This window comes from Paenibacillus dokdonensis (assembly GCF_004916975.1).
In the GTDB taxonomy this organism is placed as follows: domain Bacteria; phylum Bacillota; class Bacilli; order Paenibacillales; family Paenibacillaceae; genus Paenibacillus_AQ; species Paenibacillus_AQ dokdonensis.
The window spans coordinates 2,503,967-2,561,637 of the sequence record NZ_STGQ01000001.1 but is presented as its reverse complement, the minus strand read 5'-3'; the positions used below and the strand labels follow the sequence as shown (position 1 = coordinate 2,561,637).

Below are 57,671 nucleotides of genomic sequence, written 5' to 3'. Positions count from 1 at the left end.
GCTCGCGAATAAACGAAGAGGAGTAATCGGCTCTTTCGCCCAAGCTTCGGTCTTCACGAAAGCCGCTAGCGAAACTCCTCCAATAGCAATCGAGCCCCATGCTTCCGGCGCTCCCCATCCGACGGAAGCGGCTTGAACGAAGCCGAATGCCAGCGCCGTCATGCCGATTACCGATGTCATAGCTCCCATGATATCCAGATGACCCTTCTTCTTATCTGTCTCCTGCATATATCGGGGCGCCATAATGAGCAGAACGATGCCGATCGGCACATTAAGGAACATCCCGGCGCGCCAAGAAATCACGTCGGTAAGCAATCCGCCAATGATCAGACCGACGCTTCCTCCGGCTCCTGATACAGCGCTGTAAACAGCGATCGCCTTCGACCGCTCACGGGCTTCCGAGAAAGTAACGGACAGTAAGGCGAGCGCCGACGGCGTCGTCATCGCTGCTGCCAATCCTTGTAAAGTGCGGGCGGCAAGCAGAAACGAAGCAGACGGCGCCAAGCCTGCCAGCATCGATGCCAGTGAGAACAAGGCGATCCCCGCGCTGAATGTTCTTCTTCTTCCAAAAATGTCCCCGGCTCGAGCGCCTAATAACAAGAAACCTCCGAACGCCAAAATATAAGCGTTCTGTACCCAAGTCAATACAGCCGTAGATAATTGGAGATTGCGACCGATTTCAGGAATCGCGGTAATCAGGATGGAACCGTCGAGCACCATTATCAGTTGAGTAGCTACGATCATCACCAGTATGATTCGTTTCGAATGTTCATTCAAGAGAATAACCTCCCTTTCATTGTTCTAACGGCATTATGTCATGAATCGCTTTCGCGAAATAGCTCGTTCCTGCATAAAAATTGCTCAATGCTGCAAATGTAGAATTTTTATGATTAGATAAACGGTTTGTTACTCTTCGTGGGAGGGTATATACTAGGAGTGTGAAAATAAGAACGGGGGAGCTTCTATGCAGACCAATTTGGATCAATTATTAGAGATGGTGGACATTTTTCATCTTGCGGAGGGGCGGACGGAGACGGATGTCCCCTTTTTTTCACTCATACGACGCAACCGGCCGACTGCGATGATGCCCGGCGTTCTCACACCTTCTTTTTGCCTGATTCTACAGGGTTCCAAGAAGCTCCATCTCGGTCAGGATATGATCTATTATGGTGCCGGCGACTATTTGGTCTCTTTGTTCGATATTCCGGCCTCCGGTCAAGTCGTCAGCGCTACACGACAATCGCCTTATATCGGCTTACGTATCGAAATAACAGCGGATGAAATTGCCTCTGTCATGTCGGAAGCCGGGATCAATATGAAACCGCCCAACCGAAAAATAGGGCGCGGAGCTTATGTAGGCCAATCCGACGAGAACTTGCAGCTCCTATTCATACGGTTGTTGGAATTGCGAGGCAAGCCCGAGGCGGAAATTCGCTTTCTGTCCTTGCTGCTCAAACGCGAAATGATTTTCCGCTTGCTTACGGGAGATTACGGGCATTTGTTTGTCCAACGAATCTTCATGGAACAGCAGAACGAAGGGATCGGTAGAGCTATTGAGTGGATTAAGGAGAATTACAACAGAACTTTTACAATCGATGAAGTTGCGAAATCGTCCAACATGAGCGTCTCCGGACTTCATCACAAATTTAAAGCTGTCACGACGATGGCTCCCCTGCAATATCAGAAGCAACTCCGCCTTCAGGAAGCGAGACGCCTCATGTTGAATGGCTCTGCTAACGCAACGGCCGCCGCATTGGAAGTCGGATACGAGAGCCCAGCTCAATTCAGCCGGGAATACCGCAGGCACTTCGGTCTTCCTCCGCTTCAAGATATTAAAGCTTTGTACAGATTACCAGTACCGGAAGCATTCGAGACCAGCTAAAGATATTCAATACAGCGGGAGGAGACGATTTCCGTTTCCACCCCTGAGTTTTACGTCCTTGATCTCGATCATCCAAAGTTTCTTCTCACATGCACCGTAAAATAATTTTAAAATAAAACAGCGGCAATATCTGCCCGTTAGCTTAATCACGCTCGGGTTGATTATGTTCTTTCCTCCACAATGTACTTACTTTTGTAATGGGGTCGGATTTGTGTCATTAGACATATATAATGTGACACATTATATATGCTCTATTTTATTCTGAAATAAATAAGTTCTTAAAAAATATGATGTAACAGTCTCTTGATCGCAATGGTTATGAATGTTTCCAAAATAAAAAGAACTCGGTCATAATTGGACCGAGTTCTTTTACGTTTATTGATCTCTTATCATGGGTGATTACTTTCGAACAGCTTCAAAAGTAATTATTTGACCTGCGTTAGATGGTTGCTTGTTATAAACATAACCAGCAGAACACGTAATATCAGTGAATCCGATACCTTCTAAAATAATTTTAAATTCATCAACCCCGTACCAACGCATTGCAAAGCGTTGCAACTCGGTTTGACTCAACTTTCATTGGCGCCATTTCTCATATTTTATATAGGATACGGTATATTGATTGAGCCAATCTATTTCAATCGATTTGCTTTCCATCGTAATACCATCACCATTAGGTAGAGAAAAAGTTGAAGTGGAAATCTCCCCTGTTTTCCAACCATGGGGTAATTCAAGATCAACAATCAAGCGTCCCCCTGGAAGAAGGTGTTTATAAAAGCATTTTAACGCGTTTAGAGAGTCTTCTCGCTTTTCAATCAAACAAAAGGAACCCGTAGGAATAATAATCGCCTCATATTTAAACGGCAATGAAAATTCCTGTAATTCGCCTTCATATAAGTTTGGATTCAGTCCTCTTTCTTTACAACGTTTACGACACGAATCCAACATTTCAGGAGAGTAATCTATTCCATCGACAGTATGTCCAGTCTCAAGGAAGGGAATCATAAATCGCCCTGAACCAACTGCTGCCTCAAGAATACGACCCTGGCATGTTTTTAATCGTTCTTGGTAATACTCAATATCACCGTCTAAAGAATACCCTACTGGTTTTGTGAAGTCGTAGATTTCGGTACAAAGTGAACTGTAATAACTAAACATGTTTTTTCCTCCGTTTTTATGCACGGAAGATTAATTAAAACTTCCGCACCTTAAATTTAATTGATGAAAAAACAGATCTGACTATCATAAAAGATCACTCACTTTCTATAAGTTATAGGTATATTGTACAAGCTTATTCTTTTTAAGCAACAACAGTAGACAAATGAATAATAAATATATAGACGAATCAAGATTTTAGTAGGACAAGAAGAGTCAATTGTGCAAATACCTCCATCTACCTTAGATAAAGTGCCTATCTTCTCACGGTTATCCTCGTATATTTCTTTCAGTTCTTCTGGACCTCTAAAAGTATTCCCTTTTGTATTTTGACAAGAACATATATCGTTAGAGCACAAAAAGCCGCTGTTACGCAGCTATTAAGTGTATATGTTTTTGTTGTCTGAAAATAAACTAAATTGCCCGTTAGCCTAGTCTTTCATTCATTTGTTTAAGGTGATGGATGTCGTGGTCAATGAATATCTTCAAATATTTATCAACTGTAAATTGACGTTTTCCAGAACCTATTGTGAACTTAGCATTATTGTCGATGCCAGATATCGCCTCAATTAATAATCTTCTATTTAGGACAAACTCATCTATTAGAGAACCTGTTGTAGTAAAAACACTTATGTATTCGATGGCTTCTCTATTATGTAAGTCATGATTAGGGAAAGCATTCATGTTTGCACCCTCATTCATACATGGGACATGATTCCCTACAATGAACTTATCCCAGTAATATAAATGTCCTATGATTTCCTTGACTGACCACTTACCTTCACTTATTGGCTCAAGAAGGCGTTGTTCATCGAATTCTTTATATTTTAGTATTTCTTCTGCTGTCTGACCATAATTCAAAGCTGATTTATTATTCATTCATTTAACCTCCATTTCTGATATGTAATAAGTTATAAATGTTCAATATTGTAGCAAGATCAATTGTTGTGTTCTCTATCCTTTCAACTATTTATTCTTCTGCTTTGCAGCTCGCATACCGCCGATGATAAGCATGATAATCCCAATTACTGCTAGAATAATCTGAACTAAGAATGGACTCAATGAAAACACCGTTTCACCTTGCCAGTGCAATCCGAACAACCTTTCATTCAGTCCCACAATCGCCAATAATGGCTTAAGAAACAAACTCAGCGCTAATAATACTATCCCCCAAATAATATTACTATTCATTGATTCAAAACCTCTTTTCCAATTAAGATAAATGATGATTAGTTCACCATAAAACGATCTATCATTGCCTTTCTAGAATTTAATCCGGCGGCTTCTGTTCCTGTTCATCATTCTTGCCGGATTGGCCGGATATGACGATGTGAAGGCGAGTCCATTGCCGCCGTTGGCTCAGATGTATTCAGCGCCGCTGCTATGCTCTGCGTTTCTGCCTGTTCTTGTTGTCGTCGCAGGGGGCTAGCACCAGACACGAAGGTAGCACCCAACTCCCATTATCCATCGACTTTTCATCATTCGAACTCTCCTTCCGAAGTTGTGGTATATATGGGCAAAATTGGTATATTTATATTTTAATAAAAAATTAGTATTTATACAAACCGCCCGTTAGTTTCGCTGGGCATTTCCGCGCGCCGGTGATATTCACTTCTTGCTTCGTCCTTACGACTCGTTTCTTGCCTAGGGACAATCGAAATCAGCTAATGTAATGTTCTCTGCTGAAGCATCAAGACGCTGGGTCAACGAGGCGTGTCTTTAGCTGGTTGTTTGCTCCCAAAAAGGGGCCAAATTGACCGATATAACTTCAATGACTTCTTCAAACTTCGTTTCTACTGAGCGATCTTGAGGGTTCCGGCTCAACTGCAAGACCGATCCGAATATGCTCCAACTGATAACGAGTGCCATAGCTTCCAATTTTTCATGCGAAAAGCTCTGTGTGTCCACTTCATTTATCCGTTTAAGCAGGAGTTGATGAAGATCCTGATGCATGGTATTTTCAAACATCGCTTCAAACTGCTTGTCTCCTGGCGTACTACATTGTTGAAACCGCAAAAGAAAATCGAATATGGTTTGAATAAGGATTCGCAAATTGTCCGCATTGCATCTTGTTTCTTCCGGCAGTCTATCCCTTATATTCATTTGGAACTTTTCCGTCATCCAATATTTAAGGAAATTATATTTATCCTGAAAATGTGCATAAAACGTTGTTCGATTTATGGTTGCTTGATTCGTGATATCGTGCACAGAAATGGAATAGACGTTTCTCTTTTTCTCAACCAAATCGTTAAAAGCCTGCACGAACAATTGACGGGTTCTTTTAACACGCGGATCCTCGGGATTTACCGACATTTTACCCCCTCTTTCTCTTGAACTCTAATAACAGACAAAAGGACATAAATGTTGGGAACACAACAAAAACAGCTTTTTGCAGGTTGTTAGCACGGGCTCATCCTTTTATCTTTTACTTAGGAGGTTGGTGCTAGAATGTTGTTCAAAAAGTCACTGAAAATCCATTGCACACTTCTGCGTTGTTTTTTTAAATCTTGCTCTTGCTCGCGTACCCGGAAACGTGCGCTTCGTAGGTTTTAAAATAAACGACTTGAACTGTTTGTGTTTGATTCCGCGACTTTTTGAACATGCACTTATACGAATATGATTGCACAAAGAAAATCGTATGACAAGAAAATCTCTATCTGAATTGCAAACGAAAGGATGAGTGCAGAAATGATTGTTGTTACAGGAGCGAATGGAAAATTAGGTCGGAAGGTCGTAGAGGAACTTCTCAAGCGTGTTCCTGCCGAGGATATTGGTGTAAGTGTCCGTGATGTGAACTCGGTACAGGATCTAAAAGAACGCGGAGTTCGTGTTCGGCAAGGAAATTTCGATGATTCTGAAAGTCTTATTCACGCCTTTGAAGAAGCGTCTAAAGTTCTTATTATCTCGTCCCATTCCTTGGGAGAAGTTGCTGTTCGTCAGCATCAAACCGCAATCGATTCAGCAAAGAAAGCTGGTGTTAATCGACTGCTGTACACTAGCCAAATGTTCTCATCGGCAACGTCGCATTTCCCTCCCATGAATGTCCATGCTGCAACAGAAGAGATGCTAAAATCTTCAGGAATGGCTTTCACGTCGCTGCGAAACGGCTTTTATGCCTCATCAGCGATGATGTGGATGGGTGATGCCTTGAAAACAGGGGAATTGATTGCTCCGGAAGATGGTCCTGTTGCCTGGACTACCCATTCCGACCTGGCTGAAGCCACAGCGGTAATCCTGACAGAGCAGAGATATGACGGTATAACTCCTCACCTGACGGCTTCCGAAGCAATTGACATGGATAGAATCGCATCTATTACTTCCAAGGTCTTGGAGCGACCGATCCGGCGAATTGTCGTGTCGGATGATGAATATCGGAACCACTTGATGTCCAGAGGACTGCCGGAAGCGATGGTCGGTATGCTTACGGGTATGTTTCAGGCAAGTCGACAGGGAGATTTCTCGAAAACTAATCCCGTTTTGGAAAACCTGATTGGCAGATCCTCAGTGAGTTTTACGGATTTTTTAAAAGACTCGATTTCTCAATAACACTTTAACACTGATTGTTATGGAACATCGGAAGAGTGGTGTCCACTATGGATGACCTGATCCGTTCTTGACAAAAAACGAAAAAAGTATCGGTCGAGGAGCTCCGGGCAGAAATGTCTGGAGCTGCTTTGTTATTAATCGTTCGTCTTTCTGGCGAGATCCCCGCGCCGCCCGTTAACAAAGATTTCAAAATGCAAATCCAAGCCGGTGCTTTTGCCTGTTGAACCACACATGCCGACCACATCCCCTGCGTGAACAACATCCCTGACCTGAACGGTCGTCTGTGACATATGGCATACGAAGTCTTAAAGCCGTTGCCGTAGTCTACCCAAACAAATAAGCCGTAACCTTAGCTATGAATCGTTTGCGTCCTGCCAACCGGCTTCCAAGACCTTATCGGCCTTGAAAGCCGGAATGCGCTGCGTTGCCCGGCTGCCCGGCCCTGTGAGTCGGAAACCCGTTTTAGTTCAGCATTGTGTCATTAGACAAATTTAGTGTCCATACACTAAATAACACCATTTTTTATCGAAAAAAATATAAGTTAAAAAAACACACAGCCGGCCCCTATGAGCCGGCTGTGTTGAGTCAGCCCCTACCCCTACTTTAGTAAAATGCGATGCTCCCAGGTTAATGAGTACTATTATAAATGCTTTTAAATTCTTGAACAAAATCAATCGGCAGCATAGGGTCATCAGAAGCGGCTATTTGTTGAATCTCTTTTAACCTGTTCATTGATTCTTCGTCCAAATTTGACACATCGTTTGCTTGATGAAAATAAATATACAGCAATGCATGACGAAGTTTAATAGACTCTTGTAAATATTCTATTTCTTCTTCTTGGATTGTATTTTCCTTTAGATATCCTTTTATAAAATGACGAAAAAACAATTTATAATATTCCGTTTTATTTTCAAATTCCTTAAATGGATAAGAAAGTGCATAATACAATGTAATTCCAATATCGTTTACGAAATACGTATAACCGCAATCATCAAAATCGAACAAATAAATGTCTCCGTTATGCAGATAAAAATTACTTTGATGAAAATCAGTATGAGTCAAACCGTATGTATCTTTGGACTTGGGCAGAGAAGTAAGCTTTGTTAATCTTTCTTTTAAAACTGAAATCATTACATCATCAGGTCGCAGGTACTTCTCCGCCTTTAATTGAACTTCTTGGTCCCAGGCTTGTCGTTTAAACGCCGGATTACTCCATTCATAACCCTTTGTGGCATGATGGATTTTCCCCATAAATTCGCCCCATTTTTCGTAAAGCGATTCATTCCAATCTTCATCAGACACTTCTTTTCCAAGAGCCATTTCGTATGAAATGGCTAGGAACGAACCATTTTCTGCAGCAATTTCTTCAACCATATTACCTCTGGTCGATGGAACAGCATTTGAAACTGCCAGTCCTTTATTCGACAAAAAATTTAAAAATTCAAGTTCACCCAGTATATTATTTCTTGATCTTCTAATTGTATGTGAGATTTTTAATATGAAAAATGCGTTGTTTTTCTGGTATTCATAAACAAAGCTTTCATAACCGCCCAATGAACGAACAGTGTCTTGATTAAGGTCATATCGCTTTATTGCTTCGGTAAGGATCTCTTCAGTGAATTGCTCTTTAATTTCTCGTATCATCTTCTATACCTTCTTTCATTCATAATTTAAGTAGCTGCTTAATTTTTTAATCGAAAATATCGTGACCACCTGACGGAAGGCATCCTACTGACCGCTTTCCAGATAATTTTCCAGCAGCGCCCTCTCTCAGAAGCACATCCTCATCCGATCCGTTCGGCTCGAACAAAACCTCTTTATATTTATCTGTGACTCTTCCAACCCAATCCGTATGTATTGTTCCTGGACAAACGGCATTAGCGAGTATCACTTTTGATGCATACTAAACTGCTGCCGTCAATTTTGCTGCTCACTCCCTTTTGGACAAGATATTCCCTGAAGGGTGATCCCTTCTTATCCCATTGAGATCGACTGAGTAAGAGTATCCGTCATATGGAAGCGACTCGATGCGGATTTCTGAATACTTTGATCTTATGAAGGAACAGTAGAAAAAGCAACATTCAGAGCGGCATAAATGGGGCCTGTTGAAATAGCTCAAAAGGGATTCTCGCCCGTTATTTCAATAAGAAATGAGGAGCCACGTCGCTCATACTCTCTGCCATTGTTACCTTTAGTTAAGCAAGGCCCCTTCCGCGAAAGCAGCGGAGGGGGCTTTTGCTTCTCGCAAGCAAAAGTTTCCTGCCAAGTACACCATCGTCGTCTGATCGTTACTTGTGTCAGGTTCTCCGTATCATCGATAGAGCGAAATCGAAGGACTCCTTGATTGGCATCCTTCGAAGTTGGGATAGGGGTTCGAAGTGCTAAACCGTAGCTTGATAAATCCATAATTCGGAGATGGGTGATGTTGCAGATGTTTGGGGAGGTTGCATAGCTAGCCCCCCAGTCAAATGTTTCTTCTGCTATTCTTCAATCATTAAAGACGAAGCCCATCATGGTTGCATCTATCTATTCGTAAAAAAGAATGCCCCGTAAGGCGGTCTGGAATAATGTATTATCCCAGTCTTGCCGTTATTTATGGTACAGTTCCCCGCGCTGTCAATTACGGTAAGTTTATCTCACAGTTACGACGACATTCCCCTTCTTATGTTTTTGTTCGACATAGCGATGGGCATCGGGAATTTGTTCCAACGAATAGCGTCTATCGATGACTGGTTTAATTTTACCGGCCTCAAGCAGCTCTTGAAGGAAGATGAGGTTTTCAACGCGAGGCTTTTGTGACATATGCACACTCACATATTTTCCGTTCGTACGAAGTGCTTTTTTAAATGTCGATTTATTGATTTTCGATATCTGTTTCCCAACGGCATCAAAGATTAGATCATAGCTTTCTCCAAGCTTCGTGAAATCCTGTTTCGTATAATCTATAGCCCGATCGGCTCCTAAAGATCTCACCATCTCAAGATTGGCGGTACTGCATACCCCTGTTACATCTGCCCCGTAATATTTGGCAATCTGCACCGCATACGTACCCACACTTCCAGAGGCTCCATAAATAAGTACCTTCATTCCGTTCGTGATATTCCCCTTCCCAAGAAAATTCAACGCGCTTATTCCCCCGATGGGAACAGCGGCAGCCTCCTCATAGCTCACATTGACCGGTTTGATGACTACCAATCCATCTTCAGGCAAACATTTGTACTCGGCATATGCACCGAAGCCAAAACCACAAGACGCAAATACTTGATCACCGATCTTAAATCGTGTTACATCTTTGCCTATGGCTTCAACTTCCCCGGCTAACTCAAACCCCAATATCGTTACTTTTCGGGGCCTTAAGAGACCATTGTACAGTCTTGAAAGGAATGGGTCGGCCTTTCGCATGCGCCAGTCCCCCGCTGTTACCGTTGTCGCATATACTCTGATCAGTATTTCATTGTCCTTGGGTGTAGGTTTTTCTACCTCCTTCAGTTGAAGAACATCGGGCGATCCGTATTGGGCATATACAACTGCTCTCATCCTTACCCCTCCTTGATTCCATTCTTGTGTTTGCTTGAATGGACTGCAGATTCATTAAACCCTTTCGCGATGAGCCACACCGCAAGGGCCATTTCATTAGCGAATATCGGAAGCGCCAAGATCGCCCCCCAAGCAGAGACTTGCTCAATGACCCCGAACATTTCTAATAAGGCTGCAAGAAAGATCAATGCTGACCCTGTTAAACCCAATATGGGGATGAACCTGGGTACAAGCTTTGATTTATAAAAGATATAACTATACAACACCGTATTAATCCCTAGAAAAAAATTAGGTCCAAGTAAAAATGTGTAGTCATGCACGGCTTTTAGCAACGTACCCGAAACCTGATAGGACGCGATATCCGGGGCCCCCGCTGCTACATAGTCCCTGCTTAAGGCCAACAGGGACAGTACGCTGATGACCCCTATCGTAATAACAATGGCCTCCAAAAACCGGAAACAAACATGCCAAAGAGCAATCGTTTTATTAAATTTCCGTAAAAAAGGAAACATGGTGGTTGCAGTGCCTACCGCCGAAATGACAAGTATCAATTCCATAATCGCACCAAGCACTACCTCGTTAGCGTGTGCGGAACCTTGAATCAGGTAATCGGGATCATTTAGGATTGGTTTATATAAGATAAGCGCTCCTATAATTGATGTAACGGCCGCAAGGATAAACAGAACACCTATAATTTTTGATGCTGTCTTCGTTGAGAAATCCATTTCATCATCTCTCCTCTGAGTTTTCACCGTAAAAGAATACCTCTTCCAACGGTAATTTAAAGGCATGAGAAATACGAAAAGCCAATTCCAGGGACGGGGAGTAATTCCCCTTTTCAAGGGCAACGATTGTCTGTCTGGTTACACCTACCTTGTCAGCCAGCTGCTGCTGGGTCATTTCATTATGGTCAAAGCGTAATTTGCGGATATAATTGCCGACAAGACTTTTACTCATCTTAGACTCCTTTCTTGTAGTGATACAGTCTCGTTAGGGATCCGGTTACGTCAGATAGGAATCCGGAGAGGATTAGGATGATGAACATCACCTTCGAGGGCTGATTGAAGTTCAAGGATCCCATGGCAAGAAGAAAGCCAAGTATAAACACGAAAAAAGAATTGCGGAAAGCTTTCAAGTCAATAAGCTTATCAAGTTCATCTGCGAATGAAGGTTCCTTTTCACCTGTCGTCATTCGAAAGAAGATATTAAAAATAATGCTGATTACGATATGCGCTGCAATGGAGACCAATGTCAAAACGAGGACGAAGGACCCCCAGTAATGGAAGATTTCCTTTGATTCCATTACCCCTTCAGGATACTGCGGGTACTTATACAAGCAATAAGCTGCAAAAATGAGTATGGAACTGATTAACGATACGATGCTCTTCTTTTCTTGATAAGTCATATACGACACCGCCTTCATAAATGTCAATCCTACTAAACATAATGTATGCCAGACTTTACACAAAGTCAACTTGGTTATACAAAAAAAACCAAATCACATAGGTCGTCATTCGGCTAGGGCGATTTACTTGCCTTTATTTATGATAAGGTTCACCGCGAATGATCTTAAACTAATCTACTACGTCAATAATTAAGGGAAAATGTTGATTATAATTGTTGAAATCCATGTTTAATTTATTGATTGTTATCATATTCATTAATCAATCCGACTAAATATTTATAATTATCCTCTGTAATTCCAAAAGTATTTGTGGGATTTTTTTGATAAAATTCTTCTGCAAATTTAATCGTATCATCGGATACTTGATTTGCCTCAAGAATGTTCTCCTTCCAATATTGAATACATTTAATTGTTTTCTTGTCTTTTGAAGACAATTTATGCTTTAAGCAGAAATTTAATTCTTTTATAAATTCGTTCCAACTTTTTATATTGAAGCTAAAATTAGTATCTTTTTTCTGTTCCAAGTCTTTAATCTGTAATTTTGAAATTTCAGTATCATTTGTTATTTGTGAAAAAAACGGAAGAATATAAGGGGTTATATCCTGTTTTTCGCTAACATGCTCATCAAGAATGGACAATCGCATTAAACGTAATTGTAAATCTGTAATTGCTGTCTCAATCCTACGTTTTTCTTCTTTAACAAAAAGCCGAATATCAAAATCATTATTATTTATATATTGATTAATGTTATTTAAACTCATCCCCATATTTTTAAGTGAAATGATCACGAAAATTTTCGAAAAAGAATCTGAGTCATAAAATCGATGACCATTCTCATTGATATATGCTGGGGTGAGTAGTTTTATTTCATCATAGTATTGTAATGTTCGTACACTTATACCTGTCAATTCAGAAAGCTCTTTAATTTTTATATATTGTTCCATAGTTATACACTCTATTCTATCTTGTTTTCTGATATTACATTTGCCAAATGACTATACATATTCGCAACATTATCCCAATTCGTTTGTTCTAACTCCTTTGATAGATATATCAATTCATAAGCACTTTTAGAAATTAATTTATCATCAGCAAATGGTAAGGGTTGCATCAAAAGCCCCCTTGAAGAATTATCTCCTGCCATTATGAAATGACTTGGAAGCTGTTCGCTCTGTACTGTAAAATGAGAAAATAGCATAACGGCACTATCCATATACGCCTCAACTGTCCCTGTGTGTAATCCTGTTTCCCAATTCCCTGTTGTTATTGACACGACAGATTTATTGTCAAATAAATCAGCTACAGCTCCATCAAATTCATTGAGTATATCCTTATACTCAATACTAAATTTTGAATCTGTGATTTGACAAAAAATAGAGACTCCTTGAGAAAGACGAAAAGAAAAACTTATTTTTGCATTAAAATCATTTATAGCAGATAATAGCGTACAATTTGTAATGATCTGCTCCAAAAACTTACGTATGCAATGAGTTCCTGTAAATTCACTTAATGCTTTTTCTGAAATTTGATGTGTATCAGCAATAACCATTCTAAAGTCTTTGTTTGATGATAGCATTTTTATAATATTATTCATTTTTACCACCTCTTAAATCATTTTACCGTATCACGTTACGTGATACACAAGTGCCTTTTGATTATAAGAAATGTTTTTCTTTTTAAATTGAAATAGAGAATCCTCTGTTACTCCGAATCCTGTACAAAATTTCACCCTACTTATGATAAGGTTCCCCGGGCTGTCTGAAATAAGGCAAGTTTTTAAAAAGGACGCAACCCAAGCAAGTTCCCTTAGATGCGTCCTAGCATTAATAATGAATTCTGTTTTCCCGTCTAGTTCTCAAATATGATAACCATTTTTTTGCTGCCCAAATATTCAACGGAAGTATTCAGCTGCTCCGACACAAAGCGTACAGGAACGAAAGTGCTATTATTTTTCAGCAGTAAAGGAGCGCCCGACATCACGATTTGCTGGTTTACCTTAACCTGCTTATTCCCTACACGCCAACGAATCGTTTTACCGTCTTTTTGAATCGTTAGCTCTTTCGCACTCTGGTTCCAACTTACACTTGCCCCCAGCTTCTCGGAAATGAAACGAATAGGCACGTAGGTACGACCTGTCTGAATGAATGGCGCTGCAGTGATGTTGTAGATGCTGTCGCCCAAATAGGCTGTCTTGCTGCCGATCATCAAGCGTTGAGTCTTACGCTGAGACCTAATTCCATAAGGATCTGCATTCAACTTTTTGAATATTTTATACGTTTGGGTTCCCTGGTTTAAGTCCAAGTAGTTATCGTTCAACTGCAGTCCGTATCGTTCCGCCCCCGTATCCCAATGAAAATCATAGCTATTATTTTGAATCGGCTCCAAATTCCACACCCGGTTGTTGTTCAAATAGAGGATGTTTAGGGATCTCAGATTTCTTAACGGTTCCAAATTCCACACTCGGTTGTTATCCAAGTAGAGTGTATCCAGCTTGTTCAAATGTTGTAACGGTTCTAAATCTTTAATCTTGTTGGAAGATAGATCTAATGTAGTCAAGTTCGTTAATTTCGCTAAAGGGGCAAGACTCTCGATGTTATTGTTGTTAGCAGAGAGACCTCCGAGATTGTTGAATCCCTCCAGCATCTTCAGATCCGTAACCTGATCTCCGTTAATCCCCAGATACGTCAGGCTTTTGGACAGCTTCCGCAGCGGCGAATAATCCTTGATTTTATTGTTGGATAGATCAAGATATGTCAGGCCTCTCATGCTGCCGAGGGAAGCCATATCTTCGATCGCATTGTCGCTCATTTTCAAATACTTTAACGATGAGGAACTAGAGAGCGCTTGAACATTCGAAATTTGATTGTGATCGGCGTCCAACTCGATTAGACGGGGCAATTGTTTCACTACATCCAAGGATGAGATCTGATTCCAGCTTACCTCCAGATACTTCATCTCTTTCAGTGCTGACAATTCCTCAATGGATGAGATTTGATTTGCTTTGAGGCTGAGATCACGGATCTTTGAAAGTTTCTTTAGCGGTGTAAGATCAGTAATTTCATTATTGTCTAAGTTGAGTTCCGTGATATTGACGGCATACTCTAATCCCTGCAGATCTTTGATTCCTTTGCCCGATAGAGAAACCGCGGTGAGAGATTCTAAATCCGCTTTCGTAAGAGGTTCATCGTCTTTTTTACCTAACCACGAATGAATCGCTTGTTCGAGATTTCCATCTTTAATAACCGGTTCTTGGCTAAATGCTTCCATCAAAGCTTGTCCTGGAAGGACCAAACTTAGGACAAAAATAAAAATAAATAAGCTTACAGCAGTACGTTTCTTCATGATAACCATTCTCCCTGATGACTGTATTATGTTTATAGGTAGCTTATATATCAAAGCAGAGAACATTCGCGCCCTCATTGCGCTTATCAGCTGCTACTCGTTTAGCTCCAAAAAGCTTGCCGTTATTTATGGTAAGGTTCTCCGCGTTGTAACGGCAAGTTTCGAAAAGGACATCCTATGGAAGAATGCTCGATTCTCTAACATCGGCATCTGTTCCACCCGTGCGCGTGACTATATTAAATAAAGGATTCATTCCATCAGCACGAAAATTCTCAATGTTCCAAGATTCGACATGCCGGTTGCTCAAAGATTAATTTATATGAACCGTTGGACTAACGCCCCTAAAATTGGAAGTAACACTCGCAAACTTCTTTTTAAATTTAAGCCCTCTTCTCCTTCTACAAACGGTTATATTATTTAGACGCTTAACGTTAATCTAAAGTTTCCCTAATTACAGTATTGTCTGGGAATAATACATTTGGTACCAAGTGGCACTAATCCCGATTCGAGTATTTTTTCAGACATATATCATATAGTGATCTGATTTTAAACCCCTTTTCTAGGGGTAATTTAGAAGCTCAAAATCCACACTATCCACATACCTTTCAGCACTCTCGCAAGTTCCCCATAACAAAATTTTTCGACTTTACCTGTCGTACGGCTCACCGCGTTTGATCTTCAACTATCCTGCCCGTTTAACTTAACACTGAGGTCAGTTTACAACTTTATTTTCACTTAATTTTATGATCCCAAAAGAAATGGCTGCAGAAGCTACCCGAATGGACAAATTCTTTATTCTCAATGTTATCTCTATAAATATGGATCTGTTTAGATCATCATCAAATCGGTAATCGGATCATGTTTTTATCCCTCGACATCTGTCCCAATTAATAACACAAAAACACCTTCAAGTTGTCCTCCACATCTTACGACATGGTTTCTTTCACTTGAAGGTGTTCTAATCCGTCTCACATTACGGGGTCAGTTCCATCCGATGAATCGTGGCTTTCTTTCACCATAATATCGTTTTGCATCATTTATAATATGAAGTCGTGAGCGGGATAACATAGCCAGCTTCTTGCTTTTTATCTACATCAATAGTTATCGTTTTTACACCAGTGATATCAACCTCAATTGTTTGTATACCATCTTCTGTTTTGATCTCTCCCACTTTCTTTAACAGAGCGTTCTTCTCCAATTCCTTTATCTCAAGGCCAAGGATCTTTTCCTTAACGGCTGCGAATTGCAGATAAAGTTTTTTGTATTTGCCATTAGGGGTGAAGGCTACATAATTAAAGTTTTCACCTGGTGGGCTAAACAAGACTTCACCATAATTTTTGCCATTGATTGTTGTTTGAGTAGGATCTTTGGAATATAGTGTATCATCAAAGTCCTCGTTTTTAATTGGTGTATCTTTGGAGATCGGCGTTTCTCCCGATTGTTCGCCTAAAATGACTTCATTGGCTTTATTGTCGTATGTAACCGGTATACCAAGAACGTCAGAAACAGAGCGGACAGGTAGAAAAGTTGTGCCGTTATAGGTGATTGGTAATACCTGTTGCCCATTTCCATCTTTTAATTGCTCAATGTTTCCGTTTACCCTGATCTTCAAGCTGCCATTTAGATAAGCCTTAATTTCCTGAAGGGACGAGCTCGCTAAAGCACCAATACTTATACCGCAAGACAATATTAGAATTCCCACAAAGCCAACCAGCAACTTCTTTTTTTTCATATTCGTCTCCTTTCGAACTTTTCACTTGGAGTATAACACCTCATTACAAATAATGGAATACAATTGGTTGAAAACTCCACCCAATGAGTAAAGAAACAGGGTTATGTAGTCTCATCCCATAATGATCAAGATTCTCACATCGCAGCTTGTTACGAGAACGGAAGAGATGGTTGTTTACGTTCGACCGCAAAGCATTTCTTTACGAACAAGACGTTTCTCTGGGCTTAGATCCTGTCTTACCGAGACCGAACGAGTCAGGTGAAACAACACGGCTTCAGTCTCTACCCAGTTGCTATTACTGGTAGATGGTTTATAACTAGAAAGAGTTAGCTAAACGAATACCGAGAATCCATACATTCATGAAGTACGTAACGATACCTTCAATCTTCTAAAATTTGCACATTCTTAGCTGTCCTTCGCTGGGAATCCGCTATGCTCGGAAAATCGAATAGGTCGAATGCAACTTTTTGACCCTCTTTAAGAAAACGAAAACCGTTTGGTAACCTAATTGGGTCTGGTAGTATATCGCTAAAGTGAACAAATACATGGTTACCGTCCTGACCGTCTAACATTATCCGCCCATACCCTTTATCTTCTTTGAACCATTTGACAATACCCCATCGTCTTTCCTCCAAATCGGCACCTCCTCTGTCGCTTTATAAATTATCACTAGGATTCGGCTATCGTTTCCCGTTAGCTTAATGACCAGGCTTAATAAAATTTCTAACGAATCCATACAAAAACGCAACAATTCCAATTACGAGAAAAGGGATAACAAAAACATTATCTTTGGGGTCCACCCAGGGCTTACTCACACTTCCATCACCAGCAAAAACCGCCAATCCTTGTGCAGATAGCCCACTAGCAACAAAGTTTGCACATCGTTCCAAGGTATGCAGAACACCAGAGAAGATTACAAAAATTGTTCCAATAATTTCAAAAAATCGCTCTTTCATATAACCCCTCCTTTTGATCTCAAATGATAAAACGTTATTAGCTTGAATATGTTATTCAACTTCGGATAACTGATCGTAAGCTTAATCACAAATAGAAAACAGCCATTTCCTCCCCAGGGGACGGAATGGCTGTTATGACGGTACCGGGCGGATGTATTTGCCGTCAGCGCGTTTTCGCGAGTTTCATGCCGCGAACCGATGCCGCAGCGTATACGACAAGCGCTATCCAGATGAGCGCGAAGCCGATGAGAAGAACCGGCGATACCGATTCCTTGAACACGAATACGCTCAGTATCAGCATGATCGTCGGCCCGATGTATTGTACGAAACCGAGCGTGGACAGCGCCATCCGGGCGGCCGCTCGTGCAAAGAAAAGCAGCGGTAGCGCTGTTACCACGCCGGAAAGAAGCAGTTCGACGAACGTGGACACAGGTAGCGTCCATGCCGTCGTCTTTCCCACGGCGGCCAAATAGATCCAGTAGCCGAGCGCAACGGGCAGGACAACAGCCGTCTCCGACAGCAAGCCTACAGAAGCGTCTTGTCCGATCTTCTTCTTCGCGAGGCCGTACAAGCCAAACGTCGCGGCCAGTGAAATTGAGATCCATGGGAACCGTCCGTAGTCGATGGCGATAATGAGCACCGCGGCGCCGGCGATGGCAATCGCGAGCCATTGGCCACGGTTTGGCTTCTCACGTAGAAAGACAACCGCAAGCAGCACGTTCAACAATGGGTTCAAATAATAGCCGAGACTTGTCTCGACGACATGGTCGTTGTTGACAGCCCAGATGAAGATGAGCCAATTAGCAGCGATCAGCAGTCCGCTAGCGGTGAGCGACAGCAGGAGCGAGCGGCTAGCCGCAATCCTCTTCATGTCACCCCAGCGACGCTGGACGGCGACGAGAATACCCATGAAGACGAACGACCAGACAACCCGATGTGACAGAATCTCTCCTGCGGGCACATCGTTAAACAACTTCCAATAAAGCGGGAGAACCCCCCACATGATATACGCGATAATAGCATTAACCAACCCGCTGTTCATAATCAATTTCCCTCTTCTCACTCCGATGTCTTAACGGATTATACGCCTCGATCATCGTTTAAGTAAAGGGATTAATTATTTGGGCCCATAATAATATGTTACGCTATTGTATCACTTATAATAGAAAGGATGTTATCTCGTGAATTTTGCTTCTGTACGCATCATTATCGTCTCGTCGAGTTTTAGTCCCCGGAGATGATAAGACTTTTGTTAATTGATGCCAAGGAGTCGTGCTCAGGTGAAAATGAGGATCTGATCCAAGGCAAGGCTCCTTCGCGATCCAGTCTCTACAAGATTTATAGTTTAGCTCGCATATTTAAAAGTGCAGTTTTCGCGCACATAGAACTCGTCACCTATTTTCACAACGAAATCTGTTATTTGAACGATCTTCCCACTGCCGATCATCTCTCGACCCATAAAAACGGCCACAGGGAGCTCATCCAACATTGCTGAATAGAAATGGATTGGGGAAGTCAGGGGCTTCATAAATCTGCTCATCATATTTCACCTCTCTCCGAAATATTACCATATTTTCGAATGACTCGTTAAAACAAAAAAAGACCGTACAATCGTACGGCCGAGAAGAAGAAATTATGAGAAAAAGTGTTTATTTCTACATTCTGAGTAATTATGATTAAATAATTCTTTATGTTATCTGATGGATACGCCTTCTATGGAACCACTAATATTTCTTTTTCTTAATTTCTTAAATGCCGAGTAATCCTTATCGGACTTAATAAAACTTAATATCTTTTCGGCACATTCTGTTGGATTCAGCTCTTCAGTATTTACTTCAAGGTCATATTCATTAAAGCAATATACTTTGTCGTACTGGGAACTTGCCAGTCCAATCTGTCGATCTCCTCTTATTTGCTCTCTTCTTATGAGTTCTTCTTTCGAGCATATTACACCTATAAATAATGTGGGCTGATCAGAAAATACATCAAGACAATCATTAAACCACTTGTCATTTTCGATTACGGTATCTACTATTACATTCAAACCCATTTCTGAAAACAATTTAACTGTTGAATAGAACATTGAGGCTATGGGATCAAAAATGATCTGTGCGACAACATGATCATCTACATTTCGTGTAGGTTTAATATTCGGAAATTTTTTATCAATAAATTCATTGAAATTATGGAGAAAATCATCTATGGATAAATGATGAAAAAGAATCTCTTTCTGATTGATCAGTTCCATAGAAATAATCGTCTTTCCGGCACTTGAAGTTCCGTTCATCAACACAATGATTCCTTGCTTCAAACGAATCACCCTTTACATATAAGATTCGTATCTTTCAGATAACGTTATATTCACAAAGTTCAAAAAATTATCCTACTCAGATAAAATTCGAGAAACGATTGAACTATCCTGCCCCGTTAGTTAATTACATTTGTTGTTTGTTTTTATTTAGTGTCTTCGCCGCTTTTATACTCCAAAATATCACCTGGCTGACAATCTAAAGCCTTACATATCGCTTCTAATGTTGAAAAACGAACCGCTTTTGCTTTCCCATTTTTCAGAATAGACAGATTCGCCATAGTAATTCCAACCCTCTCCGCAAGCTCCGTTACGCTCATTTTCCGTTTTGCTAACATCACATCAATATTGATGATAATCGCCATAATATTCACCTCAGATCGTTAAATCATTTTCTGATTTTATATTAATAGCTTCTTGTAGAAGACTTTGGAGAACAGCAGCAAAAACGGCGATCACCATAGAGGCGAAAATAATGGTCAATCCGATTGGTATGAAACTTGGAGGGTCAATTTTCTCAGCCATGAGATAGTAGAGTGGCATACCCAGCAGGTACAAGGTACTGATTGCGATGGCACAGTATTTTATATTCTTTAAAGCCTTTACGGATAATTCCGAAAACGATTGGTTCTTATCAATATAGCTTAAAAGTTTAAAAGCTTGATACAGAGCAAAGTAAAAAGGTACCGCTGCCGCATACATATCGATTAAAACGAGAGATTTCATATAAGCAATATCCGGATACAATTCTCCAGCAAAATTCCCGATCTTAGGCACTAAAAATATGCACAAAGCAAGAATTGGGATTCCAATAAGAATTACAGCCATCTTCAAAAAGAATGTGGTTCCCCGGTTCATTAAGAGCACCTCGCTAATTTAATTATACAATAACTTTAACACGTAATATATCGATTAACAATAAAATAATATCGTTTTGCATTGAATTATTATTGTTAATTAAACATCATTTCAAGAAAAAAATAAAGAGCATTTCTCATTACAAAGAAATGCTCTTACTTTGAAAGATTAAATTTACAACTTATTTAACAAAACTGTCCGTTAGCTTAATGACAGTAGTACCATTCTCGAGAGCTGAGGTTCATTTAGGCTTGGTTTTAATTTGAATTCTGGTATTCGATCATATCGCCTTGTAAACTTCGTTTAGCAAAATAATCATGCATGATTACAATCAATTATCGCTGAGGTTCGTTTTTATACATGGGGAATGAACTGGCCCAGCTTGACGAATACGGAAAATGAGAACAACAGCCACAATTAGGATATAAAGTGCAAACATATTCTTTAGTACGATTAATGCTCGTGAGATTCCATGAACTTTTCACTATCCATGGCCGCCATTGCCCCGCTTCCCGCCGCCGTAATGGCTTGACGATATCGACTATCTTGTACATCTCCACAAGCGAACACACCTGAAATCGTGGTCTCTGAAGAACCTGAGGTTGTGATAATATAACCATTCGCATCTGTCATGATTTGCCCTTCCAGAAAATCGGTATTCGGATGATGTCCGATTGCTACAAACACCCCATTGGTATCAAACACTTCTTCTTTACCTGTGATATTGTTTTGAACCTTCAATCCGGTTACCCCACGGTCGCTGGCGATGACTTCAAGCGGTGTCTTGTTCAGAGCCCACTCAATTTTGGGGTTAGCGCGCGCACGGTCTTGCATGATTTTCGAAGCTCGCAGCTCGTCGCGTCGGTGGACCAGGGTGACTTTGGATGCGAAACGAGTCAAAAAGTTCGCCTCTTCGAGCGCAGTGTCACCACCACCGACAACAATCAATTCTTTATTCCGAAAGAAGAAACCGTCACATGTGGCACATGTGCTTACACCGCGGCCGATATTCTCTTGTTCGTTTGGAATCCCCAAGTATTTGGCACTTGCACCGGTAGAAATAATGAGTGTTTCGGTGGCAATTTCACCTTTTCCTTCGACCTGCAATTTAAACGGACGATCGGACAAATCCACTTTATTTACCCAACCCGTGTAAAATTCTGCTCCAAAACGTTCGGCTTGTTTTCGTATATTATCCATCAACTCAGGACCCATAATTCCTTCCGGAAATCCGGGAAAATTTTCGATTTCCGTCGTTGTGGTTAATTGTCCGCCAGGTTCTGGACCTTCAATGACAAGCGGGTTCATATTGGCGCGGGCCAAGTAAATAGCTGCAGTCAGTCCTGCAGGACCTGTTCCTACGATAACGGATTTATACATGTTTAAGTCCTCCAATTTCGCATTCAACTTCAGTATTCAATTGATTGATTGAATTATGGTCAAAAGTAATTTTCGTTAATCCCAACGGACCAAGATCTGCTTCCGATGATTCGACATTAACCGTACCAGGGATGAGACGCATGTCATTCATGTGTTTTATAAAGCTCCATAAGTTCCGATACGGCCCTTTCGGCTGATTGTAGCGCACCTTCAAGATGCTCACCCTGTTCACTTGCAGTTTCTGTCCCTGCAAATATGATCTTCTTTCCCCAACTCTCCACACCCACAAGCGGTCCATAGCTAGGGTAATCGCCAAGCGGCTCAGCATCTTCATCTACCGTTGTGTCTGGATCTCTGGACCAATCCTTATAGAGAACGGCGCTCACATTTTCTGCAGCCGGACCGAAAAGTCGAGTCAACTGTTCCACAACCAGATTAAGGACTTTATCCTCGCCTAGTTCTTGGCGTGTCTTCGCCGGTATTCCAAAGAAACCAAATAGAGCACCCGCTCCCGATTCAGGGGATGCATCATGGATTTCCTGCAAAGGTCCTATCCAGCTTGAAGCGAGGCCCGAAAGCCCTTGTTCTCGCCAAAATGGACGTTCGTAAACCGCAATTGCTTTAGCATGAGCTGCCATCCACGTGGGTTTATTGACCATGCTATCCATGAGATCCGGAGGTAGCTGCGGCCAAAAAGTGATGTTACGCGCGACCATCCGGGGCGGCAAGGTGAGTATAACCGCGCCAGCACGGATATGGTCCCTTTTACCTTCTGTTTTAAGCGTGACAGCTCCGTCTCCTTCCTGGCGGATCGAAGTCACACGTGTATTGAGATGAATTGTTCCTGGGGGAAGTGTGGCTGCTATTGCGTCGATGAGGGATTGTACACCACCCATAATACGTAACGATCTTTCAATGCTTCCTTTTGGCAATGCATACTGCTGTGCAGGCTCATTTCTGGATCGTTCCGAAAGCATCAATCCTTCATTATATTGCTCAAAAGTTCTTAAACCGAGCTCTTTAACGAGCTTGGTAATCGTACGTTCATAACGTGGCCAGAACCATGTCGGACCAAGATCGAATCTGCCAAGATTTGGCCTGTTTGCAATCTCTTCACTTAAGACTCTACCACCAATACGTTCTCGGGATTCAAGCACACTGCAGTTGAAGCCGCGTGCTGTTAATAAAGATGCTATATGCAAGCCACTTAAACCAGCACCAACAATAATTACTGGAACATTTTTATTCATGCGAAGTTCCACTCCTGTATTCCTTCATCGATTCGAAAGGCAGTATGTCTGTAGAGCTAAACACTCGACAAACCTTATCCAATTCGGGCATATTGCTTATACAATCTTTCTTTAATGGACGGTTCTAAATGTAAGTGGTTCATCCGATCCCCCTCTCTTTGAGTTATGAAACACAAGTATTTAAATAGATCAAGCTTTCGTGAAGGTAGAAGCTTGATCTATCCACCGTCTAGCCTGTATGTTTTTTCATAAGTTTCTCATATGCTTTCTTCCGGGACCAAAGGACTACCGGTACAAGCAGCACTGACAGGAGAGCTCCGGCCAAAGAGAGTGCCGTATAGCTGGAGTGTGCCACCACCATGCCCGACAGTGTGCCTCCTGCAGCTCCACCCAAGGCAATTAAAACATCCACCGTGCCTTGTATCTTCGCACGAACCTGCAGAGGCGTAGCATCAACAAGAGCTGCGGTCCCGCTAATCAAACCAAAGTTCCAGCCCAAACCAAGAAGTGCCAAAGCAAGTATCGTTACGCCCATGGAATCACCAGGCCCATAAGCAGCTATTAAGCCTGCCAATAGCAGCGTAATCCCAGAAGCGAACGACATTATAGTATATCCTAATTTATCGACAAGAGCACCGGTGATGAGAGAAGGCAGATACATCGCAGCAACATGGATACCGATAACAATACCTACCTTACCCAAACTGTGACCATAATGCTGCATGTGAACGGGAGTCATGGACATAATCGCAATCATCACAATTTGGGTAAGTACCATGACGGTAGCGCCGAGAATGATGCCTTTCTTATTCATGGTTGTTTCGTGAGCCAGGGACAGTTTCGCTTGGTCAGAATCAGATACTGCATTGTCTAGTTGTTCTTTAGCTATGGCCTTAGCCACAACGAACGGATCGGGACGCAAAAAAACAAGAAGGACAAGTCCGGCTACAATATAGGCTACTGCTGCCAACATAAAAGGGCCTGATAACGGGGGAGCTCCTATAGAAGTAGCTAGTCTTCCAGTCAGATTAACCAAATTCGGTCCAGCCACAGCGCCAAACGTTGTAAACACCATCGCCATGCTTATCGCTTTTGCCCGCTGTTTAGGCAATGCCAAATCCGTACCTGCATAACGTGCCTGCAAGTTCGTTGCTGTGCCTGCCCCGTAAACCAGCATCGATAAAAAAAGTAAGAGTATACTGTTGAATAACGCCGCGAGAACCACTCCAATCGCACCGACGCCACCTGTGATAAATCCCGTGGCGAGCCCGGCCCGGCGTCCCCATCGTTGCGAAAGGCGGCCGACCAAAAGGGCGGCACCTGCAGAACCTAACGTAAACAACCCCGTGGGAACTCCGGCATAGCTGTCTGTACCCAGCATGTCTTGTGCTATCAACGCGCCTACGGTAATTCCCGCCGCCAAACCAGCTCCGCCGAACATTTGTGAAAATATGACAATCCTCATCGTTTTTGCATGCAATTGACGCTGCTTCTCAGGTGATTTTACATATTCCGCGATGGAGGCTGGCAGGTGTTGACCCTTCTCCTCAACGGTTACTGAATTTTTCACTACTACTTCTCCCCTATCATAAATTACACGACTTGCATTTGTATTTTTTCAAGACTTCGACCCGTCAATATGCCTGTAGGGTTTCGTTGCAAATTGATCGAGAATTCGGGATACCACAGATATATTTCTTTACGTCTTTAGTTACTTGCCAGCTTTAAAATTTTTCCTTTAAGAACCTCTTTTCTGTTAACTCCAACCATTTGATCTACCAGCTTGCCGTCTTTAAAAAGCAGCAGAGTGGGGATACTTCTTACACCAAATTGCGAAGCCAACTGGGTCTGTTCATCGACATTAACAGTAGCGATCGTCGCCTGACCCTTCAACTCATCAGCCAATTCATGAACAATCGGAAGTTGAATTTTACATGGCCCGCACCAAGGCGCCCAGAAGTCAATCAATGTTACACCTTTCTCGATGTGGTTTTGAAATGTTGCTTTTGTCAGTGCTGTTGCACCCATATAAATTCCTCCTCTGAATGGATAATCAACTATTACAATATTCAATTGATTGATTGAATTATAAAACTGAATATCTTCCTACGTCAAGTCTATTTTTAAAATGGGTCTTGATTGAACCCCTTACGGCATGAGGTTCTTTTAAAAAGTCCTTGGAGGACAATTCCCAAGGGTTTGCCAGAACTGGCCACAATGATCCGTACCGAGTCCATTGATGAAGGATGAATGATAGCCCGCTTTATCAGCTATTCGGAACATTCACTCTCCAAGATCAGTACAGGAAATCATGGAGGATAAAGCTATTTGCTTAACAGAATCACAATATCGAAAATCAAAAAAACGCAGCTGATGGCTGCGATTTAATAAAATATCTTAAATAGTTTGCCATTCCCGTACGCTCTCTGCGATTCTATAGGCTTTGAATCCCTTTTTATGCATCTGTTCAACAGCCTGCGTAGTATATACGCAATACGGTCCACGGCAATAGGCTGCAATTTCGGTATCTCGCGGCAACTCTTCAAGGTAATTATCCAGTTCTTCCATAGGAACCGATAACGCCCCCTCAATATGCGCCGTTTCATACTCTTCTTTTGGGCGAATATCCAATACAACCAATTCTCCCTTTTCCATCCGATCCATAACATCCTTCTTGGAAATGGTTTGAACGCGATTATAATGTTGCTCGATGTCTTGCTTGAGCCGCGGAATATCCGAAAGCTGATGCTCAGAAACCTTCCACAAAGACGACAAAAATTCGGCAACGACCGGATTGGCTAAACAGTAAATGACATACGTTCCCTTTTTTGTGAATCTGACAAGATTCGCATCCAATAAAATTTGCAGATGACGTGAAACATTGGCAACACTCATCCCTGTCTGATGAGCTAACGTTTCTACAGCTTTAGGTCCGTTTGATAGCAAGCTCAAAATTTCTAGTCTTCGCTCACTGGATAAGCATTTCCCGATTCGGGCATATTGTAAAAATAATTGTTCTTTATATAATATAGCTAAATTAGTTTCTTCCATCATTGCCACCAACTTTCCTTATTCAACTGAACACTTGAATTATAAAATGATATCCTTTAAAATTCAAGTTTTCCTGGTCGATATTATCAAAATAGAAATCGCATATTAAATATCATCTTGCTTTGGAATCATCCCCCTGGTTTGTTCCGTTATCTTAACGAATGTCGGCGGTTAAGACTCCTTAGGTCTTCACGTTGGATAGATCTCAATGCAGGCACTTGGCAAAGTGTTCCGTTATTTCTATGCTTCTGTACCAATCCGTTCCTCCGTCTTCGATCGTCCAGCACGCCTCAAGCACGCCCCGCGCCACACCCCACATTTGGGATCAATGACAGCCCATTGTTCTTCGCCATGGCGAAGGATGTTTTCATGATGCAGATCGCCATGCAATAGGAACTTCTCATTCGTGGTTGTTATGAGATACGCCAGACATTCTTCGGCATATACTACCCAGTTCTTAGGCAGTGGCGCGGCAATGTTTACTTTGTTTCGCCCAATTCCAACATTCTTCTGATAAGTAATAGGATAATTTATGGTGAAATCGAATCACAATTTAACAAGTACTTCAATGAAGTAATGAACTGACCAAGTTAAACTGCCCGTTAATTAGACACCTATGTAAAATACTGTTAACTACCCATTAGATTAATTAATGACATAAATTGATACGATTGCTTAAAACAACCGGACCCAGCTTTCCTGTCTTTGAGTTTGAGATCCGAACTTCTATCCTGCTACTGTTCTCTATATTGGCTGTTATATCGTCGATCCTACCTGCCCAAGTTGGACCATCTTCTTCAGGTGTCGGATATAGTCTGAACCTCCAGCTAATCTCATTTTCTATAAATGAAAAACCCTCAAAACCGTCATATTCTCCATAATGAGAAGGTTCCGGAAGATGGATAGCGTGAATGCTTATGCTGGTGCGTGGAAAACTTGGCGTTAGCTTTACCTTATAGACCAGAGCTACTCCCTTTTCATTAACTCCACTATTATTTGCTGGTTTAAGGAGTAAACTACACGGCATGACAGGTTGTACATTACCTTTTGCGTCCGCAGGAGCAACAAAGATAATAACAAGAATCATGAATAAAGGAACTATTTTCTTCATTTTTTTCCTCCACAGTTGTATTCTGGTTATCCTCCCCTTCTCTGAGTCATTTTATTAAACTCCCTGTCAGTTGGTTAAAATACCTATGACATTAATTAAATTCTCCACCACTCCATATTAGCCAGCTTACAAAACTAATCAAAAAGCAAAATGATTTCTTAAAAAGAAAGATCTCTAAACCCATTGATTTAAACGTATTATGGACTTTGCGGTTTTTTAATTTAAGAAAAGCGATACTGAGCTAATCAGCATATGGAAATAGCCCATTCTAATTCCGTGTAACAAACAACTCAAATAAAATTGCTATCCGTTCAATTTACTGTTATTCTAATAAAGAATTATTTTTGTTCGGATTTCGTCTTGATGATCCTGAGAGCAAGGATAGTAATATATGTGTGGTTATCACACTAGGAGGCAATAACAATGGAACAAGGTACAGTAAAATGGTTTAACGCAGAAAAAGGTTTTGGATTTATCGAACGTGAAGGCGGAGAAGATGTATTCGTTCATTTCTCAGCTATTCAAGGCGAAGGCTTCAAATCCCTTGACGAAGGTCAAAGAGTTACTTTTGACGTAGAAAAAGGTCAACGTGGACCTCAAGCTACTAACGTTCAAAAAGTTTAAAATCACAACAAATAAAAACAGACTCTTAATTAAGAGTCTGTTTTTTATTGTCCAGCAAAACAAATTTAAAACCCTACCCACGCAAATGAGTAGGGAAATGATACAGACTTACTCAATAATTCCGAAATTAGTTGTCGAGATCATGTGTTTAGTCGATCTACCGTGTTTTCAATGGTGTTCTAAAACTTTCTTTTATGATACGGAAGACCCTCGCCTTCTTCGCAATACAGTTTAAGACTGTACAAAAAAATAGCCCAGTTATAATTACATAAACGAAAAAATGCGGTCACTTCCTCCCAATTCATCTGACGAAAAATGATTGAAGTTCTCCCGTTTTTTTCCTCGATATCAAAAGAAATAGTCGTACCTATCCATTCTGGATCTGAATCTACACACTGCCACAAAATCTTTTTATCGGTAACAAGCTCATCAACTCGCATCTTAGTTAAGCCTTTGCCGCCGAATAGGAACTCATTTATACAACCGATCTGATCATTAACGATGAGTTCATTTGTCCATATTTCTGAAAGTCCTTTTGCAGTGGTTAAAGCTTCATATACCGTTGAAGCTGGAACATTCACAGTCTGTAAGTGCTCGATATTTGCCAAAGTACGCATCCCCCTTTAAGGATTTAATTTATGAAAATTATATATCTGTCTACGAATCAAAATTTACAAATCTTCTTTGATTATACTATGGTATTGTTGATGTGATTTCTTCTCGGTTGCTATTATGGAAAGAATTCAGTTCACCCTTGGCAGTTATTCGTCCAATTATATCCCCTTTCTGTTCCGTATACCATAGGGCTCCATCTTTTCCAACGGTTATTCCATAAGGCCCCGCATCGGATCTAGCGATTGCATATTCGTATATCGTGGTCTTTGGTTTTATTCCGTTGGATGATCATAGCTATTTTCCCCTACTTGAATGACATACGGCAATAACTCAAAACGTCCCGGCACCGAAGCTCCTTCGGTACAGGGACGTTCTTATGAGTTAGTCGCTACTTGGCCGTCTACTTGCCCGGATTTGCGCTCCACACCTCAATGAGTGCCTTAACGCTCCGATTGAGCGTTGTCTTTGCTTGATCAGAAACCTCTTCCTGCTTCTTCTCTTTATTCAGCTGTTTCAGCAAATTATCCAGATGCTTGATCCCCTGCTTCCAATCCGGCTTTTTTTTGCTGACCGCATCGGCGGCATGCTCAAGCTCCTTATCCAGCTGCTTCCGGATCTTCTCATCTAATTGTCCGGCTGAGCCAAACCATTCCAGCAGATTTCCGATGGCAGGAGCGTTAATGGGGTCTGGGAGGACCGTGAAATTGTCGTAGCTCGTTTCATTCGTGAACGTCCGCATGCCGACCTTGCCGTGTGTGAATGGATTGCCGCTGCGGTCCGTGTAGTCGATAACCGGCTTGCTCATATCATCGACAAACACTTGAATGCGGGCACCTTGTGCAACGACTTTCACATGCTTCCATTCACCTGTCTTCACTTCTAGCGGTGCCCCTGTCAAATAGGTCCAGCCGTAATTCAGCTTGCCGAGGTGAACGCCTTGTTTGTTCAGGTATGCGACATAACCTTGCACGAAATCCGCATTATTCTGGTTCAGCTCCTTGCCATGTGCGGGGTTATTCGCCCGGAACAGTATGCCTCCGTCGCCTGTACCGCTAATCAGCTTGATATCAGACTCCACGCTGTAATTCGACCAATTGGCATCTCCAATCAACGTTTTCCCGAAGCTGCCGACCGCTGCCTGATATTCACCGGTATGAGCAACCTTCGGTACGACCGGATTTTGATGAATGCGTATTCCTTGGAAGTCGAATTCACCTTTCATAGTTTCGACCTTCAAGGTATGTGCTCCCGCCGGGAGATAGATGCCTTGCTTCGTTGTTGTCGCCCAGTCCTCCCAGGTGACAGAATTCGGAATGCCGACTTCACCGGTTAGATCGGTTGCATCATCAAGCCACAACCTGACCTTTGCACCGTCCATCGATGTAGCGGTCACAAAATCGACGTTGTACACGCCGGCCTTGGCAATATCTACGTTGTAGGCCAGCCATTCGCCGGTAGCATTCCACCCCACATTATAGCTGCCGCCCGCATTACGGCGGATGTCAACCGCATCATTCCGGTAATCCGTACCGATATTAGCGGGAGTCAGATCATGGTAGCCCGTACCTTCGCCGCCTGCCTTATAATCAACAGCTTGAATAAATCCGGGAAGCATATGCGGCTTATCGAATTGGGTGAGTGATAGTCTCGTCATGTCAAACTCACCTTTGACAATTTCAACCTTCAGTTCATGATCACCGGCAGGCAGCCTAATACCGGATTTCGTTACCGACTTCCACTTATTCCAGTCGCCGGAAGCAGGAACGCCCAGTGTGCCTGTCAAATCAGTCGTGTCATCCAACCATAGCCGGACTTGCGCATCCGTGAATGTCGTAGCTGCCCACAAGTCGAGATCGTACAGTCCCTCTTGCGCAACATTTATGTTGTACTTCAGCCATTCGCCTGTTTGATTCCAACCTACGACCTGATCCCCGGATGCGGCAGATCGAATGTCGACGCTATCGGTACGGTATTTGCCTCCAATGTTCGCAGGCGTCAAATCATGGTAACCCACACCTTCACCGCCGGGCTTATAATGCTCGGCTTCGATGACACCGGGTACGGGAATCGGCTGATCTGTCCTCGTCATCGCTATACTTGCAAAATCAAATTCTCCGCGAACCGTCTCGGCTTTTAGCGTATGCTTGCCTGCTGGCAGTGTAACACCGGATTTACGCACCACATTCCAGATGTTCCAGTCACCTGTCTTTGGAATATCTACGATGCCGGTTAGATCCGTCGTATCGTCAAGCCATAACCGGATTTGACCTCCATCCATCGTAGTAGCCACTTTGAATTCTGCGTTATAGGTTCCGGCTTCCGCTACGTCAATGTTAAACTTCAGCCATTCGCCCGTCTGGTTCCAGCCTACGTTGTAACCGCCGCTGACGGGATTGGAGCGAATGTCGACCGAATCTCCTCTGTACTGGCCCCGCCGATGTTTTGAAGTGTATTCTCATGATAACCGACACCTTCGCCGCCAGAGATATAGTGGACCGTACCAATCTCACCCGGGATCGGATGATAAGCGTCGTAAGCCTGCTCCTCCTCGGCAATGTCGCTCTTCACGCTCCAGAAACCTTCATAGCGCTGCCAGCCGTCATCCTGGCCATCATCGAAGTTATCATAGAGAACCGGAACGTCCGTGTGCCGGTGGAACGTCAACTTGTCCATCGAGATCGTACCCGATACGACAGCTACCTTTATGCTATGCTCGCCTGCCGGCAGTTCTACTCCATTCAGCTGTGCGGTTTGCCATCCTACATCAGCAGCATTGGTATCTCCAGTCAGCTCGAACTCGCCCAGCGGCTGTCCATCATCCAGAGTGAGCTGTACTTTGCTGCCCAGAGCTGCATCCGCATAAGAAAGGTCTATATCGTATTTGCCTGTTTCCGCTATGTTCAGCCGATACTGCAGCCATTCGTCTTTCTCGAAAGCGGTGACATGGGAGGTGCTGTCATCTGCTTTGCCCGTATCCACGCCATCTCCGCGGTAATCACCGATTGTACCCGGCGTCTGGTCGTGATACCCGACCCCTTCGCCGCCCGACAGGTAATGGACGGCCTCGACTTGGCCCGGTACTGGTTTTGCGGCGTCATAATCGCTGCTGCCGTTCACGTTGTTGCTGAAAGCGACATAACCGAAATTAGCCTTCGCGTTCTCCGTGACGTAACCGATGCTACCGCCGCCTAGCATTACGCTGCGCGTCTCCTTCAGCATGCCGTCGACGTAGATCTTTAACGTATCTCCTGCCTTCTCAACGCGGATATTGTGCAGCTTCGTATAATCGTACCCTTCAGGCAAAGGGCTCTCCACCCATCCCAGATCGGCGCCGTTCACACGGAACTGCGTCTGCAGCGAATTGCTAGCCGGATCTAAAAGCGCTGTGCCGAAATTGTTATCGTCCTTGTAGGAGAATACGACCCCTAGCCGCTGGCCTCCGGTGTTGTTGGACTCAGCCAGCTGGAGGTTAAATTCTGCCGTATAGCTGCTACCGGCCGCAGCAGTGGTCAACAGTCTGCTAGTACCGACGGCTTGCTGACGTAGAAGTCCGGAATCAACGCTCCAGCTGACACCGTCCGCATTCGTCCACGCCGGGCTGAGTTCCGTACCATTGAACCGGTCCTCGAAATCCGGCATCTCCGGATCAGGCTGTTCGGTTGCTGTCGGTCCGAGCACTGACATTTTATCCCCATTGAACACGATCCGGTCCATCCCCAAATGGCGAAGAGGTCCGACAATGCCCTTTCCTTCGAGATTGTGGTAGATGATATAGCGGGCATCCAAGTTCGGGCCAACGACGACCGTATTATGGCCGAGACCAACAGTCGGACCTTCCGTACTGATTAGAATCGGGTTATCCGTATCACGCACGAATCCCGTGAGCGGGTTTGAGCTGACCGCGTAGTCGACCCGGTAGCCTTTGCTGAATACATGGTTGCCGGTATACGTCATATAGTATTTGCCGTCTCGCTTGAACAAGGTTGAACCTTCTGTCCAACCGTTCATGTTTGCACCTGTATTGACGCTGCTGCCGATCGACGTTGGCGTAGGCATCGTAGCCGCGAGAATTCCCTCTGCGCCTGCATGATAGAAATACCATTTGCCATCATCGTCAATGAAGACGTTGCCATCGATCGAATGGCCTAAATTGCCCGTCTGCACTGTGAACGGACCGGTTGGGCTTTCGCTGCGCAGCACGTAATGACCTTTGCCGGCAGGAGAGGTATACATGTAAAAGTATCCGTTCCAATAAACAACCTCAGGAGCGTAGGCTCCCTTCGTAACCGGATCGGTTGCGGCCAATCCGCCATAATTCCAGTGGACAAGGTCTGGCGAGCTCCACACTTTGACTCCGATATCAGTGTCTCTCGTGCTCACATATAAATAATATGTACCGTTAAACTTCAACACGTAAGGGTCGCCAAGCCCATATTGTCCCCATTCGTCCGGCAGCGATGTCGGATTCTTATAGGCGAATGCCGCCTGAGGGGCAATCAAGAGCAGCATACACAGCACAACCGTAATGCTTCGTTTTAACATCAAACTTATCACCTCATCGATTTTAATTAAAACGCTTTCATGTTTGAATGATCGTATGGGTCTTTACTGCCTCCGTTATCTCATCACCTCATTTCATACAATATAATTGTAATATAACGTGAGTATATCGGCATTTTCCCGGCGAAGTCAACGTTTTCCTCCGGATTTATTGAAAGAATCAATGAAATATTCACTTTATCTGCTTTTAATACAAAATAAATGTATTAAATGAGACGATGATGAAGCAGTTATTCGACAGGTGATCACACCCGCAGCGAATATAAAAAAGAAGCTGTCCGCGACAGCTTCTTTAAGATCTTTAGTCCATCAACCTCATCAGCCAGACTTCCTGTTTGAGCGGCAGACAATCAGGACTCATTGCCGCTGTCATCGTAGACCGTACCTTTGTAGTCGAAGGGTTGGTATCTCCGATGCCTTTTTAGCGATGGATCAGCTCCGTTCTCAAAAATCGGAAATGTGCTACCCATCAAATGTGAGGGATCTTAACGAGAACCGTAGTTCCCCGACCGATCTGACTTTCTATTTCCACTCCATAGCCTTCTCCGAACAGCAGCTTTATCCTGTTATGTATATTGGATAGACCGATATTTTTGCCATCCAAACTGTTTTTCATTCTCTCCGAATATTCCATACTCAGCTTCGCTTTAATGCTCTCGAGCTCGTCTTTAGCTATCCCTTTTCCGGTGTCGGACACTTGAAAACATACATCTCCATTAGCATCAATATGACCGCTCACACGAAGATAACCCCCTGCATCCATCCTTTCAAGCCCATGATATACAGAATTTTCAACAATGGGCTGCAAGATCATTTTAGGTGTTTTCATTTCCAACAGTTTTAAATCCACATTTATTTCCATCAAAAACTTGTTTTCATATCGAATGGAGATAATATTCATATATGCCTTAATACATTGAATTTCTTCATTAATTAAAACAAGCTCATCTTTTTTAATGCTATATCGAAAGATCTTGGACATGGATGAAGTAATCTGCGCGATTTCATTGATGCCGTATTCAAGTCCGATACTGCTTATGCAATTTAATGTATTATACAGGAAATGCGGGTTGATTTGACTTTGCAGGGCCGAAAATTCAGCCTGTTTTTTGCTGAGCTCTGACTCATACAATCTTACCTGCGTATTTAATATATCGCTTGACATCTTTTCCATTTGGTCAACCATGCTATTGATATCATAGGCCAATACGCCAACTTCATTGGTGGAGCGCACCTTTATCCGGAATCCTATATTTCTTTTACCAATTTTTTTCATATCGGCGACAAGCCCCATAACAGGCCGTGTCAGATTATTCAAGAAAAAGTATCCCAGAATCATCATACTCAGAATGATACCAATTCCTGCTATAATACTCATGTTTTTAATATCGTTCATGTCGGTTGTTAATTCGTGCACCGGAATAATACTCACGATCCGCCACCCCTTAGCCTGCTCCAAGCCTTTTTCCTGAACGATGACGTCTTTCCCGTTTATATTTGTTTTGACGCCATTGGTTAAACTACCCCGATCTACGGAGAGTATATCCTTAAATAGATTACCACGGTAATATGCGTTATTTGATACAATGACCTCATTTCGGCTGTTTAACAGATACAAAGAAGAGTTGGGCGTCAAATCGGTATTTTCAACAAGTTCTTGCAGCTTTTCCGTATTCACCATAACTGAACAATAGCCGGTTTGCTCAGAAAAATGAACCCCGCCAATAGATTCAATAATCGGGGCTATATAAAAGAAATATTCACTTCCTGTTTTTTCATCTTTTAAAATATTTGTAAATGTTCCTTTTTTAACAGACTCACTATCGTTTTTATATTGCTTGAAAAATTTATCATATTGATTTGAGTAAAAGATGTCACCCTTTGCTATAGCTAAACTGTAAATTCGTCTTCCTTGATTGTCATTAATAACAATTCCATCCACATAGGAATTAAAGGACCTCATATATTCCATGAGATCAATGACATAGGTGCCGAAATCAAATACCCTTTTATAATCATCATCAGCAGTGGTAAATTCTTGGATCTTTTTATTATTAACAGCAATGTTTGTACTAACTTCAATATCGTTAAAACCGGAATCTATCTTTTGGCGTGTTTGTTCAATGATTTTATTTCCATAATTGACAGCTCTTTTCTGGGTCAGATTATAGAAGCTGTAATAGAAATAGAACTCCATCGTTGTGAATATAATTATCGAAAATAAAAAAATGATTAAAATCTGATGTTTGAGTTTCATTCTACTAATCCGCATACTCCCACTCCATCCCAAACCATCAACTTTTTCTGAATTTCGAAGGTGTAATCCCGCACTGTTTCTTAAATACTTTATTGAAATAGTAGTAATCCGCATATCCTACTTTTGTTGCAACGTCTTCAATGGACAACACTGTATGTTTCAGAAGCTCACAAGCTTTTTTAATCCTCAATTCAGTAACATATTCCGAAAAGGTTTTGCCCAAATTTTTCTTGAAAAGCTGGCAGCAATACACTTGGTTAATAAAAAATTTTATGGATAAATCTTTAAGGTACAACCTATGCTGAAAATGATTGTCAATGTACTTCACCATCTGGGTAAAATAAGAGTTGATATCACCTTCATTGATAGACTGGCTGTTCAACTGCTTGATGTATATAAAAATGTCATTCAGAAAAAAGCACAAGGACTCAAAGTTTTCAAAGCGCTCTTTTAGTTCGGAATAATTAAGGAAATCAAGCTCCATGTATCTCAGCTCTTCGTAATAGGTACTAACCAACAGACTGACCACTTGATTCCATAAGTGAACCAGCTCTCCCATGCCTAAATGATTCTGCTTGAAGAAAGACACGAGTCTTTCAATGATGTCATCCATTTCTTCAAACTTATTCTCTTGAATAATAGATGAAATTCCATCAATAAAGGGCTTAACCACATTAAGCTTTGGCTCATATTCAAATATCCCCCTTTCCTCATTTAAAAAAATTTGTGATACTGCGAGATCTGCTTCCTTGATAAGCTTTGCAATATTTTCACAGTTAGTTGAAGTGCTGCTGATACCTACTGCTTTTATATCTGATCCCGTGAAAACTGCACAATTTAATCGATCATCCAAATCAGATCTTTTGTCACTTTTGAGAATATATAGCGTCTTTGTTGATCCAAATTCAACTTCCAATGTATGTTTACGATCGAAGAACTTTAAGTTTCTATAATCCTTGCCCTCGCTACTTGAATAAATGATAAGTACACGAAAGTAAACGTCAGATGAATGGTCGAAAAATGGTGTTAAACGATTTAATTCACTTTTATCAGCTGAGGTTAGCGCCTCTAGGATAAGGTTATTTTTGCTGCTTCTCTTTTTAGAAAAGTGCAAGGCCAGCTTGTCTATCAATGGATCTGCTGTCTCAATGTCCATTGGCTTTAAGCAATAATCCAGCGCACCATACCTTAAGGCTTCCTGCGCAAATGTAAATTCAGAGAAACCGCTTACAACAACAAACTCAACATCCATCCCTTTTTCTTTGGTGAGCCTCATTAGATCAAGACCTGAAATTTCAGGCATTCTTATATCTGTAAAAACCAGATCAGGACGCTCCTTGCTTATAAACTCCATTGCCTTATGAACGCTAGTAAATTGGCCTGTTATCTCGAATCCATATTTATGCCAGTTAAATGCATTCCGAATGCCTTTTATAGCCCAAGGTTCATCATCTATAATAATAACGCTATACATAAGTAACCCCCCCTAGATATCGGATTCCATAAATCCCACACGAAGACAATGGCATTATACCACCGGGCAGGACAGAGAAAAAATATATTTGTGTCCTGAAATTTGATTCGGTCATGGTACTAAGCGTTCCGTAGTAAAAGCCTATGGATATAACGCCGTTATGTCCACAGGCTTTTTACTCAACATCGTTTTTTTCATGTAAGCCGTTGATAGATCAACGGCCAATATGAACATTGTTGTGTTATTGTTTCTTATTTGCTTGCATATCCTTATAGATTTTCACATTTTCATCCATAACAGCCTTCCCGCCTGCTGCCATATACTCTGCAACCAACTTATCGTACAAGCTGTCGAATTCCGAAGGCTTACAAACGATAAGTTTATCCGTCATTTGATTGTTCATATCCCCAAGCGTTTTGCCGAATTTAATATTGGACTTATTTGGCGTATCAAAGAAGAAGCCTGTGTATGTGTCTGTCGTATTTATTTTGTATGATTGTTCTGCAACAGCTTCGAGTCCGGGAGCCGATGCAGCTAATGCCTTAATATTCTTCTGAGGGTCGCCAAGCTCCACGCCATTTACAACCAGTGTATAATCAAGATTTAGATAACTGGTTTGCATGTTATCCCCAGTTTGATTGATCACCTGCGGAATACCATTAACCATCTTGTGATTAACCCCTTCCTGTCCGTATTGCAGGAAGAATAATACTTTAGGGTCGGACATCCAGTTAAGGTATTTAATTGCCAGTTCTGCATTTTTACTGCTCTTCGGGATAAAGAGGCTTACACCGTTTTCATTGTACGCAATTTTCTTGTATTTTCCTTCATCATTCTTAAAAGTGTCAATAGGAACAAAGTTTGCACTAGGCACATTTGCCTTTAAAGGCTCACTGATATTTTGACGTAGCGGATAATCCCAGTTTGCACTGAAGAATCCGACTTTACCGTTGGTCACGTCAGCATCCGCTTGCTTTGCTGTTTTGTCTAAGGCGAAATCAGGGCTGATTAATTTTTCATTATAAAGCTTGTTGAGGAACTTGAATGCATCCTTGTTTCCGGGTTTTAGCCAGCCTGGAGTTGTAACGAATTCTTCCTCCGACTGTTTCCCCCAGAAAGAGTCAATTAAATTTCCATAGCCATAATTCATACCGGTTGCGGCCACTCCCCAAGGAATAACACCATCTACGCCACCCGGATTTTTATCTCGGAATGCAATTAAAGTATTATATAATTCATCCCTTGTAGTAGGAATTGGCATTCCCAATTTATCCAGCCAGTCCTTTCTAATAAACATGCCAATCCATGCTAGTGAAGTTCTTTTGGCAGGTATCGCCATTTGTTTCCCATCAAAAGCTCCATAAGAAAGAACTTTTTCCCCCAGATAGTTAGTCAAATCCTTACCGTTATTATCCAACAAATCATCCAATTGCATAATGCCATTCATGCTAGAGTATCTTGAGACTGTTGCACTGTCATAAGTAAAGGATATATCGGGTGCCTCTCCCGCTGCCATCAATACATTGAGCTTATCGACTTCCTGCGACCTGGGTACCGGAACAAATTTCACAATAGCATTGTTCTGTTTCCCAAAATTATCATTGATATACCTTGTCCAAGTATTATTGTTCAAATCCGGCTGTCCCTGTATGCCTCTGTCAAATACTTCAACCGTAAGGGTAACCGGCGAATCTGAAGACGTGGCTTCTGTCTTTGACGTGGACGTCGTTGATGATGTTGACTGGCTTTCTTTTGTCGTATCGCTGCCACATCCTGCCAATGTACCTGCTAATAGCGCCAAGACCGGTAATAGAACCATCATTATTTTACTTTTCATATTTAACCTCACTTTTCAATTAGTCATTTCGAAGCCATATAGCTATTAATTATCGTTCCTCTCACGAGCTGCTTCCCATAAAGCTTGAGTTTTTTCTTCCTGACCGTCGACAAAATAATCACCCCCTTTAGAGTCGATTAATCTCTTGACAAGCAATATGAGCATACGAATACTCGTCAACCCTTAATGGCCCCCGTCAATACACCATCAACAAAATATTTTTGAAGTTTAGGGTAGACAACTAAGATAGGAACAGTTGCAAACATGACACTCGCCGCTTTCAATGACTCAGGAACTATAAAGGCGCCAACACTGCCTTCACCTTGCTGGGTATCTAGTTGTTGATTTGCCGATATGATTTGGTACAGTTTTAATTGGATCGGATACAAGTTCTTGCTTGTGATATAAAAAAGCGCGTCCTGAAAACCATTCCATCTATCAACCGCATAAAAGAGGCTTAACGTTGCTATACAAGGCAAAGATAGCGGTAGAACAATCCGCATAAGGATTCCAAGATCATTACACCCATCTATAGATGCCGATTCTTCCAAGCTTTCCGGAAGTGAGGAAAAAAAGGTTTTTAGTATGATCACATTAAAAACACTCATAGCTCCAGGCAAAATCAAGCTCCCGACCGTATTGATCAAATCCAGGTTTTTTACTAGAAGATAGCTAGGTATTAAACCTCCACTAAAGTACATGGTAATGACCATGACGGTTAATAAAAAATTTCTTCCCTTTAATCTTTTCTTTGTAAGCGGATACGCTGCACATATTGTTAAAAACATACAGAAGATTGTATATATAATCGTAAGCACAATGGTATATCCGAGTGTATAAATCATTTCAATATCGCTTAAGATCGTCTTGTAAGTTTCGATTGTGAACTCTACCGGCCAAAGAGAAACCTTCTGTGAAATAATTGCATTATTTGAACTTAATGAAAGCGCAATCATATACAAAAATGGAACAAGACATATAATCGCTACTCCAGAAATGAAGATAATAATCAATAGATCAGCCCAATTCATTCTAAGCCTGTTGCTCATCATAGTCACACTCCTTACCAAATTCCATGCTCACCAATTTTTTTAGCAATAAAATTTGCTGCCACTAGTAATATCAACCCTACAATAGATTGAAATAATCCAACTGCGGTTGCCTGCGAAAAATCCCCGGACCCGATTCCTATCCTATACACATAGGTACTGATGACATCGGAGTATTCGCTCACCAAGGAATTCCCCATAACAAACGGTCGATCGAATCCTATCGAGATCATTCTTCCAATTTGCAAAATAAGCAACATAATAATCGTAGGCTTAATCCCAGGCAAAGTAATATGCCAGATTTTACGGAGCCTGCTGCACCCGTCCATATCTGAAGCCTCATATAAATCCTTATTGATTCCGACAATTGATGCTAAATAGAGGATGGTCCCCCATCCTACACTTTGCCATACCCCAACACCTACATACATGATCAGCCAGTTCGTTTTTTGAGAAAGAAACTCAATGTTACCCAAACCAAGGCTGGACAAGACGCTATTCGCCATGCCGCCTGAAGAAAACATCAGGTATACCATCCCTCCAATAATGACCCATGATAAGAAGTGAGGTAAATATAGAATTGTTTGAGTTAATTTTTTTAATCTTACATAACGGAGCTCATTCAATAAAATGGCCAGAATGATCGGTGCCGGAAACCCCGCTACCAGATCCAGAAAGTTTAAAGCAAGTGTGTTTATAAGAGCTCGATAAAAACTATTCTGATGAAAAATGAAATTGAAGACATCAAGCCCAACCCACTCGCTCCCGCTAATTCCCTCAAAAATGTTATAATCCTGGAAAGCCATCAAGACACCGTAGATTGGCGCATATTTAAATATGATGATATACGCCAATGGCAGCAGTAAAAGTAGATATAAGAGAGAATCTCTTTTTATACTATGGAAGCTGCTTATTTTTTTCTTCATTGGGAGATTGTTTTTATTGTTGTCTAAGACCGTTTTCACTTCTATCACCCCTTTATCAGTATGATTTAACAAAACATCCGCCAGTAGAGTAATTCACGCTACACATATGAAGATATCTCGTATCCATAATTATAGGCTCAACAATTTTTAATAAAATGTATTATATTAAAATTAATTTGGTACTTATTTAATTTTTAGTAACGAGGGAAATAGCCATTTTTATGGCAACTTCTACCCGATCATTGTAAAAAGTAAGCAGTGCCGAGATGCCGGAATTCAAAAAGGAAGATACAGCTCATAGAATGACTCACATTTTTCAAACAAATGTAAAAAGCCTTACTACACAGAAATTGTAGTAAGGCTCTGACTATTTAAGATGAAATTTAAACAACTTTATTATCTGGAGCAGGTTCTTGTCATTTTGATATCGGTACTTGCGGAATTAATTCATACAGGGCGCGTACATCGCAACCGATGGAGTCGGCGATCGATAAGGCAATTTTGAGCGGCATGACTCTTTTGTTATCCATAAAGTCGGAAATTCGTTCCGGTTTAAGAAGCAATTCTTTTGCCAGCGATTCCACTGTTTTTCTGGATTCCAGAAGTCGTTCATGCAGCAAGCAGCGTCCAAGCTCAAATTTCATGAAGAAATGCCCCCCCGTGTGCAATAATATTCAACTTTAAGTGTTGTCCATTTTCAGTATGGATAACCAAGACTTTTAGCGGTAGCCGCCATCACTAACCTGCACTTTAGTTCAACAACAACAGCAGCCATATTGTTTTATCGGTCAGGTCTTTGCTGAATAGATCTCAATTGGGCAGCCCTCAAACCCAAAAATCCGCTTGAATTAAAAAAAACATCCAGCCTATGGGACATTTCCCACTTTGAACTGGATGTTTTTTTGAATAATCGTCTATTCCTCGTAAATCTTGGTCATCATTTGACCAAGCTCCTTCAGAGCCATTTCTTCCTGTTCGCCGTCGGTTTCCAGCCTGATTTCGTCACCGGCCGCAATGCCCAAAGTCAACAGACCGAGAGTACTTTTTCCGTTAGCTTTTTTCTCGCCTTTGAAGAGGGTTACTTTACAAGGGAAGGTAATGGCCTTTTCCACGAAAAGCTTGGAAGGACGGGCATGAAACCCTTGTGGGTGGATGACAGTGAAAGTTTCGGTTACCATGATTTATGCTTCACTCCTAAGTTGTTGGTTTACAAAATCAAGTACTTCTTGCTGTGAACTCATGCCCAGAGCTTGCTCGGCCAGACCAGACCATTCATCCTTGGACAACCGGGTCACCAGCTCTCGTGCCGGAAGTACAGATGATGAGCTCATGCTGAACTCATGCAATCCCAGGCCGAGCAATAGCGGAATGGCAGCCGAATCCCCGGCCATCTCTCCGCACATGCCTACCCATTTTCCGTGACGTTCTGCAGCCTGAATCACGAGCTGAACCAGCCTTAGAATCGAAGGATGATGCGGCTGATACAGATAGGATACCGATTCGTTCATGCGGTCCGCCGCCATTGTGTATTGGATGAGATCATTGGTGCCGATGCTGAAAAAATCCACTTCCTTCGCCAAAACGTCGGCTGCGAGTGCCGCGGCGGGAATTTCGATCATGATGCCGACTTCCAGCGTATCCGATACCGCGATTTCTTCCTGCGCCAGTCGAACGCGTTCTTCTTCCAAGATCCGTTTGGCTTCCCGAAGTTCACTCAATACGGCGATCATCGGAAACATGATGGCCAGTTTACCATGCGCGCTTGCCCGAAGCAGCGCCCTCAGCTGGGTACGGAACAAGTCTTCCCGGTCCAGGCAGAGACGGATGGCACGAAGGCCAAGGAAGGGGTTCATTTCCTTCGGAAGCTGGAGATAAGACAGCTCCTTGTCTCCGCCAATGTCCAGCGTGCGAATCACGACGCGTTTGCCGTTCATTTTCTCCAGAACATGCTTATACACGGTAAACTGTTCTTCTTCGGATGGAAATGTGGAACGGCCCATGTACAGAAATTCCGTGCGAAACAATCCGATGGCATCGGCTCCGTTGGCCAACACCTTTTCCAGATCATCAATGCCTCCGATATTGCTCGCCAGTTCGACATGAACGCCGTCGGTAGTTACTGATGAACGTTCCAGATAGCTGCGCATACGGATTTTGTACTCTTCGTATTCCCTCATACGAACCGAATACTCTTCGAGCTGATCAGCCGATGGGTTAACGATGACTTCTCCCAGGGTTGCATCCAAAATGACCGTGTCTCCCGTGCGAATTTCGGATGCTTCAGTACCGGTGCCTACTATGGCCGCCAGCTCAAGCGAACGAGCCATAATGGCGGAATGGGATGTAAGGCTCCCGATTTCCGTCACGAAACCGCGCACGAATTCCAGGTTCAGTTGTGCCGTATCCGAAGGAGTAAGGTCTTTGGCGATCACAATCGTTTCTTCGCTCAGTTCGTAGAGCGCACTGTGTTCACGTCCCTCCAGTTTGCTGATCACCCGTCCGGTAATGTCCTTTACATCCGCTGCCCGTTCGCGCAGCATCTCATTGTCCATGGACCGCAAAGCTTCCATGATTCCGGATGCCACTTCATATAACGCATACTCTGCGTTGACTCCTTCGCTGTCGATCTGGTCCATTGCAGCATCGATGAGGTCCGGATCGTCCAACAGAAATAAATGGGCCTCGAATATTTCCGCCTTCTTCGGTCCGAGCCGCTCCAGCGTCTGCTCGCGTATCCGGTCGATATCGGCTTTCGCCGCTTCGACGGCTTCCTTTAAACGCTGTTTCTCGGCTGCACTGTCTTCCACAGCTTTCCGCTGCGGTACGGATTCATCCTGTTCCAGCCGGTAAGCCTTGGCAATGGCAATGCCTGGAGAAGCAGGTACACCTTTCAGCAGATTGCTCATTCCAATACCTCCTTATTTTACGATTGTTTCAGAATCGAATCATTTCATTGATAAAATTGTACATTATTGTTCATAAACAAACATGACACGCTGGGTTAGCACATGCGAAGCATCAAGCCCGCTCACCTCGGTAAAGGCTTCGCGAACCCCCTTTTCCGCAATCAAGCTCTGCAGTTTCACGGCTTCAGGATCTTCCTTATAGTCGAATTTAAGGGCAAGTGCCATAACCTTGGTCAAATGCTCCGTGCTGCCGCCCTGCTCCAAAATCCGCATCGCCGGCCGGATCAGACGATCATCCGGTGAAAGCTTGCGGATTGGCGAACGCCCAACCCGGACGACCTCGTCGCTCAGATAAGGGTTGCGAAAACGATCCATGATCTTGCGGATATAGTCTTCATGCTCAGATGCATCGAATCCGTAATCGCGAACCAGCATGCTTCCCGTTTCCTGCAGAGCTCCATTCACGAGGCCGATGACTTCCTCGTCCTTCATTGCTTCCTGGATGGTTGCATATCCTATGTGATAGCCCGCATAGGCTGCACTGCAGTGGCCCGTATTTACGGTAAAGAGCTTACGTTCAATATAAGGAATCAGATCATCTACGTAGTGAACGCCGCTGATCTCCTGCGTGTCCGGGAACATTTGCGATCGGTTGATCACCCATTCGTAAAAACGTTCTACGGTGACGGCAAGCGGATCTTCATGATGCTGAAGAGGTACGATGCGGTCCACTGCCGAGTCCGGAAAAGCGACTAATAAAGCAGCCTTTTCCTGCTCTTCTGCTGATAGCAGATTCATGACATGTTCTTTCAGCTGTGTGCTGGCTCCAATGGCATTTTCGCAAGCAATGACATGGAATGGAGATCCACCGCGCTCCATGCGCAATCGGATTCCTGCGGCGATGCCGGGAGCGATGTGCTTAAGAATCGAAACACCGACTGCTGTCGTGATCAAGTCGGCGGTAGCCACCGCCTCGGCCACCTCAGCGGAATTCCGGCCATCTATAGCGTCAACGCCGTGGACGGGAATTCGCTCCCTACTTTCATCTGCGATAGTAACTTCGTAGGAACCGCGTTGTTGCAGCGATTGAACCAAAGACTCGTTGACATCGGAGAATATGACTTCGTAACCTGACTGGGACAGCAGCAGCCCGATAAAACCTCTCCCGATGTTGCCAGCGCCGAAATGAAGAGCCTTCATTCTTCCATCCCGCTTTCAAAAATCGCAAGGATTTCTTCAGCCGTTTTGGCAGTACGAATGCTTTCCATGCTGTCTTCATCTGAACATACCATAGCGACGCTAGTCAGAATATCCATATGCTCTCCGTTCTGGGCCGCAATTCCGACGATCAGTACGGCTTGCTCATCCCCGCCGAAATCGACGCCTTCGGGAATTTGCAGCACGGCAAGCCCAGTAGACTTGATCATTCCTTTCGCTTCATTGGTGCCATGAGGAATGGCGAGTCCCGAACCCATATAGGTGGACAGCGCGTTTTCACGTTCGATCATTTTCTCAATATAATCCTGATCCACATGCCCCGCATCGACCAGCATTTGGCCTGCCTGGCGAATAGCATCATATTTGTCGGATACCTTCACGTTCAACCGAATTTGATCTGCCGATAAAATACTCATAGATGATCACTCTCTCTCCAGTTTGTTTTCTAAGAATGCGCGAAGATGGGCGGACATAATATCACGGATCCGCTGTTCCCGGCCCTCGGCCAGCGCTTCGATCATCTCACTGTCCAGCAAGGTTGCGCTGATCTCGCTCAATACTTCCAGACTCTCCCGGGACAGCTGCTTCGGGGCAAGCATCAGCAGAAAACGTGATAGTTCAACCGATTCCAAAGCGTCCATCTTCATTCTTTGATCTAGTTCAAACAACATTAAGACAGGTTCCTTTACAACATCTGATCGGGTATGGAACAGGGCCAGTTCCGTACCGGGAAGCAGCTGCGTCCCGTTCTGTTCGCGCTCCAGCAGCAGCTTTACGACAGCTTCGGGATCAAGGACTGCGTTCTTGAGCTGCGGATGGAAGCAAGCAGCCCGCAAGCACTTTTGGAGGTCCGGTGTTCCTTGTGTTGCCAACGGAACAACCCGGAAAGCTTCCAGCAGTTCGATGCTTTGCTGCACGGCCCTGTTTAAGGAACGTAGTTCCTCCATATGAAGCATGCCTGCCGCCTCACTGTGACCGGCAGGTGGTTTCGCTGCAGAAGGGCTGAACTCTTCGAGCCCTGCCAGCTGTTTTTTATTAGCTATGAATATATCCGATGACTGCGACGTGCTGCGCCTGTGGATATAATCCCTTAGTTTTTCGGCTTCAGCCGGGGTAAGCAGCGGACTTAGTTTTAAATATTGTTCTTCAGGCAAAGGCAGATCCACAGTGCTGATGATCAGATCATAATCAGATCTTGGAATTCGGGTCGCTTCATACCACGAAGCTTGTTCCACGATGTTCAGGTGCGGGAATTCTCTTCCCAGTCTGACCGCAAGCATTTTGGATGAACCGATCCCGCTCGTGCATACGATCACTGCACGCATATTTTCGTGAATCTGTCCGAAGCGTTCCCTTGAGGCTCCGAAATGCATCACCAGAAAGGCGATTTCCTCGTCTGGAATATCTAGGGACGTAAAACTGGCATCAGCTGCTTGCCGGACGAGTCCAAACAATTCCGAATAGTCCTTGCGGATCGTATCCAGCAGCGGATTACGGATTCGCTGCCCCGCAGCAATCCGCTCCATTGCCGCCTTCAAATGAACAAACAATCCGTCCCGGAGGGAACGGTCCGCCGTGTAATCGTTAGCGTCAAGCTCCCCCATTTTGCGGATAAGAGATCGGACCGTTCCGGACAGCTCCAGGTCATCGGCTGCCAGCGCCTCGCTGGAAAATGCATAGGCTCTTTCCAGTAACTCTTCGGTATATTTTACTTCTGCCGCAGGGTATGTCAGCTGCAGCGCATCGCCTAGCTGTCGGCATAGCGCATCTACCGCTTCCTGCTTGAAACGCCGAGTGGTTCTAGGACTGCCGAACCGCCTCAAATTAGCAAGCCGATCGGCTTCCGCTTCTCTCACTTCCGATCCAGAATGGAAACGTGAAGCCGCAATGGACAACCGGATCAGCAGATCGGTATATGCTTCCTCTCTGAATGAGTCTTCCTGATGGTGCTCCTCCCACTTCCACAATATTTCCTCAATCAACGTAACGAAGTCGACGCCGGCCATTTCGGCTACGCGTCTATCCACGGGATGGAGCGACCTCCGGTCTGCCCCGACGATCAGCGACAAGTCATCCAGCCGGAAATGCACGAGGTTGCGTATCGCTTCACGTAGCAAAGGCTCGGGCCCGTTAATATCCACGCCGTACCCGCGCCGGCGAATGAGCAGCAATCCCTGTTTGCTGATCCAATCCGTCAGATCGTCCAGATCTGCACCAACTGTCGGCACTGTCACCCTCATTTCATGCGCCAGCGTAAATAGTTTTACCGGTTCATGGGAAGCGAGCAGTCTGCTGAGCAGGTAAATTTGCCTCTCATCCGCCGAGTATTCCACATCGAAGGGGATAAGGAGTTCCGAACGGATCTTCTCGAATCGTTCGGGCTCGCCTTCCACACTCAGACCGGAACCGGCCTTTCGGTGAAGGGTAATGCCTTGCCGATGCAGGTAACTCTCTACCGCATCCAGTTCCCGGTGTACTGTCCGCGGGCTGACACGGATGATGCGGGCCATTTCCGCAACCGTGGTTTCATAAGGGCTGCGAAGGAGTAAATCCAGAATCTGTCTTATGCGGTTCGTCAATTCCATCGATAATACCCCTCCAGAAACGGCCGCAAAAGGCGCTTGGATGCCAGCCGTTATGACCGCATCCATTCGCCTTTTGCGTTGTATAGTTATTTCAGCCGATCGACTAGATCGTCATATTCCGGACTCTTCAAGAAGTTGTCGATGGAAATATGCTCGGCTTGTGGTGCCACTCGGCGGGCCCGTTCTGTCAGTGTTTTATGAGTCACCACGATATCCGCGTCAGACGGAATGTCACTGATCGCCGTATTGGTGACTTCAATAGGGGAGCCCGCCGCTTTCATCTTTTTGCGCAAAATGGAAGCACCCATCGCGCTCGAGCCCATGCCTGCATCGCAGGCAAAGACGATTTTCTGAACATCTTCCTTACTCTTATGTCCTGCATCAGTGTCTGCTGCTGCAGAAGCCGTCGCTGCAGCTGCAGCAGTAGAAGGCGTACCAGCGGCTTTCATGTCTTTCATCCGCTTTGTTGCTACTTCCAAATCCTCTTCATCTTCTTCCGTCTTCTTGCTGGTCTTCAACAGAAGAGCAGCTACGACAAAGGATACGATCGCAGCGGTAATGACACCGCTCAGCACCGGCAGAATTTCTCCGCGAGGCGCCATGGCCAAGTAAGCGATGATGCTTCCCGGAGATGGTGGTCCGACCAAACCGGCGTTCAGCAGCGAGAACGTGAACGTTCCAGTCACGCCTCCTGCCATGGCAGCGAGAATGAGGCGCGGGTTCATCAGAATGTACGGGAAGTAAATCTCGTGAATCCCGCCAAAGAAATGAATGATTGCAGCCCCTGGAGCGGATTGACGGGCTGAGCCCCGCCCCACGATCATGTAGGCCAGCAGGATGCCAAGTCCAGGTCCCGGATTCGATTCGAGCATGAACAGGATCGATTTGCCTGCGCTTTGCGCCTGTTCAATGGCAATCGGGCTCAGAACGCCGTGGTTAATGGCGTTATTCAGGAACAGCACCTTCGCCGGCTCAATCAAGATATTGACCAGAGGAATCAGGTGATGATTCACGAGAAACTCGACGCCCGAAGAAAGAACATTCGTGACGGCCTCAATGATGCGTCCTACGATCGAGTATGCGACCATGACGAGCGCGCCGCCGATGATGCCGAGAGAGAAGTTGTTGACAAGCATTTCAAAGCCGGATTTGATTTTGCCTTCCACGGCTTTATCGAATTGCTTGAGTACCCAAGCAGCCCCCGGTCCGACGGCCATCGCCCCCAGGAACATCGGAATGTCGGTTCCGACAATGACGCCCATGGTGACGAGTGCCCCGATAACGCCGCCGCGCTGTTTATGCACCATCGTACCGCCGGTATAGCCGATTAACAGCGGAAGCAGATACTTGATCATCGGGTCGACAAGCTTGGCGAAGTATTCTTGAGGAATCCAGCCTGTCGGAATGAAAAGTGCGGTAATTAAGCCCCATGCAATGAACGCTCCTATATTCGGCATGACCATGCCGCTCAGGAAACGTCCGAATTTTTGAACTCCCACCCGTGCGGATCCGGATGCGGTGGAAGAAGTGGACTGGGCCATAAGGATAACCTCCTTGTATAATTGTGTCGAACGTAATATTTCAATATGCCGTTCGCCCTATACTCATCGTAACGGACATCAATTTGACACTCAACAAAATGAAAACGCTATCTTGTCAGCATCTCTACTGACAAGAATTTATTAATCCCGAAGAAAACCTGAATTCACGGTACTTTGACCCTTAGGGAGATCTGAATAAAATGGTTATTTCTCGGTGCCAAAAGTCACTTCAATTCATTTTCTTTCTCCCATGGTTTATCACTTCGTTCCAACTGCGCTCATGGCCTTGGCATACTTATAGAAGCCTACGACGTTTGCGATTTCGGAATCATTTACAACTTTCGAATATTCATATTCTTGATGTATTCTTAGCTTTAGCATCTTGTCCATTTGATCAGCCCGTTACTTCAAATAGAAAAAGGAAGCAGCTGCCGGTCGCGGCGAACTGCTCCTTGGTTATTTCACTAACGTTCCTTGTTGCTTTTTACTTTTACAGTAAAGATGCTTAATATAATGGCAAGAATCACATATGTCCAAAATCCATGAATTTCGAATCCCGTTAAATACTTATCAAGAAGCCATAACTTTATTGGTGTCAATACAAGTGAAGCTGCCACTAACAATGGAGTAGTTAAACAACCAATCCCAATTACTATGGAAATCATTGAAACTGTTAATAAAAAAACGTAAATGAAACTGATAACAAACATAAGCACTGTTGCAAGAATCAATGTTTGTGTATCCGAAATGGATATATACTGATTGAAGTTTTGACTCCCACACCAAAAAACAAGAAATGTAACCAGTAAGTTAAGTAAGTTTCTCAAATACAGTCCTCCTTGCTATCTACTGTTAAAATTAGTCTTTCATGACCTATTGTACTGACCACGATATACTTGTTTAATTTTACCATTTAATTACTTCTTTATAATATTTCAAGCAATTCTTACAAATTAAATAATGCAGTTGGACATTACATACTATTATGAAAATTTCTTTCGTCACATGATTACTTCAATAAACCAAAAGAGGAGCTGCCTGATGCAAGCTCCTCAGTATCGTGTCCCGTTAGCGCTATACCTACATTTCCGTTTCAGCAAATGCCCATGAAAAAGAAAAAGGACGCCCACAACCTTGCGGGCGCTCTCCTTTGATTCCGGCGTTCTGATAAAGTATGTTCACCCTAAACACCTCGTTCGGTACATCGAATGCCGCATGAAGTAACAAGTTATTTTTTCTTCACCGGAATCCAAATCTCCCCCGAAACATACTCTGCCGTTCCATAATACATTTCGAAACTAGGGCCTTCAAGCTGTTCGTATTCTGATGTCGGAAACCATTCGGAATAAATCCGTCCCCATAGCTTTATTAAATCACATTGCGGTTCCGGGAAAATCGCCCACGTTAGTGCCGGGACAGAAAGTTTTGTAAATCTCTCCGGAATTTCAAGCCCTTTTGGCAGAAAATAACTCACCATGTATTTAAAAGATATTCCAGTATGATCAAATAAGGCAGCGTGCAAGATGGTGTTACTAAAGCGTCCCAGTAATCCATTTATCCCTTCAACACTGCCATCTACATCACATTGTTGACGGAATTGAGCAACTTCAGCATATACTTTTTGGGGATCGGAATTGACCAGACCATAAGCTCCAATCATCTCAAAAGGCCCTTTTGATTCAATGCGGTAGTTCATTTCGATATCTCCTTTAATTGAAATATGAAAGGACATTCGAGGATAGGCTTTTAGAGAAACGCCTTTATCGCGCGCAGATATCGGCATGATCCCATGAAGATTCTTAAACGCCCGTGCAAACGCTTCTGGCGAATCATATCCATATTTCATAGCTACATCAATAACCTTTGTATCTGTTGTTTGCAGTTCAAATGCTGCCAATGTCAACCGTCGACGCCGAATATACTCAGATAACGATACTCCAGTAATAAACGGAAACATTCGTTGAAAATGGTAAGTAGAGCAACAGGCTCTCTGCGCTATTTCATCATATGAGATATTGTCCGCTAGGTTTGTTTCGATATATTCCATGGCGCTATTCATCCTGTCCAACCAATCCATCGTTTTCCCTCCTTTCCAGATAAATTTTATGACAGATACAAAATGAATACCTTGCATTTTCTGCACGAAAAAGTCAGCATGTCGAAGATAATATAATTCTCCCTCTATTGTTATGTTCATCGCCGAAAAGAATTATTATATCGCCATGATTGCTCTATAAAACATCAATTGGGCACATCTCCTGAAGTCGATCCCAACATATCCAATGTATTAGATACTTTGAGCTATGCTGCCCCGTAAGTTGAGTAAAGGCAGATTTAAGTGATCGTTGCACTTGCTGTTGCATATTAAATTATCGTTTCCCATTAGCTGAACTATCTCTTTCTAAGTTTGTAATAATTGTACTTCCTATTTTCAATCTCAATATTGTTTTGAAATTCAAAACCACATTTTTGTATCACATTATTCGATGGAACGTTATATATCTGAGCTATAGCGATGAGATCCTCGACATTGGTATTTTTAAACAAATAGTTAAATAATCCTTTTGCGGCTTGAGTCGTGTAACCCTTGCTTGTATGGTCTTTTGAGATCCCATAAAAAATCTCTTTATTGGGTGATGGCACTTTATCCAATATTCCAGTACCGCGCACGCCGATAAAATTACCAGTCCCCTTGGATATAATACCCATTAGTAAATGGTAATGTCCTATATCTCCATCTTTTGATACAGCATTTAGAAACCGCTTGTTATGGGTATTTCATAATTCGTCATTCATTCTTCCCGTTGTTCTCTGGATACGTTCCAATCAATCAGAAATTCATGAAAATGAGGTTGCCGGGTAATGTTCTGTAGTTCATCTAGATCTTCAACCATATGCTCTCTCAAAATTATATCTTTGCATTCTATAGTAAATATTTTTTTTACTTATATTTTGTAGGTTACTCATTGATATCCTCCTAATACATGGTTACCATCCCCCGTCGGGATTCTTACAAAATACAATAAATCCGACTAGTAAACCCTCCGAATATATTGCACGCAACTCAAAATCGTCAACAAATTTAGATTCTGCAATCCAATAAACAATAGGAGCTGGAAACACACTAATTCGTTCTTGCTTTACATTTATCTTGGTACAATCGTACCAGTTGTCAATTGATATTGGCTTTAATTCTACAACCACATAAAATCCTCCAGAGAATTTGATATCACAGAGGCGCAGATTCTTAAAGGAATATGATCTTCTCCTGTGACAACAAAAAAAACGCTAAGCCAGTCTTTATTAATGGCTTACCGTTTTTGTCGTTAAAATGTGATTGTGAACAACCATAGAAATAGATTAGGACGCGACGTGGCTAGAAGTAACTCTACAAGCGTTCATCCCATTATTAATCTTCCTTATGATCGAGCATTCGTAGGAGCATGATCGTCGCTTCCACCCGCGTCGCCGTTTCATTCGGTACAAAACGGTTCTGGCCGCGGCCATCCACGATACCAAGCGCGTGAATCGCTTCTATCGCGTCTTTTGCCCATTGTGGAATTGATTCGTCGTCAGCAAATCCGGTCGATGCATCATGTGCGTTACTTTGTAGCTTGAGCGCCCGGGCGATCATGACTGCCATCTCTGAACGGGTAATGTGGTCATTCGAACAGAATCTGCCGTCTGTATATCCATTTACAATACCCGATTGAACCGCCTGTGAAATGGCCTGCTTTGCCCATTTGCCGATTTGATTTTGATCGGCGAATGTCAGCGAGGTCCCATGTCCCTTCAGTTTCAAAGCACCTACCACCATAACCGTAAACTCGGCGCGGGTGACGGGATCATTCGGTTTGAATGCTTCATTCGGATAACCACTGACAATGCCTTTCGCCGCGGCACGATAGATGTCACTCTCCGCCCAGTGTCCAGCGATGTCGGTAAAATGGATGACCGGTTCAGATGGCTTTGGTGTTTCACGACGAATGGTCAGCGTATACTCCTTCTTGCTTCCATTCTCAGCCTGTACGATAAACACCAGCTTATTGTTGCCTTCCTCCAGTTGCACCGTGGTACTGTCCGTGAACAACTTATCCTCTAACATCACTTTCGCCGCGGAGTACGCCGGTTTTGCTACAATTTCGACCTGCCTGGCTTCCGTTCGGGCTGTATAACTCGTCGTACCGGCAGCAAAAGATGGGCTGAGATCCAGCTTCTCATCCTTATACTGTACCCGTAATTCTTCCAGGTCAGCGTTACTGGATAACTCTCGCCCTTCTTTGGAAACACTGCCTCCGGAACCACCGCCTCCACTTGAATCGCTTGGTGCTGGCGGGACTGTAGGCTGCGGTGTTGTATCCGTGATGGTAATCTTCAACGTCTGTACCGGTCCCGCACTGAAGGCAAACATCAGTTCCGACTCGCCTAACGGCTGAGCCGACAAATACTCTTTCTTGATCGTTACCGTATTCCCCGATACTTTATAGTCGGCATTCTCGTTCAAGACCTTCTCGTCATTGCGGATGCTGATCAGCGAGTTCACGTATACCTCCAACGTCGTCGTCACATCGGCAGGCGCATACTTGTCAAAGCTCCCCGTCGTCGGATCGATCATGCCGTTTGGTGTCCACTTCGCGAACAGCGTCAAGTTGGACGATCCCATCGTAAAGGTGTTCTCCTCAACATAACTTGTTCCGCTGCCGTTGGAGGTAAGACTCCATCCTGTGAACGAGTAGCCTTCTCTCGCCAAATTTCCTGAATTGCCTTGCACCGTAACGAATTCTGCCGGTTTATACGTCCGGCCGTCCTTCGGCACGGTTCCCTCGGTCGCCCCATTCTCGTCGTAGGTGATAATGTAAGGCGATACCAAAACCGGATACCCGTTGTTGATCAACGAATTCATGCCCCATACATGATCGAAATCCCAACCCGACGCCGTAAAGGTGGATTTGGTTCGCATCTCGTCGGTCGTCTTGGGTGTTCCATTGCCGGATTGTCCGGTCGTTTCGCTATTATAAAAGCTGGAGGTTATTGTTGGTCCGAAGGACCTTCCAATCAGCCCTCCGACATCCATGCCCCCATATACGCGGCCAACGGCGTAAGAATTACTGACGCTGCCATAATGCCTGCCCACGAGTCCGCCAACCTCGTACTTGCCATTCACGGAACCGGTGGCGTAAGATTGGCTCACCGTGCTTTGGTTGTCATTACGTCCCACCAGTCCCCCGACGGCACCTATACCGGTGACGTGACCGATGGCGTATGATTGCTTCACCATGCCGCGGAGGTCATTTTGGCCTACCAATCCGCCGACATTTTCGTTGCCGCTCACGCTCACCGACGAATAAGTATTCTCTACCGTACCGATAACGTTATATCCCACCAGTCCGCCAGTATAGTCACCGCCTCTGACGGAGCCGTTCTCCAGTCCCACATTGCGAACAGTACCGCCGTTGCCGACAGAACCGAACAGTCCGATTTCCGCTTCCGAAGGGCGATTGATAGAGAGCCCGATGATCTTATGCTCACCGCCGTCAAATGTACCGGTAAAACGCTGACTCTCCGTACCGACCGGCTCCCAGCCCTTGCCTTCATTAAATAATTGTCCAAGCGGATCTCCTGTCTCTAGGGTCAAATCGATGTCGTTGCCCAGCTTGTAATGGCCCGACAGATTATCGCGGATCACATTCAACTGTTCCGGCGTCGTAATCAACCAAGGGTCTTGTGGCGTCCCGTTGCCTCCGGCAAATCCTCCATCACTTGATGCTCTCGGTGTCGCCGTGGCTACATTAGAGAAGTCGCTGGCATTTCCTGTTGCATCGACAACTTTGACTGCAAACGCATAGTTTGTTCCATTCGTCAATCCGGTAACGGCATAGGTATTCGCTGTCACATTGGATTGGACAAGTCTCCAGTTCGCCGGATCGGCAGGTGCGGCAGTACCTTGGTATTGATATACAGCATAGGTGACGGTTCCCGCTGCGGCATTCCAATTCAATGTAACCTGACGATCTTCTTCTGCAGCAACAAGTTGCTGTGGAGCATCAAGTATATTGGACTTATTCACTACCTGCGTTACGGTAAACGTCGCGTTCGCCATGTTCGTCGCCGATACCGTACCCTCTGCCGTATACGTTCCTGCGCCCAAACCGTCTATCGTTTTCACAGTGAAAGATGTAGTAGGCATTGCGGCTGTTAACGTTGTCTCCGTAGGCGGCGTGATCGCGAATTTATCGGCATCCGCGCCACTTAAATCCACAGACAGATTCTCCAAATTGCCCGTACCCGCTCGCCGGATGTCGATGGACTTCGTCTCCTGCGTTCCAGGAGTGTAGCCTTCCGTCAGCGGCGTAAGCGTCTGGTCTGTAATCGAGTCAATCGCGTACGTCGGTGCCTCTGTCACTAGGATAAGAATCGGTTTGGTGTCCCGGCCGTTATTCACATCCGTCCATTGCCCAGCAATCCATTGTTGTTTATCGAACCCCACATTTATGAAATGGATGCCTATGGATGTTGGTGTATACGTCGCGGTGGAACTGGCACCGTTATCATGGAACGAACCCGAAACGCCATCCGTCGCCCAGCTTATCGGAACGTATTTCTCGTCTCCATCGGTAACGGGAGCTTGAGATTGCCGGTCTCCGGAAGCGGTAATCGTAACCGGCGAGCCGACCGTAACGCTTGTTTGAGATGCGCTGACACTGTTGTTAGCGGGATTCGCCGGCTTCGGCAGTGCTGGCATGACCATGATTGTGATCGTCCTAAAAGAATACGTGTAAGCTGCCCCTAACTTCCAGTCGCTTCCATCCCACGTATGTTCTTTAAAATAAACATACAATTCATATTGCCCAGGTTTCGTCGTCGTGAATACGGAGGTATACACTTTATTATTAGGATCAAATGAAAATGCCTCATTAGTTATTTGAGGGTCGCACGTGTAACAATCAAAGTGTGTCGGGATGTCTTTTTTATCCCCGGTTTCCACACCTGGTTCCCCTATCCGATCGCTTACCGCGAAGAGCGTAACAGACTCTCCTGCAGGAATAACGAGTGCGTTTGCGTATACGGAGTTTTTTGAACTGTCATAGGCCCAAGCGAGTTGTTGATAAAAGGGAAAATTAGAAAATAGCATAGATATCATCATGATGGTGAAAATAATGGTTTTGACAAGTTTTCGTTGTCCAGTCTTCAATGCAATCCCCCTCGTATCATAGTTTTTGACGCAAGACTTAAATTTTTTCCTCCCCCGAAGGAACTGGAATACTGCAAGTCGAATAACTGACCCCAATCTTGATGATAGTCTCCACAGGATCTCCTTCCCTTATTGCGGATAACATGAACGCCAAAAGTGTCAACACCTGAAGTATATGTTCAACAGCCCCTTGATCAACAGAATCGAAGGCTGCAGCCAAATACCGCCAGAAGCGGATCCGTTGATTATCTCCCTCACCAAAGGTGTCTACCCGAATCCCACCGGAGCGCAGATGGGTGTAAGCTTGCTCTAGCGCCCATCGTCCAACCTCTCGAAAAGACAAGAACGAAGAACAGTCGGCTTGCAACTGGCCGCTCATTCATCATCGAAAATATCCCTTATTTCGAAATGCGTCCGATATAAATGGAGTATATATGATTCGGTGAGCGATGAAATCTAACCCCGGTTATAGAATCGGTTATAGAAAAAACACAACAAAGACCCGCCACATCGGCGGGTCGTACTCGTTAAAACATCATGGGCCTTGCATTTCTTTTCCGAGTATGATCGCTTCTACCCGGTTGGTCACTTGAAGCTTGCTATAGATATGATTGATATGCGTCTTCACTGTTCCAATCCCGATGCCAAGCGCTTCCGCGATCGCGATATTATCCAGTCCTTCTTCCATGCAGCGGTAAATCTCCAGCTCGCGCTTGGTCAGAAGCGTCTCCAATGCGATCTCTGCTGGAAGAGGCGAAGCAGCTCCGCCGCCATAGCAGGACAATATCCGTCGCACGTAAGCGAGCGAGGGCATGCGCTTGTCTCGGATATTTCCCTTCTGACGCAAATGGACGTACTCCGTCAACATCTCTGCAACCGGATTTCCTTTGTCGACGAAAACGCGGATATACTCATCCGGTTCCGCGTACTGAAGCGCTTCTTCCAGCTTCAGCACCGCTTGCTCCGGCTTGTTCATGCGCCGCAGAATGAGCGCTTGCAGCACCTGAATATCCAGAGCGTCCATCGGGCGATGATCTTTGAGCGCGACGGCAAGCAATTTCTCAGATAAAGACCATGCCTCGTTATTCTGTCCGCTCTCAATTAATATTCTCACGAGAAAAACGTAGATGAACAGTTGATGCACGGACACGGGATCATCAGGCGCTACCCGATATGTAGCCAACCATTCATTGGCCGCAGACGAATCTCCCAGGTTCAGGCGCAAAGCGGCGCTTTCTGCATCGAGGAGAATGAGCGCGGCTTCCGCATGATCCTCCAAAGCATATTGTCTCGCCTTCTCCAGCCATTTCTCCGCCTGCGCGTAATCTTGCCTGACTTTACTTATTCGCGACATGAACAGGCAAGCCGGTACGT

Annotated in this window: 52 protein-coding genes and 1 pseudogene (2 of these 53 running past the window's edge); 3 read left to right on the top strand and 50 right to left on the bottom strand. The window is 43.7% G+C overall.

All coding sequences use genetic code 11. The annotated features are described in order from the left end of the window. Nucleotides 1-777: the 5' portion of an MFS transporter gene (locus E6W40_RS11840; RefSeq protein ID WP_246072972.1), read on the bottom strand. The gene continues 654 nt to the left of window position 1, outside the view; 777 of the gene's 1,431 nt are visible here — the first part of the coding sequence; the start codon lies at nt 775-777; its stop codon lies off the left edge, out of view. 187 nt (nt 778-964) lie between these two features. Between E6W40_RS11840 and E6W40_RS11835 the strand changes: the two genes are divergently transcribed. Continuing rightward, on the top strand, nt 965-1,882 hold the full coding sequence (locus tag E6W40_RS11835) for an AraC family transcriptional regulator (protein ID WP_136605643.1): 918 nt from the start codon (nt 965-967) through the stop codon (nt 1,880-1,882). Nucleotides 1,883-2,281: 399 nt separating this feature from the next. On the opposite strand, the pseudogene E6W40_RS11830 reads toward E6W40_RS11835, so the two are convergent. The 4 genes and pseudogenes from E6W40_RS11830 to E6W40_RS11815 form a co-directional block, all read right to left on the bottom strand. After that, nucleotides 2,282-3,040 (bottom strand): annotated as a pseudogene (locus E6W40_RS11830) (class I SAM-dependent methyltransferase). Nucleotides 3,041-3,463: 423 nt separating this feature from the next. Then, nucleotides 3,464-3,916 (bottom strand): DinB family protein, encoded by a 453-nt coding sequence (locus tag E6W40_RS11825; RefSeq protein WP_136605642.1) that lies wholly within the window; start codon nt 3,914-3,916, stop codon nt 3,464-3,466. Nucleotides 3,917-4,003: 87 nt separating this feature from the next. Then, nucleotides 4,004-4,228, bottom strand: a complete 225-nt coding sequence (locus tag E6W40_RS11820; protein ID WP_136605641.1) for a hypothetical protein — start codon at nt 4,226-4,228, stop codon at nt 4,004-4,006. A gap of 528 nt (nt 4,229-4,756) precedes the next feature. Continuing rightward, complete coding sequence (locus tag E6W40_RS11815) at nt 4,757-5,350, bottom strand: TetR/AcrR family transcriptional regulator (RefSeq protein ID WP_136605640.1); 594 nt, start codon at nt 5,348-5,350, stop codon at nt 4,757-4,759. A gap of 375 nt (nt 5,351-5,725) precedes the next feature. Here E6W40_RS11815 and E6W40_RS11810 point away from each other — a divergent pair, with 375 nt between their 5' ends. Further along, nucleotides 5,726-6,583 (top strand): SDR family oxidoreductase, encoded by an 858-nt coding sequence (locus E6W40_RS11810; RefSeq protein WP_136606957.1) that lies wholly within the window; start codon nt 5,726-5,728, stop codon nt 6,581-6,583. A gap of 134 nt (nt 6,584-6,717) precedes the next feature. Here the strand turns inward: E6W40_RS11810 and E6W40_RS11805 are convergent, their stop codons facing one another. From E6W40_RS11805 to E6W40_RS11690, 23 genes are all read right to left on the bottom strand, one after another. Then, nucleotides 6,718-6,873 carry a M23 family metallopeptidase gene (locus tag E6W40_RS11805; RefSeq protein WP_136605639.1) on the bottom strand — a complete coding sequence of 52 codons (156 nt, stop codon included), beginning with the start codon at nt 6,871-6,873 and terminating at the stop codon, nt 6,718-6,720. Nucleotides 6,874-7,210: 337 nt separating this feature from the next. Next, nucleotides 7,211-8,227 carry a phosphotransferase enzyme family protein gene (locus E6W40_RS11800; protein WP_136605638.1) on the bottom strand — a complete coding sequence of 339 codons (1,017 nt, stop codon included), beginning with the start codon at nt 8,225-8,227 and terminating at the stop codon, nt 7,211-7,213. Nucleotides 8,228-9,214: 987 nt separating this feature from the next. Further along, a complete protein-coding gene (locus tag E6W40_RS11795; protein WP_136605637.1) occupies nt 9,215-10,120 on the bottom strand; it encodes an NAD(P)-dependent alcohol dehydrogenase in 906 nt (301 codons plus the stop codon). A 2-nt stretch (nt 10,121-10,122) separates the two neighbouring features. Further along, nucleotides 10,123-10,845: a DUF4386 domain-containing protein gene (locus tag E6W40_RS11790; RefSeq protein WP_136605636.1), complete on the bottom strand. Its 723-nt coding sequence runs from the start codon at nt 10,843-10,845 to the stop codon at nt 10,123-10,125. Between the two features lie 4 nt (nt 10,846-10,849). Continuing rightward, the gene (locus E6W40_RS11785) at nt 10,850-11,077 is read right to left on the bottom strand and encodes a helix-turn-helix transcriptional regulator (protein ID WP_136605635.1); all 228 of its coding nucleotides are present in this window, start codon (nt 11,075-11,077) and stop codon (nt 10,850-10,852) included. Nucleotide 11,078: 1 nt separating this feature from the next. Next, nucleotides 11,079-11,525: a hypothetical protein gene (locus E6W40_RS11780; RefSeq protein WP_136605634.1), complete on the bottom strand. Its 447-nt coding sequence runs from the start codon at nt 11,523-11,525 to the stop codon at nt 11,079-11,081. 233 nt (nt 11,526-11,758) lie between these two features. Continuing rightward, on the bottom strand, nt 11,759-12,469 hold the full coding sequence (locus tag E6W40_RS11775) for a MerR family transcriptional regulator (RefSeq protein WP_136605633.1): 711 nt from the start codon (nt 12,467-12,469) through the stop codon (nt 11,759-11,761). A gap of 11 nt (nt 12,470-12,480) precedes the next feature. After that, entirely contained in the window at nt 12,481-13,119 is a 639-nt protein-coding gene (locus E6W40_RS11770) for an Hsp33 family molecular chaperone HslO (RefSeq protein WP_136605632.1), read from the bottom strand. A gap of 254 nt (nt 13,120-13,373) precedes the next feature. Next, a complete protein-coding gene (locus E6W40_RS11765) occupies nt 13,374-14,867 on the bottom strand; it encodes a leucine-rich repeat domain-containing protein (RefSeq protein ID WP_136605631.1) in 1,494 nt (497 codons plus the stop codon). Nucleotides 14,868-15,900: 1,033 nt separating this feature from the next. Then, on the bottom strand, nt 15,901-16,599 hold the full coding sequence (locus E6W40_RS11760; protein WP_136605630.1) for a stalk domain-containing protein: 699 nt from the start codon (nt 16,597-16,599) through the stop codon (nt 15,901-15,903). A gap of 380 nt (nt 16,600-16,979) precedes the next feature. Beyond that, on the bottom strand, nt 16,980-17,234 hold the full coding sequence (locus tag E6W40_RS11755; RefSeq protein ID WP_281281452.1) for a cold-shock protein: 255 nt from the start codon (nt 17,232-17,234) through the stop codon (nt 16,980-16,982). A 63-nt stretch (nt 17,235-17,297) separates the two neighbouring features. Continuing rightward, nucleotides 17,298-17,555: a hypothetical protein gene (locus E6W40_RS11750; RefSeq protein ID WP_136605629.1), complete on the bottom strand. Its 258-nt coding sequence runs from the start codon at nt 17,553-17,555 to the stop codon at nt 17,298-17,300. A gap of 163 nt (nt 17,556-17,718) precedes the next feature. After that, complete coding sequence (gene rarD, locus E6W40_RS11745) at nt 17,719-18,597, bottom strand: EamA family transporter RarD (protein ID WP_136605628.1); 879 nt, start codon at nt 18,595-18,597, stop codon at nt 17,719-17,721. A 651-nt stretch (nt 18,598-19,248) separates the two neighbouring features. Beyond that, on the bottom strand, nt 19,249-19,866 hold the full coding sequence (locus tag E6W40_RS11735) for a chloramphenicol phosphotransferase CPT family protein (protein WP_136605627.1): 618 nt from the start codon (nt 19,864-19,866) through the stop codon (nt 19,249-19,251). 143 nt (nt 19,867-20,009) lie between these two features. Next, nucleotides 20,010-20,228, bottom strand: coding sequence for a helix-turn-helix domain-containing protein (locus E6W40_RS11730; protein ID WP_136605626.1), 219 nt, complete (start codon nt 20,226-20,228; stop codon nt 20,010-20,012). Nucleotides 20,229-20,238: 10 nt separating this feature from the next. Continuing rightward, nucleotides 20,239-20,721 (bottom strand): DUF2975 domain-containing protein, encoded by a 483-nt coding sequence (locus tag E6W40_RS11725; protein ID WP_136605625.1) that lies wholly within the window; start codon nt 20,719-20,721, stop codon nt 20,239-20,241. 453 nt (nt 20,722-21,174) lie between these two features. Beyond that, entirely contained in the window at nt 21,175-22,101 is a 927-nt protein-coding gene (gene trxB / locus E6W40_RS11720; protein WP_136605624.1) for a thioredoxin-disulfide reductase, read from the bottom strand. Between the two features lie 143 nt (nt 22,102-22,244). Beyond that, entirely contained in the window at nt 22,245-23,351 is a 1,107-nt protein-coding gene (locus E6W40_RS11715; protein WP_211146998.1) for a flavin monoamine oxidase family protein, read from the bottom strand. Nucleotides 23,352-23,580: 229 nt separating this feature from the next. Further along, nucleotides 23,581-24,921, bottom strand: a complete 1,341-nt coding sequence (locus E6W40_RS11710) for an MFS transporter (protein WP_246072971.1) — start codon at nt 24,919-24,921, stop codon at nt 23,581-23,583. A gap of 137 nt (nt 24,922-25,058) precedes the next feature. Then, nucleotides 25,059-25,379 (bottom strand): thioredoxin, encoded by a 321-nt coding sequence (trxA, locus tag E6W40_RS11705; protein ID WP_136605622.1) that lies wholly within the window; start codon nt 25,377-25,379, stop codon nt 25,059-25,061. A gap of 369 nt (nt 25,380-25,748) precedes the next feature. Then, nucleotides 25,749-26,405 carry an ArsR/SmtB family transcription factor gene (locus E6W40_RS11700; protein ID WP_168928897.1) on the bottom strand — a complete coding sequence of 219 codons (657 nt, stop codon included), beginning with the start codon at nt 26,403-26,405 and terminating at the stop codon, nt 25,749-25,751. Between the two features lie 237 nt (nt 26,406-26,642). Further along, entirely contained in the window at nt 26,643-26,867 is a 225-nt protein-coding gene (locus tag E6W40_RS30045) for an aminoglycoside phosphotransferase family protein (protein ID WP_425464944.1), read from the bottom strand. 184 nt (nt 26,868-27,051) lie between these two features. Next, the gene (locus E6W40_RS11690; RefSeq protein ID WP_136605621.1) at nt 27,052-27,513 is read right to left on the bottom strand and encodes a YoqH family protein; all 462 of its coding nucleotides are present in this window, start codon (nt 27,511-27,513) and stop codon (nt 27,052-27,054) included. Nucleotides 27,514-27,936: 423 nt separating this feature from the next. On the opposite strand from E6W40_RS11690, the gene E6W40_RS11685 reads away from it, so the two are divergent. Further along, nucleotides 27,937-28,137, top strand: coding sequence for a cold-shock protein (locus tag E6W40_RS11685; protein ID WP_136605620.1), 201 nt, complete (start codon nt 27,937-27,939; stop codon nt 28,135-28,137). Nucleotides 28,138-28,316: 179 nt separating this feature from the next. Here the strand turns inward: E6W40_RS11685 and E6W40_RS11680 are convergent, their stop codons facing one another. The 22 genes from E6W40_RS11680 to E6W40_RS11575 all read right to left on the bottom strand — a co-directional run. After that, the gene (locus E6W40_RS11680) at nt 28,317-28,754 is read right to left on the bottom strand and encodes an SRPBCC family protein (RefSeq protein ID WP_246072969.1); all 438 of its coding nucleotides are present in this window, start codon (nt 28,752-28,754) and stop codon (nt 28,317-28,319) included. 76 nt (nt 28,755-28,830) lie between these two features. Continuing rightward, on the bottom strand, nt 28,831-29,028 hold the full coding sequence (locus tag E6W40_RS30040) for a virginiamycin B lyase family protein (RefSeq protein ID WP_425464943.1): 198 nt from the start codon (nt 29,026-29,028) through the stop codon (nt 28,831-28,833). Nucleotides 29,029-29,152: 124 nt separating this feature from the next. Beyond that, on the bottom strand, nt 29,153-31,156 hold the full coding sequence (locus tag E6W40_RS30035) for a carbohydrate-binding protein (RefSeq protein ID WP_246073075.1): 2,004 nt from the start codon (nt 31,154-31,156) through the stop codon (nt 29,153-29,155). Then, nucleotides 31,120-33,294, bottom strand: a complete 2,175-nt coding sequence (locus tag E6W40_RS30030) for a family 43 glycosylhydrolase (RefSeq protein WP_246072968.1) — start codon at nt 33,292-33,294, stop codon at nt 31,120-31,122. The genes E6W40_RS30035 and E6W40_RS30030 overlap by 37 nt, the downstream gene beginning before the upstream one ends. Before the next feature lie 487 nt (nt 33,295-33,781). Further along, nucleotides 33,782-35,584 (bottom strand): sensor histidine kinase, encoded by a 1,803-nt coding sequence (locus tag E6W40_RS11665; protein ID WP_136605618.1) that lies wholly within the window; start codon nt 35,582-35,584, stop codon nt 33,782-33,784. Between the two features lie 22 nt (nt 35,585-35,606). Then, nucleotides 35,607-37,043 (bottom strand): response regulator transcription factor, encoded by a 1,437-nt coding sequence (locus tag E6W40_RS11660; protein ID WP_136605617.1) that lies wholly within the window; start codon nt 37,041-37,043, stop codon nt 35,607-35,609. A gap of 241 nt (nt 37,044-37,284) precedes the next feature. Beyond that, a complete protein-coding gene (locus E6W40_RS11655) occupies nt 37,285-38,880 on the bottom strand; it encodes an extracellular solute-binding protein (protein WP_136605616.1) in 1,596 nt (531 codons plus the stop codon). A 176-nt stretch (nt 38,881-39,056) separates the two neighbouring features. Next, entirely contained in the window at nt 39,057-39,929 is an 873-nt protein-coding gene (locus E6W40_RS11650; RefSeq protein WP_136605615.1) for a carbohydrate ABC transporter permease, read from the bottom strand. 14 nt (nt 39,930-39,943) lie between these two features. Beyond that, nucleotides 39,944-40,855: an ABC transporter permease gene (locus E6W40_RS11645; RefSeq protein WP_136606951.1), complete on the bottom strand. Its 912-nt coding sequence runs from the start codon at nt 40,853-40,855 to the stop codon at nt 39,944-39,946. A 416-nt stretch (nt 40,856-41,271) separates the two neighbouring features. After that, the gene (locus E6W40_RS11640) at nt 41,272-41,499 is read right to left on the bottom strand and encodes an XRE family transcriptional regulator (protein WP_136605614.1); all 228 of its coding nucleotides are present in this window, start codon (nt 41,497-41,499) and stop codon (nt 41,272-41,274) included. A gap of 270 nt (nt 41,500-41,769) precedes the next feature. After that, nucleotides 41,770-42,033 (bottom strand): HPr family phosphocarrier protein, encoded by a 264-nt coding sequence (locus E6W40_RS11635; RefSeq protein ID WP_136605613.1) that lies wholly within the window; start codon nt 42,031-42,033, stop codon nt 41,770-41,772. A 3-nt stretch (nt 42,034-42,036) separates the two neighbouring features. Beyond that, on the bottom strand, nt 42,037-43,761 hold the full coding sequence (gene ptsP, locus E6W40_RS11630) for a phosphoenolpyruvate--protein phosphotransferase (RefSeq protein WP_136605612.1): 1,725 nt from the start codon (nt 43,759-43,761) through the stop codon (nt 42,037-42,039). A gap of 63 nt (nt 43,762-43,824) precedes the next feature. Then, entirely contained in the window at nt 43,825-44,961 is a 1,137-nt protein-coding gene (locus E6W40_RS11625; protein ID WP_136605611.1) for a mannitol-1-phosphate 5-dehydrogenase, read from the bottom strand. Beyond that, complete coding sequence (locus E6W40_RS11620; RefSeq protein ID WP_136605610.1) at nt 44,958-45,395, bottom strand: PTS mannitol transporter subunit IIA; 438 nt, start codon at nt 45,393-45,395, stop codon at nt 44,958-44,960. The genes E6W40_RS11625 and E6W40_RS11620 overlap by 4 nt, the downstream gene beginning before the upstream one ends. Before the next feature lie 6 nt (nt 45,396-45,401). Then, nucleotides 45,402-47,564, bottom strand: coding sequence for a BglG family transcription antiterminator (locus tag E6W40_RS11615; RefSeq protein ID WP_168928896.1), 2,163 nt, complete (start codon nt 47,562-47,564; stop codon nt 45,402-45,404). Nucleotides 47,565-47,650: 86 nt separating this feature from the next. Next, entirely contained in the window at nt 47,651-49,105 is a 1,455-nt protein-coding gene (locus E6W40_RS11610) for a PTS mannitol transporter subunit IIBC (protein ID WP_136605608.1), read from the bottom strand. Nucleotides 49,106-49,569: 464 nt separating this feature from the next. Then, on the bottom strand, nt 49,570-49,932 hold the full coding sequence (locus tag E6W40_RS11605; RefSeq protein ID WP_168928895.1) for a phage holin family protein: 363 nt from the start codon (nt 49,930-49,932) through the stop codon (nt 49,570-49,572). A gap of 401 nt (nt 49,933-50,333) precedes the next feature. After that, on the bottom strand, nt 50,334-51,182 hold the full coding sequence (locus E6W40_RS11600; protein WP_136605606.1) for an AraC family transcriptional regulator: 849 nt from the start codon (nt 51,180-51,182) through the stop codon (nt 50,334-50,336). Between the two features lie 314 nt (nt 51,183-51,496). Then, nucleotides 51,497-51,814 carry a GNAT family N-acetyltransferase gene (locus tag E6W40_RS30025; protein ID WP_246072967.1) on the bottom strand — a complete coding sequence of 106 codons (318 nt, stop codon included), beginning with the start codon at nt 51,812-51,814 and terminating at the stop codon, nt 51,497-51,499. Between the two features lie 700 nt (nt 51,815-52,514). Then, complete coding sequence (locus tag E6W40_RS11585) at nt 52,515-56,297, bottom strand: S-layer homology domain-containing protein (RefSeq protein ID WP_136605605.1); 3,783 nt, start codon at nt 56,295-56,297, stop codon at nt 52,515-52,517. Between the two features lie 37 nt (nt 56,298-56,334). After that, nucleotides 56,335-56,676 carry a hypothetical protein gene (locus E6W40_RS11580; protein ID WP_136605604.1) on the bottom strand — a complete coding sequence of 114 codons (342 nt, stop codon included), beginning with the start codon at nt 56,674-56,676 and terminating at the stop codon, nt 56,335-56,337. Nucleotides 56,677-56,832: 156 nt separating this feature from the next. Next, a protein-coding gene (locus E6W40_RS11575) for a winged helix-turn-helix domain-containing protein (protein WP_136605603.1) crosses the window boundary here: on the bottom strand, nt 56,833-57,671 show its 3' portion. Its footprint extends 1,756 nt past the window's final position; 839 of the gene's 2,595 nt are visible here — the last part of the coding sequence; its start codon lies beyond the right edge, outside the window; the stop codon is at nt 56,833-56,835.

Coding starts and splice junctions, on each gene's coding strand:
- E6W40_RS11700 (WP_168928897.1), bottom strand. CDS start 26,405: ATGATGGAAGAAACTAATTTAGCTATATTATATAAAGAACAATTATTT.
- E6W40_RS11665 (WP_136605618.1), bottom strand. CDS start 35,584: ATGCGGATTAGTAGAATGAAACTCAAACATCAGATTTTAATCATTTTT.
- E6W40_RS11655 (WP_136605616.1), bottom strand. CDS start 38,880: ATGAAAAGTAAAATAATGATGGTTCTATTACCGGTCTTGGCGCTATTA.
- E6W40_RS11730 (WP_136605626.1), bottom strand. CDS start 20,228: ATGGCGATTATCATCAATATTGATGTGATGTTAGCAAAACGGAAAATG.
- E6W40_RS11795 (WP_136605637.1), bottom strand. CDS start 10,120: ATGAGAGCAGTTGTATATGCCCAATACGGATCGCCCGATGTTCTTCAA.
- E6W40_RS11820 (WP_136605641.1), bottom strand. CDS start 4,228: ATGAATAGTAATATTATTTGGGGGATAGTATTATTAGCGCTGAGTTTG.
- E6W40_RS11770 (WP_136605632.1), bottom strand. CDS start 13,119: ATGAATAATATTATAAAAATGCTATCATCAAACAAAGACTTTAGAATG.
- E6W40_RS11615 (WP_168928896.1), bottom strand. CDS start 47,564: ATGGAATTGACGAACCGCATAAGACAGATTCTGGATTTACTCCTTCGC.
- E6W40_RS11635 (WP_136605613.1), bottom strand. CDS start 42,033: ATGGTAACCGAAACTTTCACTGTCATCCACCCACAAGGGTTTCATGCC.
- E6W40_RS11815 (WP_136605640.1), bottom strand. CDS start 5,350: ATGTCGGTAAATCCCGAGGATCCGCGTGTTAAAAGAACCCGTCAATTG.
- E6W40_RS11810 (WP_136606957.1), top strand. CDS start 5,726: ATGATTGTTGTTACAGGAGCGAATGGAAAATTAGGTCGGAAGGTCGTA.
- E6W40_RS11780 (WP_136605634.1), bottom strand. CDS start 11,525: ATGACTTATCAAGAAAAGAAGAGCATCGTATCGTTAATCAGTTCCATA.
- E6W40_RS11785 (WP_136605635.1), bottom strand. CDS start 11,077: ATGAGTAAAAGTCTTGTCGGCAATTATATCCGCAAATTACGCTTTGAC.
- E6W40_RS11790 (WP_136605636.1), bottom strand. CDS start 10,845: ATGGATTTCTCAACGAAGACAGCATCAAAAATTATAGGTGTTCTGTTT.
- E6W40_RS11750 (WP_136605629.1), bottom strand. CDS start 17,555: ATGAAAGAGCGATTTTTTGAAATTATTGGAACAATTTTTGTAATCTTC.
- E6W40_RS11600 (WP_136605606.1), bottom strand. CDS start 51,182: ATGGATTGGTTGGACAGGATGAATAGCGCCATGGAATATATCGAAACA.
- E6W40_RS11800 (WP_136605638.1), bottom strand. CDS start 8,227: ATGATACGAGAAATTAAAGAGCAATTCACTGAAGAGATCCTTACCGAA.
- E6W40_RS11725 (WP_136605625.1), bottom strand. CDS start 20,721: ATGAACCGGGGAACCACATTCTTTTTGAAGATGGCTGTAATTCTTATT.
- E6W40_RS11610 (WP_136605608.1), bottom strand. CDS start 49,105: ATGGCCCAGTCCACTTCTTCCACCGCATCCGGATCCGCACGGGTGGGA.
- E6W40_RS11580 (WP_136605604.1), bottom strand. CDS start 56,676: ATGAGCGGCCAGTTGCAAGCCGACTGTTCTTCGTTCTTGTCTTTTCGA.
- E6W40_RS11680 (WP_246072969.1), bottom strand. CDS start 28,754: ATGCGTACTTTGGCAAATATCGAGCACTTACAGACTGTGAATGTTCCA.
- E6W40_RS11775 (WP_136605633.1), bottom strand. CDS start 12,469: ATGGAACAATATATAAAAATTAAAGAGCTTTCTGAATTGACAGGTATA.
- E6W40_RS11690 (WP_136605621.1), bottom strand. CDS start 27,513: ATGAAGAAAATAGTTCCTTTATTCATGATTCTTGTTATTATCTTTGTT.
- E6W40_RS11760 (WP_136605630.1), bottom strand. CDS start 16,599: ATGAAAAAAAAGAAGTTGCTGGTTGGCTTTGTGGGAATTCTAATATTG.
- E6W40_RS11660 (WP_136605617.1), bottom strand. CDS start 37,043: ATGTATAGCGTTATTATTATAGATGATGAACCTTGGGCTATAAAAGGC.
- E6W40_RS30025 (WP_246072967.1), bottom strand. CDS start 51,814: ATGGGTATTATATCCAAGGGGACTGGTAATTTTATCGGCGTGCGCGGT.
- E6W40_RS11645 (WP_136606951.1), bottom strand. CDS start 40,855: ATGAAGAAAAAAATAAGCAGCTTCCATAGTATAAAAAGAGATTCTCTC.
- E6W40_RS11715 (WP_211146998.1), bottom strand. CDS start 23,351: ATGAATAAAAATGTTCCAGTAATTATTGTTGGTGCTGGTTTAAGTGGC.
- rarD (WP_136605628.1), bottom strand. CDS start 18,597: ATGAACAGCGGGTTGGTTAATGCTATTATCGCGTATATCATGTGGGGG.
- E6W40_RS30030 (WP_246072968.1), bottom strand. CDS start 33,294: ATGTTAAAACGAAGCATTACGGTTGTGCTGTGTATGCTGCTCTTGATT.
- E6W40_RS11835 (WP_136605643.1), top strand. CDS start 965: ATGCAGACCAATTTGGATCAATTATTAGAGATGGTGGACATTTTTCAT.
- trxA (WP_136605622.1), bottom strand. CDS start 25,379: ATGGGTGCAACAGCACTGACAAAAGCAACATTTCAAAACCACATCGAG.
- E6W40_RS11640 (WP_136605614.1), bottom strand. CDS start 41,499: ATGAAATTTGAGCTTGGACGCTGCTTGCTGCATGAACGACTTCTGGAA.
- E6W40_RS11620 (WP_136605610.1), bottom strand. CDS start 45,395: ATGAGTATTTTATCGGCAGATCAAATTCGGTTGAACGTGAAGGTATCC.
- ptsP (WP_136605612.1), bottom strand. CDS start 43,761: ATGAGCAATCTGCTGAAAGGTGTACCTGCTTCTCCAGGCATTGCCATT.
- E6W40_RS11685 (WP_136605620.1), top strand. CDS start 27,937: ATGGAACAAGGTACAGTAAAATGGTTTAACGCAGAAAAAGGTTTTGGA.
- E6W40_RS11825 (WP_136605642.1), bottom strand. CDS start 3,916: ATGAATAATAAATCAGCTTTGAATTATGGTCAGACAGCAGAAGAAATA.
- E6W40_RS11805 (WP_136605639.1), bottom strand. CDS start 6,873: ATGTCACAGACGACCGTTCAGGTCAGGGATGTTGTTCACGCAGGGGAT.
- E6W40_RS11625 (WP_136605611.1), bottom strand. CDS start 44,961: ATGAAGGCTCTTCATTTCGGCGCTGGCAACATCGGGAGAGGTTTTATC.
- E6W40_RS11765 (WP_136605631.1), bottom strand. CDS start 14,867: ATGAAGAAACGTACTGCTGTAAGCTTATTTATTTTTATTTTTGTCCTA.
- E6W40_RS11650 (WP_136605615.1), bottom strand. CDS start 39,929: ATGAGCAACAGGCTTAGAATGAATTGGGCTGATCTATTGATTATTATC.
- trxB (WP_136605624.1), bottom strand. CDS start 22,101: ATGTATAAATCCGTTATCGTAGGAACAGGTCCTGCAGGACTGACTGCA.